The organism is Blastomonas sp., from assembly GCF_030373265.1.
Taxonomy (GTDB): domain Bacteria; phylum Pseudomonadota; class Alphaproteobacteria; order Sphingomonadales; family Sphingomonadaceae; genus Blastomonas.
In genome coordinates this window covers 1-56,957 of record NZ_JAUCZC010000011.1, presented here as the reverse complement: position 1 = coordinate 56,957, position 56,957 = coordinate 1, and the positions used below count along the sequence as shown (strand labels likewise).

At 64.8% G+C, this 56,957-nt stretch carries 51 protein-coding genes, 1 tRNA gene and 1 pseudogene; 24 read left to right on the top strand and 29 right to left on the bottom strand.

All coding sequences use genetic code 11. The features are described from left to right. The first annotated feature begins 100 nt into the window (after positions 1-100). Positions 101-676: a superoxide dismutase family protein gene (locus QUV11_RS08520; protein WP_300881613.1), complete on the top strand. Its 576-nt coding sequence runs from the start codon at positions 101-103 to the stop codon at positions 674-676. 6 nt (positions 677-682) lie between these two features. Here the strand turns inward: QUV11_RS08520 and QUV11_RS08515 are convergent, their stop codons facing one another. From QUV11_RS08515 to QUV11_RS08500, 4 genes are all read right to left on the bottom strand, one after another. After that, the gene (locus tag QUV11_RS08515; RefSeq protein ID WP_300881611.1) at positions 683-1,483 is read right to left on the bottom strand and encodes a hypothetical protein; all 801 of its coding nucleotides are present in this window, start codon (positions 1,481-1,483) and stop codon (positions 683-685) included. A 55-nt stretch (positions 1,484-1,538) separates the two neighbouring features. Continuing rightward, a tRNA-Thr gene (locus QUV11_RS08510) sits at positions 1,539-1,614 on the bottom strand. Between the two features lie 32 nt (positions 1,615-1,646). Then, positions 1,647-2,540 carry a hypothetical protein gene (locus QUV11_RS08505; RefSeq protein ID WP_300881609.1) on the bottom strand — a complete coding sequence of 298 codons (894 nt, stop codon included), beginning with the start codon at positions 2,538-2,540 and terminating at the stop codon, positions 1,647-1,649. Between the two features lie 3 nt (positions 2,541-2,543). After that, a complete protein-coding gene (locus QUV11_RS08500) occupies positions 2,544-3,920 on the bottom strand; it encodes a serine hydrolase (RefSeq protein WP_300881607.1) in 1,377 nt (458 codons plus the stop codon). Positions 3,921-3,965: 45 nt separating this feature from the next. On the opposite strand from QUV11_RS08500, the gene QUV11_RS17190 reads away from it, so the two are divergent. After that, a complete protein-coding gene (locus QUV11_RS17190; protein WP_367279849.1) occupies positions 3,966-4,253 on the top strand; it encodes a BrnT family toxin in 288 nt (95 codons plus the stop codon). Further along, positions 4,210-4,533: a hypothetical protein gene (locus QUV11_RS08495; RefSeq protein ID WP_300881605.1), complete on the top strand. Its 324-nt coding sequence runs from the start codon at positions 4,210-4,212 to the stop codon at positions 4,531-4,533. The genes QUV11_RS17190 and QUV11_RS08495 overlap by 44 nt, the downstream gene beginning before the upstream one ends. Here the strand turns inward: QUV11_RS08495 and QUV11_RS08490 are convergent. After that, a complete protein-coding gene (locus QUV11_RS08490; RefSeq protein ID WP_300881603.1) occupies positions 4,530-5,840 on the bottom strand; it encodes a replication-associated recombination protein A in 1,311 nt (436 codons plus the stop codon). The genes QUV11_RS08495 and QUV11_RS08490 overlap by 4 nt on opposite strands. Before the next feature lie 131 nt (positions 5,841-5,971). Between QUV11_RS08490 and QUV11_RS08485 the strand changes: the two genes are divergently transcribed. Beyond that, positions 5,972-6,622: a PadR family transcriptional regulator gene (locus QUV11_RS08485; protein ID WP_367279848.1), complete on the top strand. Its 651-nt coding sequence runs from the start codon at positions 5,972-5,974 to the stop codon at positions 6,620-6,622. 140 nt (positions 6,623-6,762) lie between these two features. On the opposite strand, the gene putA is transcribed toward QUV11_RS08485, so the two are convergent. The 3 genes from putA to QUV11_RS08470 form a co-directional block, all read right to left on the bottom strand. Next, entirely contained in the window at positions 6,763-10,248 is a 3,486-nt protein-coding gene (gene putA / locus QUV11_RS08480; protein ID WP_300881601.1) for a bifunctional proline dehydrogenase/L-glutamate gamma-semialdehyde dehydrogenase PutA, read from the bottom strand. 218 nt (positions 10,249-10,466) lie between these two features. Further along, positions 10,467-11,666, bottom strand: a complete 1,200-nt coding sequence (locus QUV11_RS08475; RefSeq protein ID WP_300881599.1) for an aminotransferase class I/II-fold pyridoxal phosphate-dependent enzyme — start codon at positions 11,664-11,666, stop codon at positions 10,467-10,469. A gap of 47 nt (positions 11,667-11,713) precedes the next feature. Further along, positions 11,714-11,956 carry an acyl carrier protein gene (locus QUV11_RS08470; protein ID WP_300881597.1) on the bottom strand — a complete coding sequence of 81 codons (243 nt, stop codon included), beginning with the start codon at positions 11,954-11,956 and terminating at the stop codon, positions 11,714-11,716. 134 nt (positions 11,957-12,090) lie between these two features. Between QUV11_RS08470 and QUV11_RS08465 the strand changes: the two genes are divergently transcribed. Next, positions 12,091-12,693 carry a Pycsar system effector family protein gene (locus QUV11_RS08465; protein WP_300881595.1) on the top strand — a complete coding sequence of 201 codons (603 nt, stop codon included), beginning with the start codon at positions 12,091-12,093 and terminating at the stop codon, positions 12,691-12,693. Here the strand turns inward: QUV11_RS08465 and QUV11_RS08460 are convergent. From QUV11_RS08460 to obgE, 3 genes are all read right to left on the bottom strand, one after another. Continuing rightward, positions 12,686-13,597: an NAD(P)-dependent oxidoreductase gene (locus QUV11_RS08460; RefSeq protein WP_300881593.1), complete on the bottom strand. Its 912-nt coding sequence runs from the start codon at positions 13,595-13,597 to the stop codon at positions 12,686-12,688. The genes QUV11_RS08465 and QUV11_RS08460 overlap by 8 nt on opposite strands. Beyond that, positions 13,594-14,733, bottom strand: coding sequence for a glutamate 5-kinase (gene proB / locus QUV11_RS08455; protein ID WP_300881591.1), 1,140 nt, complete (start codon positions 14,731-14,733; stop codon positions 13,594-13,596). The genes QUV11_RS08460 and proB overlap by 4 nt, the downstream gene beginning before the upstream one ends. A 185-nt stretch (positions 14,734-14,918) precedes the next feature. Further along, positions 14,919-15,977 carry a GTPase ObgE gene (obgE, locus tag QUV11_RS08450; RefSeq protein WP_300881589.1) on the bottom strand — a complete coding sequence of 353 codons (1,059 nt, stop codon included), beginning with the start codon at positions 15,975-15,977 and terminating at the stop codon, positions 14,919-14,921. Positions 15,978-16,193: 216 nt separating this feature from the next. On the opposite strand from obgE, the gene clpS reads away from it, so the two are divergent. Further along, positions 16,194-16,538, top strand: coding sequence for an ATP-dependent Clp protease adapter ClpS (gene clpS / locus QUV11_RS08445; RefSeq protein ID WP_300881587.1), 345 nt, complete (start codon positions 16,194-16,196; stop codon positions 16,536-16,538). Positions 16,539-16,594: 56 nt separating this feature from the next. Continuing rightward, positions 16,595-17,878, top strand: a complete 1,284-nt coding sequence (murA, locus tag QUV11_RS08440; RefSeq protein WP_300881585.1) for a UDP-N-acetylglucosamine 1-carboxyvinyltransferase — start codon at positions 16,595-16,597, stop codon at positions 17,876-17,878. A gap of 50 nt (positions 17,879-17,928) precedes the next feature. Here the strand turns inward: murA and QUV11_RS08435 are convergent, their stop codons facing one another. Next, positions 17,929-19,518: a M23 family metallopeptidase gene (locus QUV11_RS08435; protein WP_300881583.1), complete on the bottom strand. Its 1,590-nt coding sequence runs from the start codon at positions 19,516-19,518 to the stop codon at positions 17,929-17,931. Positions 19,519-19,783: 265 nt separating this feature from the next. Here QUV11_RS08435 and QUV11_RS08430 point away from each other — a divergent pair, with 265 nt between their 5' ends. From QUV11_RS08430 to QUV11_RS08375, 12 genes are all read left to right on the top strand, one after another. Then, the gene (locus QUV11_RS08430) at positions 19,784-22,345 is read left to right on the top strand and encodes a helicase-related protein (protein WP_300881581.1); all 2,562 of its coding nucleotides are present in this window, start codon (positions 19,784-19,786) and stop codon (positions 22,343-22,345) included. Next, positions 22,338-22,646, top strand: a complete 309-nt coding sequence (locus tag QUV11_RS08425; RefSeq protein ID WP_300881579.1) for a S4 domain-containing protein — start codon at positions 22,338-22,340, stop codon at positions 22,644-22,646. The genes QUV11_RS08430 and QUV11_RS08425 overlap by 8 nt, the downstream gene beginning before the upstream one ends. A 133-nt stretch (positions 22,647-22,779) precedes the next feature. Beyond that, positions 22,780-23,118, top strand: a complete 339-nt coding sequence (fdxA, locus tag QUV11_RS08420; RefSeq protein ID WP_300881577.1) for a ferredoxin FdxA — start codon at positions 22,780-22,782, stop codon at positions 23,116-23,118. A gap of 316 nt (positions 23,119-23,434) precedes the next feature. After that, positions 23,435-23,962 (top strand): CarD family transcriptional regulator, encoded by a 528-nt coding sequence (locus QUV11_RS08415; protein WP_054135725.1) that lies wholly within the window; start codon positions 23,435-23,437, stop codon positions 23,960-23,962. A 140-nt stretch (positions 23,963-24,102) separates the two neighbouring features. After that, entirely contained in the window at positions 24,103-25,038 is a 936-nt protein-coding gene (locus QUV11_RS08410; RefSeq protein ID WP_300881573.1) for an ABC transporter ATP-binding protein, read from the top strand. Beyond that, complete coding sequence (locus QUV11_RS08405; RefSeq protein ID WP_300881571.1) at positions 25,035-25,592, top strand: hypothetical protein; 558 nt, start codon at positions 25,035-25,037, stop codon at positions 25,590-25,592. Before QUV11_RS08410 ends, QUV11_RS08405 begins: the two co-directional genes overlap by 4 nt. Next, positions 25,592-27,184 carry an L-aspartate oxidase gene (gene nadB, locus QUV11_RS08400; protein WP_300881569.1) on the top strand — a complete coding sequence of 531 codons (1,593 nt, stop codon included), beginning with the start codon at positions 25,592-25,594 and terminating at the stop codon, positions 27,182-27,184. The genes QUV11_RS08405 and nadB overlap by 1 nt, the downstream gene beginning before the upstream one ends. 275 nt (positions 27,185-27,459) lie before the next feature. After that, entirely contained in the window at positions 27,460-28,548 is a 1,089-nt protein-coding gene (locus QUV11_RS08395) for a serine hydrolase (RefSeq protein ID WP_300881568.1), read from the top strand. 237 nt (positions 28,549-28,785) lie between these two features. Continuing rightward, on the top strand, positions 28,786-34,227 hold the full coding sequence (locus QUV11_RS08390; RefSeq protein ID WP_300881567.1) for an AMP-binding protein: 5,442 nt from the start codon (positions 28,786-28,788) through the stop codon (positions 34,225-34,227). A 43-nt stretch (positions 34,228-34,270) separates the two neighbouring features. After that, the gene (locus tag QUV11_RS08385; protein WP_300881565.1) at positions 34,271-37,945 is read left to right on the top strand and encodes an SDR family oxidoreductase; all 3,675 of its coding nucleotides are present in this window, start codon (positions 34,271-34,273) and stop codon (positions 37,943-37,945) included. A gap of 59 nt (positions 37,946-38,004) precedes the next feature. Beyond that, complete coding sequence (locus QUV11_RS08380; RefSeq protein ID WP_300881563.1) at positions 38,005-38,253, top strand: type II toxin-antitoxin system ParD family antitoxin; 249 nt, start codon at positions 38,005-38,007, stop codon at positions 38,251-38,253. Continuing rightward, positions 38,250-38,537: a type II toxin-antitoxin system RelE/ParE family toxin gene (locus tag QUV11_RS08375; protein WP_300881561.1), complete on the top strand. Its 288-nt coding sequence runs from the start codon at positions 38,250-38,252 to the stop codon at positions 38,535-38,537. The genes QUV11_RS08380 and QUV11_RS08375 overlap by 4 nt, the downstream gene beginning before the upstream one ends. Positions 38,538-38,679: 142 nt before the next feature. Here QUV11_RS08375 and QUV11_RS08370 read toward each other — a convergent pair whose 3' ends face one another. The 3 genes from QUV11_RS08370 to QUV11_RS08360 are packed head-to-tail and all read right to left on the bottom strand — an operon-like array spanning position 38,680 to position 40,472. Then, positions 38,680-39,438 carry a M48 family metallopeptidase gene (locus QUV11_RS08370; RefSeq protein ID WP_300881560.1) on the bottom strand — a complete coding sequence of 253 codons (759 nt, stop codon included), beginning with the start codon at positions 39,436-39,438 and terminating at the stop codon, positions 38,680-38,682. Between the two features lie 9 nt (positions 39,439-39,447). Further along, complete coding sequence (locus QUV11_RS08365) at positions 39,448-39,885, bottom strand: YcgN family cysteine cluster protein (RefSeq protein ID WP_300881558.1); 438 nt, start codon at positions 39,883-39,885, stop codon at positions 39,448-39,450. Beyond that, positions 39,873-40,472, bottom strand: coding sequence for an SCO family protein (locus tag QUV11_RS08360; RefSeq protein ID WP_300881556.1), 600 nt, complete (start codon positions 40,470-40,472; stop codon positions 39,873-39,875). The genes QUV11_RS08365 and QUV11_RS08360 overlap by 13 nt, the downstream gene beginning before the upstream one ends. 98 nt (positions 40,473-40,570) lie before the next feature. On the opposite strand from QUV11_RS08360, the gene QUV11_RS08355 reads away from it, so the two are divergent. Beyond that, a complete protein-coding gene (locus tag QUV11_RS08355) occupies positions 40,571-41,212 on the top strand; it encodes an ankyrin repeat domain-containing protein (RefSeq protein ID WP_300881554.1) in 642 nt (213 codons plus the stop codon). A gap of 81 nt (positions 41,213-41,293) precedes the next feature. On the opposite strand, the gene QUV11_RS08350 is transcribed toward QUV11_RS08355, so the two are convergent. The 5 genes from QUV11_RS08350 to QUV11_RS08330 form a co-directional block, all read right to left on the bottom strand. Further along, a complete protein-coding gene (locus tag QUV11_RS08350; protein ID WP_300881552.1) occupies positions 41,294-41,713 on the bottom strand; it encodes a GFA family protein in 420 nt (139 codons plus the stop codon). After that, a complete protein-coding gene (locus tag QUV11_RS08345) occupies positions 41,710-42,354 on the bottom strand; it encodes a glutathione S-transferase family protein (RefSeq protein WP_300881550.1) in 645 nt (214 codons plus the stop codon). Before QUV11_RS08345 ends, QUV11_RS08350 begins: the two co-directional genes overlap by 4 nt. A 69-nt stretch (positions 42,355-42,423) precedes the next feature. After that, positions 42,424-43,656, bottom strand: coding sequence for a hypothetical protein (locus tag QUV11_RS08340; RefSeq protein WP_300881548.1), 1,233 nt, complete (start codon positions 43,654-43,656; stop codon positions 42,424-42,426). A 90-nt stretch (positions 43,657-43,746) separates the two neighbouring features. Then, positions 43,747-44,937, bottom strand: a complete 1,191-nt coding sequence (locus QUV11_RS08335; protein ID WP_300881546.1) for a hypothetical protein — start codon at positions 44,935-44,937, stop codon at positions 43,747-43,749. A 107-nt stretch (positions 44,938-45,044) separates the two neighbouring features. Then, positions 45,045-46,217, bottom strand: coding sequence for an acyl-CoA dehydrogenase family protein (locus tag QUV11_RS08330; protein ID WP_300881544.1), 1,173 nt, complete (start codon positions 46,215-46,217; stop codon positions 45,045-45,047). A 150-nt stretch (positions 46,218-46,367) separates the two neighbouring features. On the opposite strand from QUV11_RS08330, the gene QUV11_RS08325 reads away from it, so the two are divergent. Next, positions 46,368-47,633: an adenylate/guanylate cyclase domain-containing protein gene (locus QUV11_RS08325; RefSeq protein ID WP_300881542.1), complete on the top strand. Its 1,266-nt coding sequence runs from the start codon at positions 46,368-46,370 to the stop codon at positions 47,631-47,633. On the opposite strand, the gene QUV11_RS08320 is transcribed toward QUV11_RS08325, so the two are convergent. After that, complete coding sequence (locus tag QUV11_RS08320; protein ID WP_300881540.1) at positions 47,614-47,883, bottom strand: ribbon-helix-helix domain-containing protein; 270 nt, start codon at positions 47,881-47,883, stop codon at positions 47,614-47,616. The two genes, QUV11_RS08325 and QUV11_RS08320, sit on opposite strands and share 20 nt — an antisense overlap. Next, positions 47,880-48,326, bottom strand: a complete 447-nt coding sequence (locus QUV11_RS08315; protein ID WP_300881538.1) for a DUF1801 domain-containing protein — start codon at positions 48,324-48,326, stop codon at positions 47,880-47,882. The genes QUV11_RS08320 and QUV11_RS08315 overlap by 4 nt, the downstream gene beginning before the upstream one ends. Positions 48,327-48,562: 236 nt before the next feature. Between QUV11_RS08315 and QUV11_RS08310 the strand changes: the two genes are divergently transcribed. The 3 genes from QUV11_RS08310 to QUV11_RS08300 all read left to right on the top strand — a co-directional run bounded on the left by QUV11_RS08310 (position 48,563) and on the right by QUV11_RS08300 (position 50,890). Beyond that, positions 48,563-49,135, top strand: a complete 573-nt coding sequence (locus tag QUV11_RS08310; protein WP_300881536.1) for a TMEM165/GDT1 family protein — start codon at positions 48,563-48,565, stop codon at positions 49,133-49,135. A 73-nt stretch (positions 49,136-49,208) separates the two neighbouring features. Then, positions 49,209-50,426: an argininosuccinate synthase gene (locus tag QUV11_RS08305; protein WP_300881534.1), complete on the top strand. Its 1,218-nt coding sequence runs from the start codon at positions 49,209-49,211 to the stop codon at positions 50,424-50,426. A gap of 8 nt (positions 50,427-50,434) precedes the next feature. After that, positions 50,435-50,890 carry a DUF3429 domain-containing protein gene (locus tag QUV11_RS08300; RefSeq protein WP_300881532.1) on the top strand — a complete coding sequence of 152 codons (456 nt, stop codon included), beginning with the start codon at positions 50,435-50,437 and terminating at the stop codon, positions 50,888-50,890. An 895-nt stretch (positions 50,891-51,785) separates the two neighbouring features. Here QUV11_RS08300 and QUV11_RS08295 read toward each other — a convergent pair. From QUV11_RS08295 to QUV11_RS08265, 7 genes and pseudogenes are all read right to left on the bottom strand, one after another. Further along, complete coding sequence (locus tag QUV11_RS08295) at positions 51,786-52,562, bottom strand: CPBP family intramembrane glutamic endopeptidase (RefSeq protein ID WP_300881530.1); 777 nt, start codon at positions 52,560-52,562, stop codon at positions 51,786-51,788. 40 nt (positions 52,563-52,602) lie between these two features. Further along, positions 52,603-53,121: a peptidoglycan-associated lipoprotein Pal gene (pal, locus tag QUV11_RS08290; RefSeq protein ID WP_300881528.1), complete on the bottom strand. Its 519-nt coding sequence runs from the start codon at positions 53,119-53,121 to the stop codon at positions 52,603-52,605. A 211-nt stretch (positions 53,122-53,332) separates the two neighbouring features. After that, complete coding sequence (gene tolB / locus QUV11_RS08285; protein WP_300881526.1) at positions 53,333-54,610, bottom strand: Tol-Pal system beta propeller repeat protein TolB; 1,278 nt, start codon at positions 54,608-54,610, stop codon at positions 53,333-53,335. 60 nt (positions 54,611-54,670) lie between these two features. Beyond that, the gene (locus QUV11_RS08280; protein WP_300881523.1) at positions 54,671-55,573 is read right to left on the bottom strand and encodes a cell envelope biogenesis protein TolA; all 903 of its coding nucleotides are present in this window, start codon (positions 55,571-55,573) and stop codon (positions 54,671-54,673) included. Between the two features lie 34 nt (positions 55,574-55,607). Beyond that, the gene (locus QUV11_RS08275) at positions 55,608-56,066 is read right to left on the bottom strand and encodes an ExbD/TolR family protein (RefSeq protein WP_300881521.1); all 459 of its coding nucleotides are present in this window, start codon (positions 56,064-56,066) and stop codon (positions 55,608-55,610) included. Beyond that, complete coding sequence (gene tolQ / locus QUV11_RS08270) at positions 56,066-56,767, bottom strand: protein TolQ (RefSeq protein WP_300881519.1); 702 nt, start codon at positions 56,765-56,767, stop codon at positions 56,066-56,068. Before tolQ ends, QUV11_RS08275 begins: the two co-directional genes overlap by 1 nt. Then, positions 56,764-56,957: pseudogene (locus tag QUV11_RS08265) on the bottom strand (thioesterase); the annotation flags it as partial. The pseudogene QUV11_RS08265 and the gene tolQ, both read right to left, overlap by 4 nt.

Below are 56,957 nucleotides of genomic sequence, written 5' to 3'. Positions count from 1 at the left end.
CTGCCAAAACCATGGCGTGTCAAACACTCAATGTCCGGCCCGCCGGGGAACCATGCTTTGACTGCCTGGTATTTGTATAACCAATACAGGAGCCTGTGTCATGATCCCCGTCCGTCTTTCCCTTTGTGCATCCGCACTGGCATGCGCGTTGACGCTGAGCGCCTGCGGCAGTGATGCCCCCACTGCCGAGCCGGTTGAACCCATCGCCGATAGTACCGCCGCCGTTCCCGCCGTCCCCCAGATGGCAACGGCCAGCCTCAAAACTGCCGACGGTCGCGATGTCGGCATGGTCACCGCGACGGAAATGGAAGACGGCATCAACATCTCGGTTTCCGCAACAGGGCTGGAGCCGGGCGATCGTGGTATCCATGTCCACGCCACGGGAAAATGCGACGGACCCAAGTTCGAGACAGCGGGCGGTCACTGGAACCCGGTCGGAACCAAGCACGGCCTGAGCAACCCGCAGGGTGCACATTCCGGCGACATGCCCAATCTGACCGTGGCCAGCGACGGCACCGGCAAGATGGAATACATGATCCGTGACGCCGGTCTTGCCGAGATGCTCGATGCCGATGGCGCCGCGCTGGTGATCCATGCCGAGGCCGATGATCAGATGACCGACCCTGCCGGCGACAGTGGCGACCGGATGGCCTGTGGGGTGTTCGGACGGAACTGAACCGGGTCAGCGTTGGCGATTGGTGTAATCGATCCGGATTCGCACCCACTCGCCGACCTTGGACAGCCCGCCGACGCGCGGCGGTCTGACCCGGAACTGCCAGGCTGCCGCCATCACGGCACGGCCTATGCCTGATCCGGGCGGAGATTCGGCAAGCTGGACGCAGTCCTCGACACGAAAATCGGCAACGGTGCGGCAAGCGATCAGCGCCCAGCCGGGGCCGGTTGCCGTCGATAGATATCCGGATAACTCGTCAGGATAGGGCTCGCGATACCAGGCTGCAGCATAAAGCGGCTCGCCATTGGGTGCGGAGCCGACGCGCTCGCTATCGCCGGGAACGCCCTTGTCGGCCGGACCATAGACCCGGCCCGGATTGGCCTTCGGCTTTGCCACCTGCGGCGAGGCTTTCGGCGGGGCAGGTTGGGCCGATGGCATCGGCACGACCGCAGGCGGCACGGGTGATGGCTGGGTGGCGGTAACCGGGCTGGGCACCTCGCTCGGCGCCGCCTCGGTCTCCTGCGGTTCGGGTGATTGCGCGGCGTCCTGCGACGGGGCAGGGCTTTCTTCTTCGACAGGCTCTTCGGACGGTTCTTCGCTGACGCCGAACACGGTGAGCGTCTGGTCATCCACCCGCGACGCCGGCGGTGCGATCGACAGCGACAGCAGCACCAGAATGATCAGGATTTCGGCGAGCAATGCAAAAAGAAAGCCGCCGGTTCGCTCGCCCATCCTCGAACGCAGCCAGGCCCGTACACGGCCATGCCACGCAACGGTATCAGCAGGGAATTCGGTCCGGGGTATTTCCATCAGCGGGCTAGCTCTTGTACCTTTGCGGCCCCCCAGCCCCTGATCTTCACACTTATGGTGCCGCTTGTCGGAATCGAACCAACGACCTACCGCTTACAAGGCGGTTGCTCTACCAGCTGAGCTAAAGCGGCGCTAAAGGCGCGTTTGCGCCGCGTCCAATGCTCTATTTGACACCAAAGGTCCAGCCTTCAGTGACGCGGGTCGTCTCATCGAGCATCGTCGGGTTCCAGTAGCTGTGCCAGAGTCCTTCGTCGCGTGCGGCATGTCGCAGCCAGGCCGCCGTCATCAGGGCATCGGTGCTGTGGTCGTCATGCGCCAGCAACGGCGCCGGGGGCGGCGCGCCAAGCTGCCCCAGCGCCTGGTGCAAGCCGTCGGCATCGCGCACCTTGCTGCGCGACAGGCCTCGTCCGGCGGCCCGCGCGGCAATGCTGGTATAGATTTCCACGATGACCGGCCCCGTTTCGGGGACCGGATCGAACGGCCAGACGGGGATTCGCCCGGCCAACCGGTGCAGCAGGCGCATCCCCGTAAGGCTCGATTTGCCGACCTGGGCCGCGCCGACCAGATTGAAGCAGCTCGCGCTGTTCGCCTGGCCGGTCAGGCGCTGATGGCGCTCGACCGCGCGCAACCTGCCGGTGCCCGCCAGTCCGAACCTGTCCCCGGTATCACCCTTACCGTGCCGGAAATATCGCCGCGCCTGATCGTGGCGGACGAAACTGCCGACACCCAGATGCTCGTCCTCGGCGCAGATCTGGTCGACCAGCGCCCAAAGGTCGCGCGCATTCGCCGGGCTTTCGGACCATCCGGGAAAGTAGCTGCCAGCATCGACAAAGGGAAAGGTCGGCGAAAGATCCATCCCGATCAGCATATCCGTTCCGGCTTGCGCATGCTCGACAAGCCAGTCGAGCGCGGCACCACGCGACCAGCCGCCATGGGGGCGCAGCAACACCGGACGCGCGTCGTCGTCCGCGTCGATGGTCGCAAGCGCCAACCCCTTGGGCCGCGCCACCGCCTGGCCGGACCAGTCGAAACAGGCATAATGCTGGAAACGGCGCATCGCTCAGCGGATCAGCTTGAGCACCTCGGCGGTGAATTTGGCGATGTCGAACGGATCGCCTGCGCTGTCATAGCCGCGGCGCACGATCACCAGATCGCGGCTGGGGATGATCACCAGATGCTGGCCGCGATTGCCCAGTGCCGCAAAGGCATCGGCAGGAGCGCCCTCGCTCTTGTTCATCAGCCAGAAGCTTGCGCCATAGCCGAACGGGTTGCCCTCAGGCTGCGGGCCGCTGGGCGTGGTGACATAATCGCGCCAGCCTTCGGGCAGCACGCGTGTGCCACCCCATGTGCCATCGTTCAGATACAGCAGGCCCATCCGCGCCATGTCGCGCGCGGTGGTCCACACCTGGCTCGAAAGGATGTAATTGCCCTGCCAGTCGGTCTCGGCCCAGGTGCGGGTCATTCCCAGCGCGTCGAACATCTGGTGCGGGTGGATCTCCGGTGCGGCATCGCGCGCGGCGAAGGTCGCGAGCAGGATATCGTTGTTTGAATAGCGAAAACTCGCCCCGGGCTGGTGCAGCATTAGCCATAACGTCGTCCACTGGCGCACATCGCCCGCGGCCATGTAGACCGCATCGGTGCGGTTGCCGGCGGTATCACTGACCAGGCCGCTGCCCATGCGCAGCAGATGATCGACGGTGATCGCGCGGCGCGGATCGCCCTCGACATTCCACTCGCGCACCGGCCGATCGGGAATGGCAAAGCCCTTCTGGCGGACATAGCCGACATATGTCCCCGCAATCGATTTGGCGACCGACCATGTCCGCTGCGCGGTGTGCATGTCGTGGCCGGGCTTATAGCGCTCCTGCACGATGCGGCCCTTGTGGACGATGACGACACCACTGGTCTTCCCGCCAAACGCTTTCGCGTCGAACGTGCTCTCCACCAGCGTGTCGAACGGCGTGATCATCATGATCCGCGGATCGCTGGCGTTGGAATCGCCCATCGGCCAGTTTGCCGCATCTGCACTGCCTGGCTGTGCGCGCTCGAGCGATTCGGCGGGCAGGCGGCGGCCATCATTGGTCCATGCGATCGGCATCGCAGTGCATCCCGTCACCGGATTGTGCCGGGCGACGCGCGGCGGCATGTCGTCGGCAAAGGCGACGCTCACCTGATGCGCGGGCTCGTCGATATCCGCCTTCAACGTCGGCATGATCGCGGCGATGTGCGGATAGATGCCGGTCAACTCGTCGGCCTCGATATCGGCAAGCGTCTTGTTGCCGTTCCACAGCCCCGAACACACGAACTGCGCCTTGTACCCCGCCGCCTGCGCGCGATCCATGCGGGTGGGTTCGGGGGTTGGCGCTGGCTGGGCGAGGGCGGGCGTGGCGATAAACGCAAAAGCGGCAGCGAGCAGCAGGCGAGGCTTGAAAGGCATGGGGTGCGGTTGCAAGATGATGTCTCCAGGTGGGGCGCGCCTATCATGCAGTTTGAATGGGACGAAGCCAAGCGATTGGCGAATTTGGCAAAGCATGGGCTCGATTTTGAGGACGTTGGAAGTGTCTGGGACAGGGATCTTTTCGATGTTGCTGGCACTCGAATCGCGGGAGATGAACTTCGCATTCTCGCGCTAGGGGTCATGGGGGATGACGCGGAAGTCATCGCCGTGGTATATACCGTGCGTGCGAGCAGGATCAGGCTGATCAGTCTAAGGCGAGCAAACAGGTATGAACGACAAGTTTTCAGATCGCGTTTCGGCTATGGGCGATGATCCGTCGCAAACCGATTGGGCGCGCCTGCGTGCCATGACCGATGACGATATCGAAGCGGCGATCGAGGCTGATGATGGCACTTTTGCGTTGACGCCCGATGATCTGCAGGCTGATGGCCCTGGCTTCAAGTTCGCATTGGGCGACGACAACCTGTGGCACTGGCGGTTTTATGCCGACAGCGGCAAGTTGATGGCCCAAAGTGGTATCGGCTACCCCAACACGTTGGATGCGATCGCTGCCGCCGACGAGTTTCGCAGCATCATCGCCAAAGCCGCCTAGCCCTTTCCTTTCCGCAAGTCCTCCCAATGTCGCATCCGTTCCGCGATGCGCGCCTCGTACCCTCGCTCGACCGGCTGGTAGAAACGCTGCGCCGCCATCTCCTCAGGCCAGTAGTCCGCGCCCGAAAAGCCCTCGGCCTGGTCGTGGTCGTAGGCATAGCCCTTGCCATAGCCGATGTCCTTCATCAGCTTGGTCGGCGCATTGAGGATGTTGGGCGGCGGCATCAAAGATCCGGTGGCGCGCGCGCTTTTCCACGCGGCCTTCTGCGCGGCGTAGATCGCGTTCGATTTGGGCGCGGTGGCGCAATACAGGCAGGCCTGCACGATCGCCAGTTCGCCCTCGGGGGAACCCAGGAACGCATAGGCGTCCTTGGCGGCAAGGCATTGTACCAGCGCCTGCGGATCGGCCATGCCGATGTCCTCGCTGGCAAACCGCGTGATCCGGCGCAGCACGTAGAGCGGCTCTTCGCCCGCGACGAGCATCCGCGCGAGATAATAGAGCGAGGCTTGGGGGTCGGACCCGCGCATCGCCTTGTGCAGCGCCGAGATCAGGTTGTAATGCCCCTCGCGGTCCTTGTCGTACACCGGCATCCGGCGGTGGAGCAGCGCGGCGAGCCCCGCCGGATCGAGCGGCGCATCGATCCTCACCGTCAGCAATGTCTCGACCTGGTTGAGCAGGAAGCGTCCGTCGCCATCGGCCGAGGCGATCAGCGCTGCGCGGGCATCGTCGGTCAGCGGCAGCGAGCGTCCGGTCAGCGCTTCGGCGCGCGCGATCAGTTCGCCCAGAGCAGCCTCGTCCAGCCGCCGCAGGATCAGCACCTGGCTGCGGCTGAGCAATGCGGCGTTGAGCTCGAACGAGGGGTTCTCCGTCGTCGCGCCGACCAGCACCACCGTTCCGCGCTCGACAAAGGGAAGAAAGCCATCCTGCTGCGCGCGGTTGAATCGGTGGATCTCGTCCACGAACAGCAGCGTGCGCTGGCCCGCGCCAGCCATCTTCTCGGCTTCGGCAAAGGCTTTCTTGAGATCGGCGACGCCTGAGAACACCGCCGAGATCGCGACGAAGCGCATGCCTGTCGCCTCGCCCAGCAGCCGCGCCATGCTGGTCTTGCCGGTGCCGGGCGGTCCCCACAGGATCATCGAGGACAGTTTGCCCGCTGCCACCATCCGCCCGATCGCGCCTTCGGGGCCGGTGAGGTGATCCTGGCCGATGATCTCGCCAAGGTTCGCCGGGCGCAACCGGTCGGCCAGCGGCGCATCTGCGGCAGGGGCGGGTATCAGATCGGGCGCGGTATCGAAAAGGTCACTCATCAAAATCACGCTAGCGGCTGCCACCTGCAGGGGGAAGGGGATGAAAAATGCACCCGTCGCACAAACCGCTCTTGCCAAACAGCATCTAAGATATATCTTAGTGCTATCGAGATACATAGGAGATAGAGTCGATGAGTATGCGTTTCAAAATGGGCGGTGGCCCGCGGGGCGGTGGCAACCCGTTTATCGCGATGAGCTTTGGTGGTCGCGGTGGCCGTGGCTGGGGCGGTGACTGGGACATGGGCAACTGGGGCTTCGACGGCGGTGGCCGGGGTGGTCGCGGCGGCGGCGGCGGCGGCGGGCGCGGTGGTCGTGGACGGCGCCGGATGTTCGACAGCGGAGAGCTGCGCATCGTGCTGCTTGCGCTGATCGAGAAGGAGCCGCGCCATGGCTATGACCTGATCAAGGCCATCGAGGAGATGACCGGCGGCGATTATGCCCCGAGCCCCGGCGTGGTTTATCCCACGCTCAGCCTGCTAGAAGACACCGGGCTGATCGCGTCGGTCGAGACCGAAGGCGCGCGCAAGGCGTTCCGGATCACCGCTACCGGCATCGCCGAGCTGACGGAGAAGCGCGACGAGGCCGATGCGCTGCTGGCGCGGCTATCCGATGCGGGCGAGGAGCGCGAACAGCGCGCCGGTGGTCCGCAGATCGGCCGCGCGGTCGGCAACCTGATGGCTGCGATGGCGCATCGCCTGGCAAGCGGGGAGACCGACGCCGAATTCAAGCACCGGGTCGCCGAAATCCTCGACGAAGCCGCGCAGAAGATCGAGCGGCTCTAAGTCTCTCCCCTCCCGCTGGCGGGAGGGGCAGGTCCGGCTTGCCGGACCGGGGTGGGCTGGGAGCACAATTGGCAGCTCAGGCCCACCCCGGCTTCGCCTTTGGCTCAGCCACCCCTCCCGCAAGCGGTAGGGGAGATTTTTTAAGCCAGCAGCGAGACGTTCCCGCCCGCCGCCGTCGTGTCGATGCAGACGTGCCGCTCGTGCACGCAACGCTGGGCGAAATACTCTTCGGTGAACAGCGGGATGATGGCCCCATCGCGTTCGGCCAGCGCCTTGCGGATGGCACGCTGGTCGTCGGTGGTGCTCCACGCCGCCACCGCGTCGAAGCCGGATATCTCCGCCAGATCTGCGCGTTCGACATAGCCGTCGATGGTGTTGGGTCCCCTGGCTCCGGGAACCACGATCAGCGCCGCACAGCCTTCAGACCGGGCAATCTCGGCCTGTCGCACCGCAGCCTCGATCGTCGGGCCCAGGCACAGCACGGTGCCGCGCGCATACGCCGAAAGCACGTTCGATTCGCCCGTCGGTCCGGGCATCTCCATGCTGTCCAGAGGCAGCTCGGTGACGCGCGGCAGCGCGGCCAACCCAGCCTCGACCTCGCTGCGCGCCGCAATCCGGGTCAGCGGCGGGAGGTCGTGTTGCGGGCCCGTGGCGGCGGCAAAGCGCGGCAGATAGCGTGGTCCGCCGGCCTTGGGACCGGTGCCCGACAGGCCTTCGCCACCAAAGGGCTGCGCGCCGACCACGGCGCCGATCTGGTTGCGGTTGACGTACATGTTGCCCGCATGGACGCGTGCGGTGACGTGATCGACCCGGCCATTGATGCGGGTCTGCAGCCCGAAGGTCAGCCCATAGCCGCGCGCGTTGATCCGATCGATCAGCGTGTCGATCTCGCCGGCCTCGAAGGTGGCGATGTGCAGCACCGGGCCGAAGATTTCCTCCGCCAGATCGTCGATGCCGTTCACGGCGATTGCCGCGGGGCCTATGAACCAGCCGTTTTCGGGTGCATCGAGCTGCTTGAGCAACCGGCCCTCGCGCCGCGCGGCTGCGATATGGTCGGCGATCTTTTCGCGCGCCGCCGGATCGATCACCGGACCGACGTCATTGGCCAGCCACCACGGATCCCCCAGGCTCAGCGCATCCATCGCGCCGAACAGCATCTCCTTGAGCGATTCGGCGATATCGCGCTGGACATAGAGCATCCGCAGCGCCGAACAGCGCTGTCCGGCGGACTGGAAAGCCGATGCGATGATGTCGCGCACTGCCTGCTCGGGCAATGCGGTCGAATCGACGATCATCGCGTTGATGCCGCCGGTCTCGGCGATCAGCATCGCGTCGGGCGCACACTTGTCCGCCATGTTGCGGTTGATCACCTGCGCGGTGGCGGTCGATCCGGTAAAGCAGGTGCCGGCGATGGCGGCATTGCCGGTCAATGCGGTGCCGATGACCCGGCCTGGCCCGGGAAGCAGTTGCAGCGCCGCATCGGGTACGCCCGCCTGATGCAGCAGGCGGGTGGCAAGATGCGCGATCAGCGGGGTTTGGTCGGCGGGCTTTGCCAACACTGCATTGCCGCGCGCCAGCGCGGCTGCAATCTGGCCGATGAAGATCGCCAGCGGGAAGTTCCACGGCGAGATGCAGGTGATGATACCGCGCGGGGACGCGCCCGGATCGGCCATCGCCTGCACGGCATAATAGCGCAGGAAATCGACCGCCTCGCGCAGTTCGGCAATCGCATCGGGCGGCGATTTGCCAGCCTCGCGCGCCAGCAGCGCGAATATCTCGGCATGATGCTCCTCTAGCAAATCTGCCGCGCGACTGAGGATCGCTGCGCGATCGGTGACCGGCGCGGCCCATACGCGCGCCGCGGCAATCGCGGCGGTGGCCTGCGCCTCGCTGGTGTCGATCACCGTGCCGATCTGCCGATCAGGCTGAGACGGGCTATACACTGCGCGCGGCTCGCAGGTGGCAGAGGTGTCGACCGCAAGGAGGGGCCCCGCCTGCCAACGGCTGTCGGCAAAGGCACCGCGCGCTTCGAGAAACGCGTTGAGATCGGCACGGTTTGCCAGATCCCAGCCGCGCGAGTTGATCCGCGACGGCGCAAAGATCGCGGCGGGGCGGATGATCTTGCGGTCGGCTTCCTGGCGCCCGGCTTCCAGCTGCTCGAACGGATCCGCCGCGATCGCTTGGGCAGGCACCGCATGGTTGGCAAGCTGGTTGACGAACGATGAGTTCGCGCCGTTTTCGAGCAAGCGGCGGACCAGATAGGCGAGCAGCTCGCGGTGCTTGCCGACAGGCGCATAGATCCGCGAGCGCACCCTTTCGTTGCGCAGCAGCGCATTGTGCAGCGGCTCGCCCATGCCGTGCAGCCGTTGGAATTCGAAGTCGTCGCGGTTACCGGCCATTTCGAGGATCGCCGCGACGCTGTGCGCATTGTGCGTGGCGAATTGGGGGTAGATGCGGTCGGTGAGCTTGAGCAACTGCGCGGCGCAGCAGATGTACGAGATATCGGTTGCCGCCTTGCTGGTGAACACCGGGAAATCAGGCACGCCATCGACCTGCGCGCGCTTGATTTCTGTGTCCCAATAGGCGCCCTTGACGAGGCGGACCATGATCTTGCGGTCGAGCGACTGGGCCAGGCCATAGAGCCAGTCGATCACGAAGCTGGCGCGCTTGCCGAAGGCCTGCACGACCACGCCAAGCCCATCCCAGCCGACAAGCGAGGGATCGTTCATCACCAGCTTGATGATGTCGAGCGACATGCCCAGCCGATAGGCTTCCTCGGCATCGATGTTGAGGCCGATCCGCGCATCGCGTGCGGCGCGGGCGAGCTCGAGCACGCGGTCGGCGAGCGCGGGGACGCATTCGTCGGCCTTGCTCATCTCGTAGCGCGGATACAGCGCGGACAGCTTGATCGACAGGCCCGGATTGGTGCGCATGTCGTCGGTCTTGGCGGCGTTGGCGATGGCGCGGATCGCATCCATGTAGGCTGCAAAATAGCGATCGGCATCGGGGAAGGTCAAAGCCGCTTCACCCAGCATGTCGTAGCTGAAGGTCGCGCCGTCGTCCGCCCATTTGCGCGAGCGCTTGAGCGCCTCGCCCATGTCCTCGCCGAGCACGAACTGGTTGCCCAGCTCCTTCATCGCCCGGCGCACCGCAGCGCGGATCACGGGCTCGCCCAGTCGCTTGATCGCCCCACGCAACGCATCGAGCGGACCCTTGCTGACCGATCCTTCGAGCACCGATTGCGTCATCGACAGCGCAAAGGTGCTGGCGTTGACGAGGCTATGTTCGGATTTGCCGAAATGTTCGCGCCAGTTGGCGGGTGAAATCTTGTCCTCGATCAGGTCGTCGATCGTTTCGGCATCGGGCACGCGCAGCAGCGCCTCGGCCAGTGTCATCAGCGCGAGGCCCTCGTCGGTGGACAAGCCGTATTGGCCAAGGAAGCTTTCCATCAGCGTGGGGCCTGAGGCGGCGCGGACATCCTCGACCACCCGCACGGCGCGGGCACGGATGCGGGCGCGCATGTCGGGCGACGGCGCGTAGTGCGCGATCAGGTAATCGAGCACCGCGCCTTCATCGGCCCGGTGGTGGGCGCGCACGGCATCGCGCAGCGCAAGCAGATCGGTCATGGCAAAAGCCTTGTCTGGGGAGGACTGTTGGAATCGCCCATACAGCAATTCACGGCGTTTTGAAGGGGCGCGATTGGGTATCCGACAATGCGATCACACTGCAATCGCAACCCTCGTCATTCCCGCGAAAGCGGGAATCCCGCTTCTGTGCCCAAGGTCACTCAAAGCGTCACCCCCGCGTGCGCGGGGGTGACGGTGAAAGGTTGCTACAGGCTAAATCAAATCACCCCGACCTGTTTGCCCGCGGCCTCGAAGATGCCCAGGATCTCGGTGACCTGCTCGCTCGAATGCTCGGCGCACAGCGAGCAGCGCAGCAGCGTCATGCCCGCAGGCGTTGCAGGCGGACGCGCGAGATTGACGTAGAGACCGCGGTCGAGCAGCGCTTCCCACATCTGCGCGCCTTTCAGCATATCGGTCATGATCACCGCGATGATGCCGCTTTGCGCCTCGGGTGTGCCGAGCGAGAAGCCCAGATCGCGCAGCCCCTGGTGCAACCGCTTGGAATTCTCCCACAGATGCGCGCGCTTGTTGCCCGCGTGCATCAGCTTGCGGATGCTGGTCGCGGCGGTGGCAACCACCGATGGCGGCAGGCTGGCGGTGAAGACATAGGGGCGGCAGACGAGGCGCAGCACTTCGAACTTGGGATGGTTGGACACACAGAAGCCGCCGACGGTGCCCACCGACTTGCTGAACGTGCCGATGATGAAATCGACATCGTCCATCACGCCCGCCGCTTCGGCGACGCCGCGGCCGTTCTCCCCGATGAAGCCCATCGAATGGGCCTCGTCGACCAGCACCATCGCGCCTGCGGCCTTGGAGATGGCGACCATTTCCTTGAGCGGTGCGATATCCCCCATCATCGAATAGACGCCTTCGAGTATCACCAACTTGCCCGCTTCGGGCGGAAGGCGCTTGAGCCGCTTTTCGAGCGCCTCGACATCATTGTGCCGAAAGGCGACGATCTGGGCGTTGCCGAGGGCGCAGCCGTCATAGATCGAGGCATGGCTGTCGGTGTCGAGGATGATGTAATCCTCCTTGCCCGCCATGGTCGAGATAATGCCCAGGTTCGCCTGATAGCCGGTGGAAAAGACCATCGCGTGGTCCATTCCGTAGAATTCCTTGAGCGCTTCTTCGCAATCGCGGTGCCCGGCATAGGTGCCGTTGAGCACGCGGCTTCCGGTGGTGCCCGACCCGAAGTTTTCGAGCGCGGTTTTCCCCGCCTCGAGCACGTCGGGATCGAAGGTCATGCCCATATAGTTGTAGGTGCCCAGCAGGATCGTTTCCTTGCCGTTGCACATCGCCACGGTGGGCGATTTGACCGATTCCATGACCAGCGCATAAGGATCGCGCACGCCGTGCGAAAGCAGCGCCTCGCGCTCGCCGATCAGGGCGTCGAACTTGGAAAACAGGTCGGTCATGGGGTCAATCTCTGTTGGGGGCAGGCAGGCGAGAGGTGCAGATGGGGTCAGGCGGTGAGTTTTTCCACCGCGGCGACCAATTGGCCGACGGTTTCGATCTCGGCCTGCATGTTCATCGTGATGATGATGTCGAATTCGTCCTCGATCGCTGCGACGAAATCCATCACCGTCAGGCTGTCCCACTCGAGGTCACCGGCAAAGGTGGTGCTATCGGTCAGAGCGACGCCCTTCTTGTTGAACGGTTCGATCTGCGCGGCGATGCGCTCGTAGGTAGCGGTGCTGTCGGTCATAAGGCTCTTTCGTCGATCAATTGTGGGCACCGCCTTGCCCCGCGATTGCGGCACAAACGCGGCAGCATGTGGAAGCCTGAAGGGCAGTGCGGCGGCGCTTGTCAAGCATGTCACGACTATGTCATTCAACTGTAATGGAAGAGGGGGCCAGCACACAGCGAGTCGAAACGCCAAGATCGGCTATCCCGACCCCATGGCCGCAAACCCCGCATACCTTCTCGCCGCACGCCATCCACCTGATCCGCACATCGGTGCAGACCAACCTCGCGTTGAGCCAGATGGCGGACCAGAAGGCGAGCATCCTGATGGGGGCGACCTTCGTCGTGTTCACGATTTCGGTCGGCCAGGCGCGCAGCGGCACCTTCACGCTGCCGCTGATCGTGCTGGCGCTGTTTGCCTTCCTGTCGGCGATGTGCGCGGTGTTCGCGATCCTGCCATCGGTGCGCGGCGCTCCGAAGTCTGCATCTGCCGCGCCGACGAGTTCGACCAACTTCATGTTCTTCGGCAACTTCTCGGCGATGGCCGAGGACGATTTTGCCGATCTGGTGATCGACCAGTTGCACACCGACGAGACGATCTTCCGCACGATGCTGCGCGATGTCCACCAGAACGGTATGGTGCTGCAGCACAAGAAGTACCGCTATCTCGGCCATGCCTATCGCATCTTCCTGATTGGCCTGTCGCTGACCTTCGCGCTGTTCCTGGTCGAACTGGCGCTAGGCCGCTCGCTTATTTGAGCCAGCCCTTGCTACGATACCAGCGCGCGGTCTCGGCCAGTCCCTGCCGCGTCGCGATCTCAGCCTGCCACAATTGCGAGGGCGGGCGTTTTTCCGGATCGGAGGTCCAGTCGCTGTGCGCGATGTAGCGCGCGCGGTCTGGGGTCAGCTTCGCGCCCTTGCCGCGCAGCAGCCGGTCGCCTTGTGCCGCCACATGCAGCGCGAGCTTGGGCGTGCTGAACGCGCGCACCTTGCGTCCCACCGCATCGCCCAGCGCGTCGGCAAAGTCCCTGTGGCTCCAGCCGCGGGGCGCGCCATCGTCGACCTCGTAGATCGCACTCGCATCGCCCGCGCCGCCGGCCAGCCGCACCAGCAGCGCGGCAAGGTCGGCGACATGAACCACCGACATCCGTCCGCCCGGCGGCAGCATCACCACCCCGCGCGCCGCCATGCGGAAAAGGTCGAGCATCTCGGTATCGCCCGGGCCATAGACCGCGGGCGGGCGCACCATAATCCAGTCGAGCCCCGATGAAACGACCCGCGCTTCGGCCTCGGCCTTGGACCAGCAATAGTTGGAGAGGTCCCGTTCACGCGCGGCGAGCGACGAGACATGGATAAACCGCGTGATCCCAGCCGCCTTGGCCGCGGCCAGCATCGCCTCGGTGCCGGTGATGTTGCCCGCGATAAAGCCCGCGCGGTCGGGCGCGTTGACCACGCCGGCGATGTGCAGCACGCAATCGGCGCCGTTGCAAAGCTCCGCGAGACTGTCGGCATCGTCGAGCGCGCCTGCCACCCAGGTCAAGCCGTCGCGCTCGGGCTGGGGCCTGCGGGTCAGCGCGCGGACCTGATGGCCTTGGGCCAGCGCCTGCTCGATGCTCGCCCCGCCGACAAAGCCGGTGCCGCCGGTCAGCGCAATCACGCTCACAGCAGCACCATCTGGTCGCGGTGAACCAGCGAACTGCGCGGCGCATACCCCAGCATCTCGGCGATCGCATCGCTGCGCAGGCCGACGATTTTCGCCATGTCCGCAGCGTCGTATTCGGCCAGACCGCGCGCGATGGGCGCGCCGCTGGCGTTGACGATCTCGACCACGTCGCCGCGCACGAACTTGCCGTCCACGGCGGTGGCGCCCGCTGCGAGCAAGCTCGATCCCTTGATCAAAGCGGCTTCGGCTCCCTGATCAACGATGATCTTTCCGCGCGCGGTCATCCGGCCTGCCAGCCACAATTTGCGGCCCTTGCCCTGCGGGCCCGCGGTGAACACCGTGCAGCGTCCGCCCGCCGCCAACCGCGCGAGCGGGTGGTCATGCGTGCCGTTGGCGATGGCGAGGTGCGCGCCCGCGCTGGTCGCGATCCGCGCCGCCTCGAGCTTGGAGAGCATGCCGCCCGATCCCATCCCCGATGCCGAACCGCCATCGGCCATGGCGCGGATGCGCGCATCGATCCGCGCGACGCTCTCGACCAGCTTTGCCTCGGGGTCGTTCTTGGGGTTGGCGGTATACAGCCCGTCGACATCGGACAGCAGCACCACGCCGCCCGCGCCTGCCGCCTGCGCGATCCGCGCGGCGAGCCGGTCGTTGTCGCCGAAGCGGATTTCTTCGGTTGCGACCGAGTCGTTCTCGTTGATCACCGGGACCACGCCCAGCGCGATCAGCCGGCGCAAGGTCGCCGAGGCGTTGAGGAAGCGCCTGCGGTCTTCCAGATCATCGAGCGTCACCAGCATCTGTGCGGCGGTGATATCGTGGCTTCCCAGAAGTTCGGCCCAGCATTGGCTCAATGCAATCTGCCCGGTGGCAGCCGACGCCTGCGCGTCCTCGAGGCTGGCGCGGCCGCCCTTGGGCAGCCCCAGCCGCCGTGCACCCAACGCGATCGCACCCGAGGAGACAATGACGATCCGCTGCCCAGCGGCGATTCGCGCGGCGATATCGTCGACCAGCGACGCCAGCCACGCGCGCCGGACGGTGCCCTCGGGCGCGACCAGCAGTGCCGAACCGACCTTGACCACCAGCACCGGACAGGCGCTAGCGGACAGCATGGCAGCGGGGGAGGGGCTTTGGGTCATCGTTCAAATCCCGTTTTCCGGCGAAAGCGGCACTATGAGAGTTACAGGCGAAACAAGTGCTCTTCCATCCCCGTGAACGCGGGAATCCCGCTTTTACGATCAGGCTGCTTTAGAAGCGGGACCCCCGCTTTCGCGGGGGTGACGAGAGATGGGAGGGATATACAAAAACAATCGATGGCTGCCCGTTAAACCGGAGACCAGACCCCCGGCTCGCTGTCGGCGTTCGGATCGACTCCCTCGGGCTTTTCGGTCGCGGTGTCGCGCGGCAGGTATTCGAGCAGCGCGTCGAACAGCGCCTCGATGCCGGCGCCAGTCGCCGCCGAAATCGGGAACACCCGCTCGGCACCCGCGGCCAGAAGCTCGTCGGAGAAATGCCGCATCAGTTCGTCATCGAGCAGATCGCCCTTGTTGAGCGCGACCAGACGTGGCTTTTCGTCGAGCCCGGCGCCGTAATTGGTCAGTTCGCCATCGACGATCCGCATCGCATCGAGCGGGTCCTCGCCATTGGCGTCGATCAGATGGATCAGCACCTGGCAGCGTTCGATATGGCCCAGGAAGCGGTCGCCGATGCCTGCGCCTTCGGCCGCACCCTCGATCAGGCCGGGAATGTCGGCGAGCACGAACTCGCAGTTCTTGTGCTGGACCACGCCCAGCTGCGGACGCAGGGTGGTGAACGGATAATCGCCGACCTTGGCGTGGGTGTTGGTCACCTGGTTGATGAAGGTCGACTTGCCCGCATTGGGCAGGCCGACCAGGCCGGCGTCGGCCAGCAGCTTGAGACGCAGCCAGACATACATCTCGGCGCCGGGCCAGCCCGGGCCGTGCTGGCGCGGGGTGCGGTTGGTGCTGGTCTTGTAGCTCAAGTTGCCGCGCCCGCCGTCGCCGCCGCGCAGCAGTGTGAGACGCTGGCCGGCATGGGTGAAGTCGGCGAGCACCTCTTCCTTGTCCTCGCTGAGTACCTGCGTGCCGACGGGAACCTTGATGACAAGGTCGTCGCCGCCCGCACCGGTGCGGTTGCGGCCCATGCCGCCGGTGCCGCGCTTGGCCTTGAAATGCTGGGTGTAGCGAAAGTCGATCAGCGTGTTCAGCCCGCTGACCGCCTCGAAGATGATATCGCCACCCTTGCCGCCATTGCCGCCGTCAGGGCCGCCATATTCGACATATTTTTCGCGGCGAAAGGACACCGCGCCCTGTCCGCCGGTACCCGAACGGATGAAAATCTTGGCTTGATCGAGAAAATGCATGGGCCAGCCCCTAACGGAAGGACGTGCAAAACGCCATAGCCCGCGATGCAGGGAGGCGGGCACAGGGTGATGTGATCGGGAAGATCGCTTCAATTTGCATGCGACCCCTTGCCTGTGGCCAGCCAAATACGATATTCGCAATCATCTATGCACCCTGCGACCAACCCTTCCGCGCTGCGCCCGGCGCGCCATGATCCCGCCATGCGGGGCATGCGCATGCCCGTGCACGCAGGCCCGGATGGCGAGGACCCGAATGACGATGGCCCGCCCGATATCGGGATCGCGGTCAAGACCCGCGCCAAGTCGAAAAAGCCCAGCCAGTACAAGGTGCTGATGCTGAATGACGATTACACCCCGATGGAATTCGTCGTATTGGTGCTCAAGCGCTTTTTCAGCATGAACATGGACGAGGCGACCCGGGTGATGCTCCACGTCCACCAGAAGGGCGTCGGCGTCTGCGGCATCTTCACCTATGAGGTCGCCGAGACCAAGGTGAACCAGGTGATGGACTTCGCGCGCGAAAACCAGCACCCGCTGCAGTGCACGCTCGAGAAAATCTGAGCGGCTGGCAAGTCCACCCCTCTTGCACCCGGGGCTCCAGCCGTTAAACAGCGGCGATGGACAAGATCATCATTCGCGGCGGCAAGTCGCTTTCGGGCCGTATTCCCATCTCCGGAGCCAAGAACAGCGCGCTGACGCTGTTGCCGTGCGCATTGCTCACCGATGAGCCGCTGACGCTGCGCAACCTGCCGCGGCTCGCCGATGTCGACAGCTTCGGCCATCTGCTCAACCAGCTCGGCGTCTCGACGATGATCGAGGGCGCGCGGCCCGAGGATTTCGGCCGGGTGATGACATTGCGCGCAGGCCGGGTCACCGCCACGGTCGCGCCGTACGACATCGTGCGCAAGATGCGCGCATCGATCCTGGTGCTGGGACCGCTGCTGGCGCGCGAGGGTGAGGCGACGGTGTCGCTCCCCGGTGGCTGCGCGATTGGAAACCGCCCGATCGACCTGCACCTCAAGGCGCTCGAAGCTTTGGGTGCGGAGATCGAGATCGCGGCGGGATACGTCACCGCGCGCGCGCCCAAGGGCGGGCTTCCCGGCGGCGACTTCGGCTTCCCGGTGGTGTCGGTCGGCGCGACCGAGAACGCGCTGATGGCCGCGGTGCTCGCCAAGGGCACCTCGACGCTGCGCAACGCCGCGCGCGAGCCCGAGATCGTCGACTTGTGCAACCTGCTGGTGGCGATGGGCGCCAAGATCGAAGGCATCGGCGGCTCGACCCTGGTAATCCACGGACGTGACCGGCTGCACGGTGCGACCTATCGCGTGATGGCCGACCGGATCGAGGCGGGCAGCTATGCCTGCGCCGCCGCGATCACTGGCAGCCCGCTCGACCTGATCGGCGCCAAGCTTGACGAGATGGAAGCAACCGTCGCCGCACTGCGTCAGGCAGGCGTGCATGTCGAAGAAATCGCCGATGGCATCGCGGTGCGTCCCAACGGCAAGCTGCAGGCGGTAACGCTGTCGACCGCGCCGTTCCCTGGATTTGCCACCGACATGCAGGCGCAGTTCATGGCGATGCTGTGCATGGCCGAAGGCACCAGCATGCTGACCGAGACGATCTTCGAGAACCGCTATATGCACGTTCCCGAACTCAACCGCATGGGCGCGCATATCGACGTCAAGGGCCGCACCGCGGTGGTTCACGGCGTCGACCGGATGGTCGGCGCGCCGGTGATGGCGACCGATCTGCGCGCCTCGATGAGCCTGATCATCGCGGGTCTGGCCGCTGAAGGCGAGACCGAGGTCAACCGGGTCTATCACCTCGATCGTGGCTATGAACGGCTCGAGGAAAAGCTGCAGGCGGTGGGCGCAGACATCGAGCGTGTCGGCGGGGATTGATCGGGGGCCTGCGCTTCTGCGTTAGCAGACAGGCGGGCCAGGCGAAGCCGTTACGCGATCGTCGTGCCCGCGATCCGCTCGATTTCCCGCTTGGGTTCGGCAGGCAGGGCATTGGCCGCCGGGGCGATCGACTGCAGCGCTGCGCCGGGAGAAACCCCTAGCAGCTGCTTCAGCCGCGCGCGGAAGTTCGCCAGCTCGCTGCCCGAAAGCTGGGCGCGCGAGGTAAAGCGGACCGAGGTCGGGTCGATCGCGCGGCCACCGCGATACAGCTCGTAATGCAGATGCGGGCCGGTCGACAGGCCGGTCGAGCCGACATAGCCGATCACCTGGCCGCGCCGCACGCGGGTGCCGTTGCTCACCGCGATCTTGCTCATATGGCCATAGCCGCTGGCGAGATTGCCGCCATGCGCGATGCGCACGAAATTGCCGTATCCGCCCTTGCGTCCGGAATAGTTCACCACGCCATCTGCCGTTGCATAGATCGGCGTGCCGCTGCGCGCGCGGAAATCGATGCCGCTGTGCATGCGGCGGAAACCCAGGATCGGGTGGCGACGCATTCCGTAGCGCGATGTCATCGCGCCGTTGACGGGTCGGGCGAACTCGCCGCGTTCTTCGCCAACGCCCGATGCCTCGAACCATTGGGTGCTGCCGCCGGCCTTCCAGCGCAGCATCTGCGCGCGTGGCTTTCCGCTGCGCTCGAGCCCGGCATAGAGCAGTTCGCCCATCTCCACCTCACCGGTGGCGGCGCGCTTGTAGTCGACGATGATATCGAACTCGTCGGTGGCGCGGATGTCGCTGCCGATCGAAAGCTGGGTGCCCAGCGTGCGCAAATAGGCCTGGATCGCTTGGGGTGGAGCGCCTGCAGCCCGCGCCGAGCGATAGAGGCTGGATCCCACGGTGCCGCGAACCCGCAATGGGGTATCATCGACCAGTATCGGCTTGCGGACAAGATCGAGTTCCGAGCCCGCACGGACGATCTCGACGTTCATGTCGAACCGCGCACGGAAGGCTATCGTCTCGACCGGGCGCGGCTGATTGCGCGCAAAGCGGCGACCCAGCCGGATGTCGATACGCGTGCCGTCGCGGATGTCGTCGAGCGGCACCACCGAGGAGACCAGGTCGGCAACCGTCTTCGCATCGCCGCTGCCCACGCCCGCGCGCTGCATCACCCGCGTGAAGCTGTCGCCGCGGCCGATCACGGCGGCGAGTTCGATCGTCGGACGCTCGGGTGCCTGGCGCAGCGCGACCACCGCATCGGTGGCCGCCATGGCGCGACCGGTATCGCTGCCGAACGCCATCGGCATGATCATCTGGCTGCGCAATTCTTCCAGCGCAACGGGGGCAGGGGCGGTGGCAACGGCCGCCAACGGATGGATCCCCGGCCACACGGCATAGGCGCAGGTGCACAGCAGGCACAGCGTTGCCAGCCCGCGAAACCATTCCAAGCTGCCGATGTTCTGGCCCAGATCAGGGGTCCAGTTGGTGTCCTGAACCCACGCAACCAAGCCCGCCCAGCGGTCACCCAGCGCCTTCAGGCCATCGGTGGGGACGCCGATCGCCGGCGTCGGCAGCGCATCGGCCATCGACAATCTGGCGGTGGCGGCACCTGCCCCCAAAAGCTGTTCGCGTTGCTGAAACAAGTCCGACCCTTTGTTCGCCATAATCTCGCGCGCCGCACAGATCCGGCGGGCACGATGGCGATTTTCCCTCGCCCGCAAACTTTGTGGAGAATGCCGGTTAAAGTCAAATTAACCCGCCACCAATTTGGGCGGCGCTGGGACGAGCAGTGTAAAATGCCGGGTCAGTCGCGGAACCTGAGCGGTTGGTCGCGAGACGAGCCAAAACGCTCTTGCATGTTGGCGGCGCGGCCATGATGTTGAGCCGGAAGCCTGAAGGCATTTTTCTATGACCCGATTTTCGTCCCGATACTCGCAGGGCTCGGTCACTGCCGTGCTGGGGCCGACCAACACCGGCAAGACGCACCTTGCGATCGAGCGGATGAGTGCGCATTCCAGCGGGCTGATCGGCTTTCCGCTGCGCTTGCTGGCGCGGGAAGTCTATGACCGGGTGGTCGCCATCAAGGGGCCCAAAGAGGTTGCTCTGGTCACGGGGGAAGAGCGGATCGTGCCGCCCGGCGCGCGCTGGTTCCTGTCTACAGCAGAGAGCATGCCGCTGCAGGACGGCCGCGATTTCGCCTTTGTCGCGATCGACGAAGCGCAACTGGGCGCGCACCCCGAGCGTGGCCATGTCTTCACCGATCGCATCCTGAATGCTCGTGGCCGCGACGAGACGATGATCCTGGGGTCGGAGGCGCTGGCGCCGATGGTGCGCGCGCTGATCCCCGATGCCGAGATCACCACCCGGCCGCGATTTTCGACGCTCTCTTATGCTGGTATCAAGAAGCTGTCGCGCCTGCCGCCGCGCAGCGTCGTCGTCGCCTTTTCGGCGGAGGAAGTCTATGCCGTCGCCGAAATGCTGCGACGGTTTCGCGGCGGCGCAGCGGTGGTGATGGGCGCATTGAGCCCGGCGACCCGCAATGCGCAGGTCGCGATGTATCAGGCGGGTGAGGTCGATTACCTCGTCGCCACCGATGCGATCGGCATGGGGCTGAACATGGATGTCGACCATGTCGCCTTCGCTTCACTCTACAAATATGACGGCGCGCGCCGCCGGCGGCTGACGCTGCCCGAAATGGCCCAGATCGCAGGCCGCGCGGGTCGCCATCAGCGCGACGGCACCTTCGGCACGGTCGCCGGCCGACCGGATGCGCAGTTCACCGACGAAGAGATCGAGCGGATCGAGCAGCACCAGTTCCCACCGCTCAAATCGCTGTTCTGGCGCGATTCGGCGCCGCGTTTCGACAGCCTGGGACATCTGATCGCCGATCTTGAGGAGATGCCGTCCAATCCGGTGCTGAAACCCGCGCCCGAAGCGATTGACCTGGCGGTGCTGCGGAGGCTGGCCGATGATCCGCAAATCGGCGCAAGCGTGCGCGGCAAGGCGGCGGTGCGGCGCTTCTGGTCGGTGTGCAGCCTGCCCGATTTCCAGCATCGCGGGGCAGAGCATCACGCCAGCTTCGTCAGCCAGCTGTGGCAGCACCTGGGTACGGGGCTCGGCCATATCCCTGCGGATTTCATCGCCCGGCGGATCGCCGATCTCGATCAGGTGCAGGGCGATGTCGAGAAACTGGGCGCGCGCATCGCTGCGATCCGCACCTGGGCCTATGTGGCGCAGCGGCGTGACTGGTTGGCCGACCCCGCCGAGATGGCGGGCCGCGCGCGCGCCGTGGAGGAACGTCTGTCCGACGCCTTGCACAAGGCGCTCGCGCAACGGTTCGTCGACCGGCGCACTGCGGTGCTGCTGCGCGGCCTGGGCGGTGATGCATCGCTGCTGCCGGTGACGCTGGAGGACGGAGATGCGATCTGCGTCGATGGCGAGCCGATCGGTCAACTCAACGGCTTTGCCTTTGTCGTCGATGCGCAGGCGCGGCTGGCCGATCGCAAGCTGCTGCTCGCTGCGGCTGACAGGCATCTGCCCGGGCTGCTGGCCCGGCGTGCGCGAGAATTGATCGGCGATGCGCCCGGATCGCTGGCGCTCGCTGCCGATGATCGCGGCCGCCTCGCCTTGCAGTGGCGCGGCCAGCGGATTGGCCAGATCGTCCGCGGCGCCGCGCTGGCCGATCCCCGGTTTCAGCCCGACCGCGCGCTCGAAGCCTTGCCGCGCGCCGATCACGAGGCGCTGGTCACGCATGTTGCAGGCTGGCTCGAAGAGCAATTGCGCCAGCCGCTCGCCGCGTTGCGGGCGCTGGCAAAGGCCGCGTCCGATCGGCGCTGCTCGGGCCCGTTGCGCGCGCTTCTGGTGCAACTGATCGATGCAGGCGGCGCGATGCCGCGTGTCCAGGCCGATGGGCTGATCAGTGCGCTCGACCCTGCCGCGCGGCAGGTGCTGCAGCGGCTGGGGGTGCGGCTGGGCAGCCTGGATGTGTTCTGTGCAGGCATGATCCGGCCCGAGTGCCAGCGATTGTTTGCCATGCTGCGCGCGGTCCATACCGGCGACCCGATGCCGGTTCCGTCCGATCCCCAGGTTTCCGCGCTGCGTACGGTCGTTCCGGCGAACTTGCTGCCATCGCAGGGACACCCGGCCTATCGCATTGTCGGTGATCAGGCGCTGCGCACCGACATGGCCGAGAAACTGATCCGCGCCGCGCATGATCGTCGGGGCCAGGCGCCCAGCTTCCCGATCGATCCTGCGCTTGCGGTCTCGATGGGGCTCACGGCTGCCAATGCCGACCGGCTGATGCGGGCGGCGGGCTTTCGGCGCGATGGCGCGAAGACGGGGGAGGGCGACGCAGCGCCGTTATGGCGCTGGCGCGGGCTGGCGCGCAAGAAGCCGCCTGAAGCGTCCGATCCGCCCTCCAGCAATGGGCATTTTGCAGCCCTGGCAGAATGGAAGGTGGCGATTGGCTGACACAGGCGGCGCGGGGACAGCAACCGGTGGGCACATCCGGATGGACGTGTTGTTGTGGTATCTGCGGCTGGTGCGCAGCCGGTCGCAGGGCAAGTGGCTCGCCGAACAGGGTCTGATCCGCGCCAACGGCACCCGGGTGGTCAAGGCGCACCACGCGGTGCGCTGCGGTGATATCCTTACCGTACCCCAGGGGCCACGGGTGCTGGTGCTGCAGATCGATCGGTTGCCGTGGCGTCGTGGCCCGGCGGAAGAGGCGATGGCCTGCTACAGCGAGCCCGAAGACCGGCGCGCGAGCGGATAAAGCAGGGCTTTGCCTGCCCGAGGCAGCGCCATATTGACGCACCGGAGCTATCGCAATAGCAAGGCCGGCAGAATCACCATGCCCATCCGGCGCGATATGCCCGGCAAACCACTCAGGGGAGCGATCACAGCCGATGACCTATGTAGTCACCGACGCCTGCATCAAGTGCAAATATATGGACTGCGTGGAAGTGTGCCCCGTGGACTGCTTCTACGAAGGCGACAACATGCTGGTGATCAACCCCAGCGAGTGCATCGACTGCGGTGTGTGCGAACCCGAATGCCCTGCCGAAGCGATCTTGCCCGATACCGAGGACGGCCTGGAAAAATGGCTTGAGCTCAACACCAAGTTCAGCGCCGAATGGCCGAACATCACGGTAAAGCGCGATTCCCCGCCCGACGCGGACGAATACAAGGGCAAGGACGGCAAATACGAAGCGTTCTTCTCGCCCGAACCCGGCGAAGGCGACTGATCCGATCCCCCTTTCCATCCGGGAAGGATTTGCCCTCGGGCCAGTGCAATCGTTCCCACATTCCGTAGCGGCGGGCGCACTTGTGCGTCCGCCGACGCTTGTTTTTGGGGATCGCAGACCCCATTTGGGTCCGGAATGGCCATTACAGGGTGGCTATTTTGTGACGAATCTGTTAAGGAGCGCCTATCAGTGCTGCAGTGCAGCGCTGAAAATGGGTGTCCCGCTTTCGGCACATGCTTGAGGAGGTTTGATTCGGACGGCAGGATCGCAGGTTCGAAAACACTCCCGCTTCCCCTGAATTGAGAAAGGTTTTTGAATGGCCGCCAAAGCGCTGTCTTTTGATGTAGGCGATTATGTGGTGTACCCCAAGCATGGCGTCGGCCGTGTTGTGGAGCTTCAGAAGGAAGAAATTGCCGGCATGCAGCTCGAACTGTACGTGCTGCGCTTCGAAAAGGAACGCATGACCCTTCGCGTTCCGGTCAACAAGGTCGAAAGCATCGGCATGCGCAAGCTTTCGTCGGACAAGACGCTGCGCGAAGCCATGGAAACGCTGAAAAGCAAGCCCAAGGTCAAGCGCACCATGTGGTCGCGCCGTGCCCAGGAATATGAAGCGAAGATCAATTCGGGCGACCTCGTGTCGATCGCCGAAGTGACCCGCGACCTGTTCCGGCCCGATGACCAGCCCGAACAGAGCTATTCCGAACGCCAGATCTTCGAAGCGGCCTCCAGCCGCCTCGCGCGCGAACTGGCCGCCATGGAAAAGACCGACGAGCCTGCCGCGCTGAAGAAGATCCTTGAGATCCTCAACGAGGCAGCGCCGCAATATTACGAAGTCGCCGAATAAGCGATTTCCCCCGCGCCGGGGTTGTCAGCGATGATCGGGATACCTGGGCGGTGCGCTGCTCCGCGTATCCCGATCCGCTGCATTTCAAGGCGCTACCTTTCCCTTTGCGCAAGTGATCCCAAGCGGCTAATCCGCTTGCCGTGACCCAGGCCGCCATCTCCATCGACAATCTGCGCAAGATCTACAAAGGCGCAGGCAAAGCTCCCGACAAGCTCGCACTCGACGGTGTCAGCTTCGATGTGCCGCGTGGCCAGATCTTCGGGTTGCTCGGGCCCAATGGCGCAGGCAAATCCACGCTGATCAACATCCTCTCGGGCATGGTCCGCAAGACCTCGGGCGCAGCGAGTATCTGGGGCTTCGATATCGACGCCAACCCGCGCAACGCCAAGGCCTCTATCGGTATCGTGCCGCAGGAAATCGTGTTCGATCCGTTCTTCACCCCTGCAGAATCGCTCGAACTCCAGGCGGGGTTGTTCGGCGTGCCGAAGGACCAGCGGCGGACGGCAGAACTGCTGCGCGCGGTCCGGCTCGAGGACAAGGCCGATGCCTATGCCCGCACGCTCTCGGGCGGGATGAAGCGGCGGCTGCTGGTTGCAAAAGCCATGGTGCACTCACCGCCCATCCTGGTGCTCGACGAGCCCACCGCGGGGGTCGACATCGATCTGCGCCAGCAATTGTGGGATTATGTCCGCGAATTGAACCGCGCAGGCGTGACCATCGTGCTGACCACGCATTACCTCGAAGAGGCCGAGGAGTTGTGCGACCGGATCGCGATCATCAACCACGGCCGGCTGATCGCCAACAAGCCCACCGCCGAGATGGTCGGCATGGCGCGCGACAAGCTGATCGTGCTGACGCTCGACCAGGACATCGCCGCGCTGCCCGCGGACCCGGCGTTCGACAAGGTCAGCAAGCTCACCGACCGCGTGCTCGAGATCGGCTACAGCAAGGACAGGCTGAACGCAGGCCAGGTGATGAGCCGGGTGCGCGAGGCAGGCTACGGCATCGTTGACGTCTCCACCCGCGAGCCCGATCTGGAGGACGTGTTCCTCAACCTCACCAAGGCGGTGGCGTGAAACAGATTGCGGCGATCGCAATGGGCGCTGCGCTTCTCTCCAGCTGCGCCGAGCGGCAGATGCAGGCTCCGACGGCTTTGGATGGCTTGCTTGCTTTTGAAGACCCTGCAACGTGCCGGCTTGGGGTTGAAACGGCGCGATTTCTTCAAGCTATGGTGGTGGTCGATCCTCAAGCTGTTCTCGACCCAGACCAGCATTTGCGTTCGGGTCGAATAGCTGCGCCATCGTCGCTGGCTGCGCATTTTGGCCAGATCGAGACGACACGGCACGACGGCTGGACAGCCTTCAGCGTTCGCGTTTCGGGCACGATGCTGGGGCTTCCCCTCCACGCCATTCATCAGACCTTTCCTGAAGGTGGCGATCCGGGCGACTTCAGTCTCGAATTCGCTGTTCCGGCAGCCGCTGCCTTGGCTGCGCTGCGAAGTGGCGGCTTCCCGGTCGAAATCAACCGGGATGTATCGCTTGGCCCTCCGGACGGTTATGAATTGTTCGTCAGTCTGCAGGACAGCCCTGATGCCCCGGATCGCTCCCTCCTCACATGTGGTTATCGTTGATGCAACATGACGTCCTGATCATCGGTTCTGGCGCGGCGGGACTGACCGCAGCGCTCAGCCTGGCGCGGCACTGCCGGGTGCTGGTGCTGGCCAAGGGCGATATTTCGGGCGGGTCGACCACTTGGGCACAGGGCGGCATCGCTGCGGTGCTCGAGGAAGGCGATTCCTTCAGCAACCATATCGATGACACGATGGTCGCAGGTGCAGGCCTCAACAGCCGCGAGACGGTCGAGTTCGTGGTGGAAAACGCCCCTGCGGCGATCCAGCATCTCGTCGATCTGGGCGTGCCGTTCAACCGCAACGGCGGCGGTGGCGATCATGCCGACGACCTCCACCTTACCCGCGAAGGCGGGCACAGCCACCGGCGGATCGTGCATGTCGACGATGCCACCGGCTGGGCGGTGCAGCAGGCGCTCGAGCGTGCGGCGGCTGCCAACCCCAACATCACGCTGCTGCCCGACATGGTCGCGATCGACCTGATCGCCGACCGCCACCGCGCCACGCCTGCGGGCGACCGGCGCATCTGGGGCTGTTACGCGCTCAACCGCGCCACCGGCCATGTCGAGGCGCTGACCGCGCGCGCGACCTTGCTCGCAAGCGGCGGGGCGGGGCGGACGTACCTGTTCTCGACTGCGCCCAGGGGCGCGACCGGCGACGGTATCGCAATGGCCTGGCGCGCGGGTGCGCGGGTCTCCAACATGGAATTCATGCAGTTCCACCCGACCTGCCTGTACAACCTCGAGGTCAAGAATTTCCTGATCACCGAGGCGGTGCGCGGCGAGGGCGGGCACCTGCTGATCCCTGACACCGGCTATCGCTTCATGGGCGATTTCGACCCCCGGCTCGAGCTCGCCCCGCGCGATGTCGTCGCGCGCGCGATCGATCACGAGATCAAGCGGCTGGGGCTCGATTACGTCCATCTCGATATAAGCCACCAGCCGGCCGAGTTCGTGAAGGGCCACTTCCCGACGATCTACGAAAAGCTGCTTGGCCTCGGCATCGACATCACCCGCGATCCGATCCCGGTGGTGCCGGCGCAGCATTACACCTGCGGCGGGGTGCTGATCGATCTCAACGGCCGCACCGATCTGCCCGGGCTCTATGCCGCGGGCGAGGTCAGCCAGTCGGGGCTGCACGGCGCCAACCGTCTCGCATCCAACTCGCTGCTCGAATGCTTCGTCTTCGGCGATGCCGCCGCCACCGACATCATCGCGCATTGGGACGACCTCGGCCCGCCGCCCGAAATTCTGCCCTGGGACGAGAGCCGGGTCACCGATTCGGACGAAGAGGTCGTCGTCCAGCACAACTGGCGCGAAATCCGGCGGTTTATGTGGGACTATGTCGGCATCGTGCGCACCACCAAAAGGCTCGAACGCGCGCGCCACCGCATCGAACTGCTGCGCAGCGAGGTCGAGGAATATTACGGCAATTTCCGCGTCACCCCCGATCTGGTCGAGCTGCGCAACCTGATCGAGGTCGCCGACCTGATCGTCCGCTCGGCGCTCGAGCGCAAGGAAAGCCGCGGGCTGCACTTCAACAGCGACTATCCCGACATGCTGCCGATGGCGGAAGACACGGTGCTGGTGCCTTGAATCGTCTCCCATACCGCTTGCGGGAGGGGGAGGTTCAGCTTGCTGAACCGGGGTGGGCCTGAAGTTCACAACGGTACAGGCCCACCCCGGCCTTGCCTTTGGCTCGGCCACCCCTCCCGCAAGCGGGAGGGGAGAGGACGACAGTCATTCACCGCGCGCAGTGAATCGTTCGCCGCAAAAATGGCCATCGCTTGGGAACCAGACGCTAACGGCTTAACCGTGCATACATCGGCTGTGTGTCACACATCACTGCTCCTTCACCAGAAAGCCACCGCATGTTCGCTCGCAAGCTGTTCCTGTTCTTCGCGACAGCATCGCTCGCCGCCTGTGTCTCGGGGCCGCGTCAGGTCGCGCAGACCTCGCAGCCTCCGATCCGTCCCGCGCCCGAACGTGTCCAACCGGTGCCGCCGCCGCTCGCGCCGCGCGCGACCAATGTCGTGCCGCAGGGACTGCGTGACGATCTTCTGGCGTTGTGGCGGTCGTTTCCGGGCAAGACGGGGATCGCGGTGCGGCGGATCGATGGCGACTGGGTAGTCGGTCAGCGCGGCGGCGAACTGTTCCCGCAGCAGAGCGTCTCCAAATTGTGGGTGACGATGGCGGTGCTCGAAAAGGTCGATCGCGGCGAGCTTGCGCTCGATACACCAGTGACGATCACCCGCGATGACCTGACCTTGTTCCACCAGCCGCTTGCCGCACGGGTGGCGCGGGAAGGTACGGTGCGTGAAACCGTGCGCACCCTGATCAACGAGGCGCTGACCGCCAGCGACAACAGCGCCAACGATGCGCTGCTGCGCACCGCGGGGGGGCCTGCGGTGGTCAACGAGTTCCTGCGTCGCAAGGGACTGTCCGATATCCGCTTCGGCCCCGGGGAACGGCTGCTGCAAAGCGGCATCGCCGGAGTGCAGTGGCGGCAGGACCTGTCGGCGGGACGGGCGTTCCAGGCCGAGCGGGAACGCATACCTCTTGACCGTCGCCGCAACCTGTTGGCGGCCTATGTCGCGGACCCGATCGACGGTGCCAGCCCCGAGGGCATTGTCGATGCGCTTGCGCGGCTGGCGCGCGGCGAATTGCTCTCTCCGACATCCACTCAGCTTATGCTCGACACGCTTGGTCGCACTCGTAGTGGGCCCAACCGGCTCAAGGCGGGCGTTCCTGCAGGCTGGAAGTTCCTGCACAAGACCGGCACGGGGCAGGATCTGCCGCCGGTTTCGACCGGGTATAACGATGTCGGCATCATGACCGCGCCCGACGGAACCCGCTATGCCGTAGCGGTCATGCTGGCTGAGACGACCGCTAGCATTCCGCAGCGGATGCAGCTGATGCAAGCGGTGTCGCGCGCGGTGGGACGCTGGCACCAGCTCTGATCGCGGTGGGCAAACGGCCCCTACCGCTTCTTGAAACAATATGTTATTTGACGGGCGGGAGACATTTGTTTCGTTCGCCGAGCCCGGCTGGGTGCGATTTGGGAATCGCGCTGGACCGGACCGGCAGGAGAGCTGCGAACTCATGCCTTCTTTTCCCGATTCGCGCCTGATCAGGCCCGTCCGCTGACGGCGCTGGTTCCGGTGGCAGCCCCCGCCATTCCACCCCGCAGCAACCCGTTGACCGATCAGGCCAGCTGGAATGCGATGCGCAATGCCTGCATTGCCGATCCCGGCGCCTTTCACGGGCAGCAGGCGCGCTCCGCGATCTGCTGGTACCTGCCCGAGCTGGCGGCGTGGGGCTATTTCGATACGGTCGCGAACGCGTGGACCGGTTGGGATGCCACGACCGGAGCATCGCGCAGCCTCGACCTTGGGACAGATTATATGCCCTGGGCGCGCGGGCTCAATGCCGACGATGCGCCAAACTGGCGCTGGTTCCAGGGCGCCTTCACCAACAGCGGCTTCAACGAGGTCGACCGGCATGTGCTCGCGGGGCACGGTGACGAGACGGCGCTGATCTTCGAGGGCGACCGCTGGAATATGTCGAGCGACAACGGCCGCGGCGGCCCGGTCGATTGCTATCCGGTGAGCCGAAAGAAGCTGATGCTGGAGGCGGCGAAATGTTCGCTCGCGCTCTCTGCTCTGGGCCTCAAGGCGGGTGATCGCATCGCGCTCAACATGCCGAGCATCCCCGCGCAGATCTACTGGACCGAAGGCGCCAAGCGTTCGGGTATCATCTACACCCCGGTGTTCGGCGGGTTCAGCGACAAGACATTGTCCGACCGCATTGCAGATGCGGGCGCGAAGATCGTGATCACCGCCGATGGCAGTTATCGCAACGCGCAGATGGTGCCGTTCAAGACCAGCTACACCGACCCTGCGCTCGACAACTTTATCGGCGTTGGCACCGCGATGGACTTGCTGGCGGCCGCGCTGGATGATCCCGCATCGGGCGCGGACGATACGGCGCGCGCGAAGATCACCGAGACGGTCGCAGAGCTGCTCGATGGCGAGGTGACCGTCGAACGTTCCGATGTGATGCGCGGCGTCGGCCGCGCGCTCGACGATCTGGCGCAGGGCAGCGGGATGTCCGCCGCGCAGGCCGCAAACCTGCGGATGGCGATTGCGTCGGCCCTGGTCGATTCGCCGCCCCGCGTCGATGCCGTGGTGGTGGTGCGGCATACCGCACTGCCCGATCTGGTGTGGAATGCGGGCCGCGATCACTGGAGCCATGACCTCACCACACAGGCGAGCGGGCATATCCTCGATGCCGCACGCGGGCTTGGCCTGGATGTCGCTGACGAAGCCGCGCTGCTGGCGCTGGCTGACACGGATTTCGTCCGCGCGATCTGGGCGGCATCCAGGCCGCTGCCGGTGGATGCCGAATACCCCAATTTCATCATCTACACCTCGGGCTCGACCGGAAAGCCCAAAGGCGTGGTGCATGTCCATGGCGGCTATTGCGCGGGCGTCGCAGCCACGATGCCGGTGGCGTTCGATGCGTCGCCGGGCGATGTCATGTTCGTCGTCGCCGATCCGGGCTGGATAACGGGGCAGAGCTATCTGATCGCGGGCGCGCTGCTCACCCGCGTGACCACGATCATCACCGAAGGCTCGCCGGTGTTCCCGCACGCAGGCCGTTTCGCCTCGATCATCGAGCGGCACAAGGTGCAGATCTTCAAGGCGGGCGTCACCTTCCTCAAGAGCGTGATGCAGGACCCGGAGAACCTCAAGGACATCCAGAATTACGACATGTCGTCGCTCAAGGTCGCGACCTTCTGTGCCGAACCGACATCACCCTCGGTGCAGGCGTTTGCGATGGACCATGTCACGTCCTGGTATATCAACAGCTATTGGGCGACCGAGCATGGCGGCATCGCCTGGACGCATTTCTACGGCAACACCGATTTCCCGTTGAGAGCGGACGCGCACACCTATCCGCTGCCGTGGATCGTCGGCGATGTCTGGGTCGAGGATCCCGACGCACCCGAGGCCGATTTCGGGCTGGTGCGCGATGGCAGCGGCGGGGTGCCGTGGCGGCGCGCGAAGAACGGAGAGAAGGGCGAGATCGTCATCGCTTTGCCTTATCCCTACCTCACCCGCACCATCTGGGGCGATACCGACCATTTCACGCTCGAGCAGCACTCGGGCGGGGTGCGGGTCAACCCTGATTGGCGCGGCGATTCCGGTCGCTATTCGAGCACCTACTGGCAGCGCTGGCGCGGCACCTGGGGGTACACACAGGGCGATTTCGCGATCCGGCACGAGGACGGATCGTTCTCGCTGCACGGCCGCTCGGACGATGTCATCAACGTCTCGGGCCACCGCATCGGCACCGAGGAAATCGAAGGCGCGATCCTGCGCGACAAGACGCTCGATCCCAACTCGCCGGTGGGCAACGTGCTCGTCGTCGGCGCACCGCACCGCGAGAAGGGGGCGACTCCGATCGCGTTCGTCACCGTAGTCGCGGGACGCAGACTGACGCAGGACGATCGCCGCCGTCTGACCGATCTGGTCCGGACGGAAAAGGGTGCGGTCGCGGTGCCGTCGGACTTCCTCGAGGTCTCGGAATTCCCCGAGACCCGCTCGGGCAAGTACATGCGCCGCATGGTGCGCGCGGTCGTCGAGGGCGGCGAGATCGGCGATACCAGTACGCTGCGCAATCCTGAGAGCATCGACGTGCTCAAGGCCGCGGTCACCGCCTGGCAACGCAAGCAGACGCTCGCCGAGGAACAGGCGCTGTTCGAGCGCTATCGCTACTTCCTGATCCAGTACAACGCTTTGGGAGACGGCAAGCGCGTCGCGACGGTCACCGTTACCAACGCCCCGGTCAATGCGCTCAACGAACGCGCGATCGACGAACTGGTGATCGTGGTCGAGCATCTTGCGCGCAAGGACGATGTCATCGCGGTGGTGTTTACAGGGCAAGGCACCGCCTCTTTCGTCGCGGGCGCGGACATCCGCCAGATGCTCGAGGAGGTGAACACCGTCGAGGAAGCGGGCGTGTTGCCCAACAACGCGCAGCTGGCGTTTTCCAAAATCGAGACGATGGGCAAGCCCTGCATCGCGGCGATCCAGGGCGTGGCTTTGGGCGGCGGCATGGAGTTTGCGCTCGCCTGCCATTACCGGATTGCGGAACCCGTCGCGCGCTTCGGCCAGCCCGAGATCAACCTGCGGCTGCTCCCCGGCTATGGCGGAACGCAGCGTCTGCCCCGCCTGCTCGCGGAGCGCCGCGCTGCCGAAGGCCTGCGCGATGCGCTCGACCTGATCCTGGGCGGACGCGCGATCAGCGCCGACGAGGCGCTCGAGATCGGCGCGATCGAGCAGGTCGCCGATGCCTCGAACGACGTGCTCAGCCTCGCGCATGGCATGGTGCGCGAATTTGCACGGCACGGGCCCGAAAGCCCGCTGGGCAAGGCGTTCGCCGATCGCAAGGCGATGACCAAGCGCTGGGCGAACCCCGCGCATATCGATCTCGACGCGGTGCTCGAGGACCCGTTCCTCCAGCGCATCCTCAAACAGCTCGACTGGGCTGGACGCGGGCAAGCGGGCGCGCGTGCGCTCGATGCGGTGCGCACCGGCTGGACCGAAGGCATGGCCGCCGGTTTGAAGCGCGAGGGCGAGCATTTCGCCGAAGCGATCATCGACCCCGAAGGCGGCAAGACCGGCATCCGCCAGTTCATGGACAAGCAGAGCCCGCCGCTACCGGTGCGTCGCAATGGCGTGTGGATCGATTCCGAGCATGAGGACAACAAGGCCGAGATGATCGCATCGGGGCAATTGCTGCCCGTCGGCGCGCCGTTCTATCCCGGGGTCACCGCGATCCCGCACAAGCAACTCGCCTTCGGCATCAGCCGCGATCCCGACACCGGGAGCCCACGTTTCGGGCCGCCCGCAAGCCACGAGCGCGAGCATATCGTCCCGGTGGTCGCGCCCGAACCCAACGAGGCTTTGGTCTACATGCTGACCAGCGAGGTCAACTTCAACGACATCTGGGCGCTCACCGGTATCCCGGTGTCGCCGTTCGACAGCCATGATGAGGACGTCCAGATCACCGGCTCGGGCGGTCTGGCGCTGGTCGCCGCTCTAGGGAGCGAGGTCAAAAGCGAGGGCCGGCTGCGTGTTGGCGACATGGTGGTCGTCTATTCGGGCACCTCGGACCTGCTCTCGCCCCAGGCGGGCGACGATCCGATGTTCGCAGGGTTCGCGATCCAAGGCTATGAGACCAAGACCGGCAGCCACGCGCAGTTCCTCAACGTCCAGGGACCGCAGCTCCACCGCGTGCCACCCGATCTGACGCTCGAGCAGGCGGGGTCCTATGTGCTCAACCTCGGGACGATCACCCGCTGCCTGTTCACAACCCTGGGGATTGTTCCGGGAAGAACCATCTTCGTCGAAGGCTCGGCCACCGGCACCGGGCTCGATGCATTGAAGAGCAGCATCACCTCGGGGCTCAAGGCGACCGGGCTGGTCTCGAGCGAGGACCGCGCAGGCTTCGTCAAGGACCAGGGCGCGGTCGGCGCGCTCAACCGCAAGGACCCGCGCTTTGCCGCGCTGTTCACCGCCGTCCCCGATGATCCTGACGAAGCGCGGCAATGGGAGGCAGATGGGTCGGCGTTGCTCGACGAATACCGCGCGATCAACGATGGAGCGCTTGCCGACTTCGTCGTCAGCCATGCCGGCGAAACCGCTTTCCCGCGCAGCTTCCAGCTGCTCGAGGAGAACGGCACGCTGGCGTTCTACGGCGCATCGTCGGGCTATCACTTCGCCTTCATGGGCAAGACCGGCAGCGCCTCGCCCTCCGACATGCTGGCGCGCGCGCAGTTGCGCGGCGGGGAATCGGTGCTGTTGTACTACGGTCCTGGCAGCCGCGATCTTGCCGATCCCTTGGGGCTCGAGATGATCGAGGCGGCGCGGCTCTACAAGGCGCGCACCGTGATCGTCACCACCACCGATGGCCAGCGCGAATTCCTGCAGTCTTTGGGGCTCGAGGAATCGGTCGAGGGCATCATCAGCTTGGAAGGGCTGAAGCGCCGCGACAGCGAGTTCCTCTGGCCCGACAGCCTGCCGCGGCTGCCCGATGCCCGCACCGATATCGAACGGTTCAAGGAAGGCGTGCGCAGCTATCAGCAGCATACGATGAAACCGTTCGGCACCGCGGTCGGGCGCATCCTCGGCTCGCCGGGCAATCCGCGCGGCGTGCCCGATCTGGTGATCGAGCGTGCCGGGCAGGACTCGCTCGGGGTCTCGACCTCTTTGGTCAAGCCGTTCGGCGGACGCGTGGTCTATGCCGAGGAGATGGCGGGCCGCCGCTACACCTTCTACGCGCCGCAGGTGTGGACCCGGCAGCGCCGGATCATCATGCCCACCGCCAACATCTTCGGCACCCATCTGTGCAACGCGCACGAGGTGACGATGATGAACAACATGATCGCCGGCGGGCTGCTCAGCGTCACCGAACCGCAAGTGGTCGACTGGGACGGGCTGCCTGAGGCGCATCAGGCGATGTGGGACAACCGCCACACCGGCGCGACCTATGTGGTCAACCATGCGCTGCCCGCGATGGGGCTGCGCAGCCGTGACGAGCTGCTCGAATACTGGGCCGCATCCAGCCTTTAAACGAAATCAGCCGCCAGAACTGGCGCGGCAGGGGAATACCGACATGACGAGCAGCAAGAGCAAAGCAACCAAGGGGCCGGAAGCATCGGGGCGCCTGGCGGGCAAGGTGGCATTGGTCACCGGGGCCGCGGGCAATCTGGGCGGCGCGATCATCCGCCGCTTCATCGGCGAGGGTGCAACCCTGGTGATGACCGGACGCACCGCAGAGCGGCTCGAGGCGGCCAAGGCGGCCCTGCTCGCCGAAACCGGGGTCGAAGATGCGCGGGTGTTTACCGTGATCCTCGATGGCGCAGACCCCGATTCGGTCCGTGCTGCGATGGATCAGGTCAAGAGCGCGCTTGGGCGGATCGATGTGCTGATCAACAACGCAGGCTCGGCAGGGCCGCGCCAGACGCTCGAAAACGTGCCGCTGACCCGCGCCGAGATGGAGGCCAATGGCGACACCGAAACCGTCGCCGATGCGATGCGCAACCTCTTGGGCGTCAGCTGGAACCTGACCCGCGCCGCCGCGCCGATCATGCCTGCGGGCGGATCGGTGGTGAACATCTCGACGATCTTCTCGCACACCCGTTATTATGGCCGCACCGCCTATGTCGTCCCCAAGGCGGCGTTGAATGCGCTGAGCCAGGAGCTCGCCAAGGAACTCGGCGCGAACGGAATCCGGGTCAACACCGTGTTCCCCGGTCCGATCGAAAGCGAACGCATCCGCACCGTATTCGCCGCGATGGATTCGCTGCAGGGCGAGGCTGACAACACAACTGCCAACCACTTCATGGGCCGGATGACGCTCGAACGCGCGGTGGGCGGCGCACCCAAGCAGAAGACGCTGCCGGTGCCGGGCGACATTGCCGATGCCTGTCTTTTCCTCGCGAGCGATGAATCCTCTGCGCTCAACGGCAACGAGATCGACGTCACCCACGGCATGCAGGTGCGCAAGGATTCGCGCTCGACCTATATGACCCGCCCGTCGATGCGGTCCTTGGATGGCGCAGGCCTCACCGTGCTGATCGCGGCGGGCGAGCAGTGGGAAGATGCGCTCGAAATGGCCAAGATCCAGGCGGCATGCGGCGCGCGGGTGCTGCTGGGCATGACCCGGCAGGTCGACGTCGCGCAGGCCGAGGCGCGGGTAAAGGCGCAGGGCGCCGAAGAGGGCCTCACCATCATGCGCTTCAACCGCGCCGAGCCCGAAGGCATGGAAGCGGCGATCCGCGCCTATTCGGACGCGCACGGCGCGATCCACAGCGCGATCGTGCTTCCGGTCAAGCCTGCCGACCATTTCGGCGACAGTCTGGTCGCAGCTTCCGATGCCGAGGTCGACGCTTTGATCGATGTCGAGCTGACCGGCACGATTGCCGTTGCCCGCACATTGCGGCGCTACTGGAAGGGTCGCACCGACCTGATGCAGGACCCGCGCTTCGTCTTCATGTCCGCGCCCAGCGACGGCAAGGGCAACAAGGCGGCGAAAGTCCTGACCGCGGCGATCGCGCAGCTGATCACCATCTGGCGCGACGAATCGCGCGTCGACCTCGCGCAAGGCCAGCAGAAGCGTGCCGCCTGGGGCAACCAGATCGTGCGCTATACCAACGAAGAGGACGAGAACACGCGCTTTGCCGCGGGCCATGCGACGCGGATCGTGTTCAAGGAACAGAAGATCACCGAGACCTCTTTGTACCTGCCCGCGAACATCGGCGAGGAAACCGGCGCGCGCAAGGCGATGCTGGGCTTTGCCGAGAACATCACCGGCCTGCATCTGGGCAAGGTCGCTTTGATCACCGGGGGCTCTGCCGGGATCGGCGGTCAGGTGGCGCGGCTGCTCGCGCTGGCAGGGGCCAAGGTGATGATGGTCGCGCGCCGCGCAAGCGAGCTCGAGGCCGCGCGCGAACGCATCGTCGGCGAGTTGCAGGATGTCGGCTTTTCGGGCGTCGAGCGGCGGATCAAGTTCATCGCCGATGTCGATGTCAGCGATTTCGCTGCACTGCGCAAGGCGGCCGACGCGACGATGGAAGAGTTCGGGCGGATCGATTATCTGATCAACAACGCCGGGGTCGCGGGCGCCGAGGACATGGTCATCGACATGCCGCTCGACACGTGGCGCTGGACGTTGGACGCAAACCTTATCAGCAACTATCTGTTGATGCATTATGTCGTGCCGATCATGAAGAAACAGGGATCGGGCTATATCCTCAACGTTTCGAGCTATTTCGGCGGCGAGAAGTTTCTCGCGGTCGCCTATCCCAACCGCGCCGATTATGCTGTTTCCAAGGCTGGGCAGCGCGCGATGGTCGAAAGTTTCTCGCGCTTCCTCGGCCCCGAAATCCAGGTCAATGCGATCGCGCCGGGCCCGGTCGATGGCGACCGGCTCTCGGGCACCGGCGGCAAGCCCGGGCTGTTCCTGCGGCGCGCAAGGCTGATCCTCGAGAACAAGCGGCTGAACGCGGTCTATGCCGCCGTTGTCGAGTCGATCCGCGAGGGCGCCGAGGTGACGCACGTGCTCGGAAGGCTGGCGCGCAACGATACCGGCTATCTCAGCCACGACCGTTCGACCCCCGATCCGCTGCGGCTGCTGTGCCTCGAGCTGGCGCGCGAGGGCGACGGTATCTGCACCTGGGATCGCTATCTGCTGACCCCCGATATCGCAGGTCGCCTGCTCGCGCGGCTGCGCTCGGCGGGCTATCTGCTGCAGGACGCCGATTGGCAGGCGCGCAGCGGAACCTCTGAAGGTCTCACCGGGTGGCTGATGGTCACCCCGCCCGACGACATGCCCTACCTTCCGCAGGACCGGATCGGCAAGGAGGCCGACAAGGTCGGGCGCGGCGTGCTGTCGCAGCTGCATCTGGGCGCGATGCCCAAGGAAAGCGAAGTCGCGCAGGCGACCGTCTTCTACCTCGCCGATCGCGCGGTCAGCGGCGAGACGTTCATGCCCTCAGGGGGCCTCAGCGTCGAACGATCGTACACCGAGCGCGAGATGTTCGGCAGCCCCAAGCAGGAGCGGCTCGAGCAGATGAAGGGCAAGACGGTGTGGGTGATCGGCGAGCATCTGGCCGATTACATCGCCGAAACCGCCAACCATCTGATCGGTAGCCTTGGCGTGGCGCGGATGGTCCTGCTGACCCGCAGCGAGGCGGGCGGCGCGGGCGTGCTCGCACTGCTGGACCAGGAGGTAGCCGACAAGATGACCGTTCGCGTTTGCGGTGCAGATGTGGAATCGGCGATGGACGCGGCACTCACCGATTTCGGACGGCCCACCACAGTGGTCTCGACCCCGATGGCAGGCCTTCCCGACCGTCTGTTCGACGACGGCGCGATGCTTGAGCCCGAGGAGTTCCGCGCGTTGTGCGAGGAAAACCTCACCCAGCATTTCCGTGTCGCGCGCAAGGCCTCGCTCTACGATGGCTGCCAGTTGGTGCTGGTCTCGCCCGACGTTCCGTTCGGCCAGAGCGGCCCGGCGTTCGCGCTCGCCAACTTCGTCAAGACGACGCTGCACGCCTTCACCGCGACATTGGCGGTGGAGAACGAGCGGCTGGTGCACGACGTGCCGACCAACCAGATCAACCTCACCCGCCGCATCCGCTCCGAAGAGCCGCGCAACGCGGTCGAGCATCAGGAGGAGCTCAAGCGCTTTGCCCGCGCGGTGCTGCTGGTCGGTGCCCCGCTCCCCGACGCCCAGGATTCGCGGTATCGCGCGCGGATCTACAGGGGGACGTCGATGACGGTGTGATTGTATTGTAATACTTTTTGGTATAAATCTGCTTTCATCAGCAGGATGCAGGGACGGCTATGGCTCGCAATACGTCAGTCACCATTGGAGATCACTTCTCTGGGTTTATCGCCGAACAGGTTGGCACCGGTCGCTATGGTTCAGCGAGCGATGTCGTTCGTGCGGGTTTGCGATTACTCGAAGAGCACGAGGCAAAGGTCCGCGCGTTGCAAGATGCATTGATCGTCGGCGAACAGTCGGGTGAACCTGGTCCGTTGGACTTTGAGGCGCTGATGGCGCGCAAGCGGGCGGAGTTTGCAGGCAAGTGAAGGCGCTGGTCTTCTCGCCGCAAGCAGAAGCCGATATCGAAGCAATCTGGGACTGTAGCGCCGCCAATTGGGGGCTGGACCAAGCGGATCGTTATACCAAGGACATCCGCGCAAGCTGCGCCGCGCTGGCCAGTGGTAGCAAGCAAGGAAGGCCGGTGGATGTCAGGCCGGGCTATTCCAAAAGACAAACCGGATCACACATCCTCTATTTTCGCGATACTGAGGCCGCAATCATCATTGTTCGTGTGCTGCATGGCGCGCAAGACGTGGAACGATATTTGTAGCCCGATTGTGGCGTTCAAACGGTCGAAGCGCAACGTCCCTCGACTGCGCTCCGGAACTCGGTGATGTTGTAGAGGGGGCGCATACGCAGTTTCCGTCTGTCCCGAGCGAAGTCGAGGGACGTGCGCGCAGTCGTTCGCGAGCTTAGCCCCCACCCACCAGATACAGCCCGCGGCCATGCGCCTTGAGCCAGTGGTCGGCGGTCTTGCGGTCGCCTTCGAACAGGGTGTCGAGCCACGCGTAGAAATCCGCGCTGTGGTTCATGTGACGCAAATGGGCGACTTCGTGCGCGACCACCGAGCGGCGGACTGCGTCCGGGGCCATCACCAGCCGCCAGTTGATGCGGATCGTGCCATTGGCCGAGCAGCTGCCCCAGCGACGCGCGGCGTTGCTGACCGCGAGGGCCGGCACCGGGGTGCAGGCGCGCGCGCAGTAATCGGCAAGGTCCGCGGCGCACAGGCGTTTGGCTTCGGACTTGAGCCAGCGGGTGAGCCGCGGTTCGACCATGTCGCGCGCGCCGCCCAGCCGGATGGCGCCGTCTGCCGCCGCCACCTTGCGCCCATGGCGTGCATCCCATTCGATCCGGTGCGGGGTGCCGAGAAACGGAATGACCGCATCGGGCGCGATGGCGATGTGCGCGCCTGCCTTGGCAAAGCTGGCCTCGATCCAGTCTGCCTGGGTGCGGGCAAAGGCAATCGCTTCGCCCAGCCGGGCATGGCCAGGTAACGTGATCAGCAGCGCACCCTTGGACGGATCGGTGCGCAGTCTTATGTTGCGCGCGCGGGCATGCCGCCGGATGACCAATGCATAATCGCGCTCGCCGATCGTCAATCGCCCCGGCGCGTCGGACACGGCCGGAACGGGTTTGCGCATGAGAAAGCGGGCGAGGGGGGATCGGGCCACGGCTCGCCCTTACAGTTCCGCGTCAAGGATATGGTTCTCGATCGGCCCGGCGTGCACCTCGGATATCACCTTTCCGATCACCGAATGGCCACCCGCGTGCATCGCCGCTGCGCTGCCGGTCAGCAGATGATGCCAATCGGGCAGCGGCAGGCCTTGCGCGCGCAGATTATAGGCGCAGGTCGAGGGCAGCCAGCTGATCGTTGCGACATTGCTGCGGGTCAGCCTGAGGCAATCGGGCACCAGCGCGCGGCGGTGGCGGTAATCTGCGCATTGCGCAGTGCGCGTGTCGAGCAGACGGCAGGAAACATTGGTGGGATGGATGCGGCCGGTATCCTCATCCTCCACCTTGTGCAGGCAGCATTTGCCACAGCCATCGCACAAAGCCTCCCACTGGGCCCGATCAAGGCTGGCCAGAGGTTGTTCCCAAAACCGGTTTACGCTGTCCATTTGTCGATTTCGGCGGCGATCTGCTCTGGGGTCCCGTCATAGGGCAGCAGCGCGATCGGCTCACCCTTCGGCCCCATCAGATAGGCCTGGCGGCTATGATCGACGAGGTAGCCAGCCGCATCCTCCCCTTCGGGCTTTTGCGCCTGGTACATGACGAGATACGCATCGGCGACGGTCTTGATCTGCTCGGGCGTGCCCGTCAGGCCGATCAGGCGCGGGTGAAAGGCGCTGACATACTGCTTGAGCACCTGCGGTGTGTCCCGCTCGGGATCGATGGTAATGAAGATCGGCTGGATGGCCTTGGCGCGTTCGGGCTGCTGCTTTTCAAACAGCGCGAAACCCTGAGACACCTTCTGCAGATCGATCGGGCAGACATCGGGGCAATAGCTGTAGCCGAAATAGATGATGCGGTGCTTGCCGGCAAAATCGGTGTCGCGGACTGTTTTGCCGTCCTGATTGGTGAGTTCGAATGCGCCGCCGATGCGCGCACCTTCGAGCGGCGCCTCGGGCTTGGGGGAAGCGCCCGAGCACGCGGCGAGCGCCGACGAGAGGGCGAAAGCGAAAATGAATGCGGGGGTTTTGTTCATGACAGGTTTGTCTCTGCTCTGCTATGCATCGGCTTTCAAGGGGGATTGGCGGGTCGAACGCCCATTGGCCGCATCCCCGGTGCAAGTTTTCAAGGACGATGCAACCTGTGACAGCCCGTTTCAACACCCTGACCCGCCTGTGGATTGCCGCCATTGCAGCGCTCGCCATGCTGATTCCCGCTGCGGCCAATGCCCAGTTTTCCGAAAGCTACAACTTCCTCAAAGCGGTGCGCGATCGCGATGGCGACAAGGCGACATCGATGCTGAACGAACCGGGCAGCACCGTGGTCAACACCAAGGACATCAGCACGGGCGAGACCGCACTGCACATCGTGACCGCGCGGCGTGACCTGACCTGGATGGGCTTTCTGCTCCAGCGCGGAGCCAACCCCAATGCGCGCGACAAGAACGGTGTCACACCGTTGATGCTGGCGACCACGCTGCGCTTTGCCGATGGCGCGCAGACGCTGCTCGAGCGCAAGGCGAGGGTGGACGACACCAACAATTCCGGTGAAACCGCCCTGATCCGCGCGGTGCAGCTGCGCGATCTTGCGCTGGTGCGGCTGTTGTTGAGGGAGGGTGCCAATCCGGACAAGCAGGATACCATCGCCGGCCAGTCCGCGCGCGATTATGCCAAGAGCGATTTTCGCAATCCGCAAATCCTCGACGCGATGACCTCCAACGACAAGGAGCGCACGGGCAGCAAGACCTCTCCGAAGGTGTTCGGCCCGACGGGCTGAGCTTCTCTAAATCCTCCCCAGCCTCGATTGCCGAGGACCAATAGAAATCCTCCCCGAGGCAAGCTCGGGGAGAATTGGGTGTCAGAACTCAGGATAACGATCGAACCGCGGCAGCTCATGCGCGGTCTTCATCCAGCCGATTTCTTCAGCCGCCTGGATGTGCGCCATGGCGGGAAAGACCTGCGGATCGTCGAAGGCCGCGGTCTGGATATCGACCAGCCCGGGAAGCACCACCTCGTTGACGTAGAACAGCCCGGTGCCGCACTGCGGGCAGAAACTGCGCTCGGCATGTTCTGACGAGCGATAGACGGCGGGCGAGCCCTTGATGAGGCGAAAGGTGGAGCTTGCGACGGCGGTCCAGCCGACGACCGGGGCACCGGCGCAGCGGCGGCAGTCGCTGCAGTGACACAAAGCGGTGCGCGGTGCTCCGTCGCCATCGCTGGCGCTTTCGATCGCAAAGCGCACCGCGCCGCAATGGCATCCGCCCTCGGCGCGGATCATGCCGGCGCCCCTTGCGTCTCGGCAGCCTTGGCGGCGGCGATCAGGTCGTTGTCGATCGCCTTGGCCCGGATATAGGCCGGACGCAGGCGCAGCCTTTCAGCGTAAGCAACAAACGCGGGCAGGGCGGGCAACGTCCCGAAAGCCTGGCCCCAATCGACCTGAGCGCCGACATAGACGTCTGCTGCGGTGAAACGGTCGCCGCAGATATACTCGCGGCCTTCCATCCAGGCGGCAAGCGTTTCGGCTGCAAGCTGATAGCTGCCGTACCCCAGCATCGCCTGCTTGTCCTCGGGAGCCTCCCACCCCATCGCATGGTTGATGATCGCCTGTTCGAGCGGGCCTGCGCCGAAGAACATCCAGCGATAATAATCCGCCCGCTCGTGCGGCTGCGGGGCGAGCCCTGAGTCAGCGAACGCCTCGGCGACATAGGCGCAGATCGCGGCGCATTCGGTCACCACCTTGTCCTTGTGGACGATCGCCGGAACCTTGCCCATCGGGTTGATGGCGCGATAGGCCTCGCCCTTCATTTCCGGCCCATACTGGACAAGCCGCTCCTCATAGGCGACGCCAGCTTCCTCGAGCATCCAGCGGACGATCTGTCCGCGCGACATGGGGTTGGTATAGAAAATCAGGCTGGTCATGCATCGTCCCCTCAATCCGACTCGGCTTATAGCTGGAACATAGCATGAACGACGGGCTCCGCCAATCCGTCAGCAGCCGTCTCCGGTCACCGCACCGAGCAGGCCGCCAAGGCCGCCCTTGCACTTCTTTTTGCGCTTGGGCTGCTCGGCCTCGTCCGCGCCACTCATCATGGCGCCCATGTCCGGCCCGTTCAGCAGCCACATCGAGTTGGACCGATAGCGCACCCGGGCGGTCCATTCGGGCTTCCACGGAGTTCGCGCATTGGCCGGGCGCGGCGGATAGGCAAAGTTGGCCTCGGGCCCATAGGCATACAGATTGCCCAATGCGAAGTCGCCGCCCGCTGCGGTGACCTCGGCCGGCACCGTGCAACTGGTCTGCGATGGCGGCATCACGACCTGCTGCTGGATCAGCCTGGCCACCTGCGCAGGCGCGATCCAGTCCCACAAGGCCCCGCCGAACTGGCGCGTCGCAGACGACGACCACCACACCATGTCCTGGAACTCGCCCTTGTTGTTGGCTTTGGCGCTCATCACCCAGGCATAATAGCCGGTAGCGCTGGCAACCGTGTTCCAGCTGATCTGGGTCGCGCCGCCCGGCGCCGCGGTGGCCTTGCCGGTGATCGCGGGCATGAAATCCTGCGCCAGCGCGAACTTGATCTCGGGCGAATAATTGCCCGCGATGCGATGGTCGCCGATCAGCGAGCTGTCCGCGCTCACCATCTTGCGGGTGTCGCGATTGGGCCATTCGCCATAGGTCTTGGCGTTGCCGATGCTGACCGAGCGATCGATCGGCACGGACCCTGAAAACAGATCGGGAGGAACCTGACCGGCAGCAAGCCTGGCGAAATCGATCACCACCGGCTGGCCCGGCCCTGCCTTGGCGCCGCAGCCCCAATAGATCAGCAGACGGCCCTTGGGGCGCTGAAAGTCTTTGGGCATCTGATCGGGGACGTCGTCGGTGCGGGTACCGGGCTTGGGCGTCAGCAGCGGGACCGAGGCGCCAAGCTTGGCGGCCGGCGGCAGAAAGTGGTCGGCCTTGGGCGCGCCTGTCGGTGCATTCGACGATCCGAGCCGCAGCACCAGTTCATGCGCCTTTTTGGTGCCGCCGCCCCCGAACATCATCGAGAGCCCGCCGCCGATGCCGCCGCCCATCGCGGCCAGGCCGGTGACGGTGCCGACATCCATGTCGTAGCGCGCGATCGGGGTGGCGGCCTGCTGACTGCTGACCGGGCCGGAGATGAGAATGGAACAGGCGGCTAGCGACGCACACTGCGCGACGCGGCGGATGACCGGATTGGGCACGGGCAGGCTCCTCAACAAACCAACACGCTGACGATTCGCGTATTAGCATGAACCGGTAGCTGTGTGGAGCGCGCGATGCAGTGCTGCGCGTCACTCTGCCGATCGGGGTGGAGACGTCGGCGCCATCAGCCGATCGCTGTGCTGCCTGGCAAGCTTGTTGATGATGTCGGGAACAAACATCTCGCCGAAGCCTGCGATGAACGCGGTGGCGATCATCTTGTAGAAGTTGACCCGTCCGGCAAGCCCTAGCGCGATTGCGACCCTATCAGCCCACAATGTGCAGCTTTGCGCTGCCGACTGGCAGGATAGCGGAGCGGCCATGGTCTCGGGGCGCTGCGGTGGAGCAGCAGGCGGCGCGACCGGGCCATCGCCCGAACCGGCGTCTTCGCCCAGCGCCGGTCCTTCGGCACCGCCCGCTACCGGGGGGCCTTCTGCGTCGCTGCCTTGGGCAGTGCGATCATCGATGGGCAGGGGGTCCTGCGCGGGTTCGCGTTCGTCGTCGTCAATCGCGTCGGGCAGCGCGAGATCGATCATGTCGGCCACCACCAGGATATAGAGGAACAGCGCAAACACCCCGCCGATGGCGATAGACATCAGCACGCTCAGCCAGCCGATGCGCAACCCGATCAGCTCGAAAATGCCGTCTTCGTTCATCGCATCGCGTGCCGTCGCCTTTTGCAGGCGACGGGTGATCGAGATCATAGCGCCGACCATCCCGGCGAGGATGATCGCGGTAAGCCCCTCGCGCGCCAGGTCTTCGGTGTTGCCCACGATGAGCCACGCGCCCGCGAGAATCGTGGCGGCAGCAAAGAACAGGATGAACATCAGTCGCTTGATCGAGCTTTCGCGTTCCAGATTGCACAGATAGTTCGCGTGAATGGTGTCGAGCAGGATGCGCGCCCGCTGGCGCAGAACGTCGGGGGCGAGCGTATCGACATTTGCTGGTGCGAAACTGCGATCAAACGAGGCGACCACGCTGGTCGGCAATACACGTCTGAACCGATCCTCGATCGTCCAGTATCGCGCCTGCAGCGCGGCAAACGGGATGAGCTGGATCAGCGCGAGCTCGATCTGGAACAGCTGGCCCAGCGTCGCCTTCTTGTTCTCGAGCGGGTCAAGCTCGTCGAAATCGCGCTTAAGCCTGTCGAGCTCTTCTCTCTTCGCCTGCCGCTCGGCCGGGTCCATGCCCGGTTCGAGGTTCCAGGCATAGCCATCGAAATTGTCGCGCATCGATTCGTAGTAGATTCTCGAAATCGACGCTTCTTCCTGAAACAGCCGCATGATCGCTCTCCCCCGCTAGCGGGGAGTTAACCGTCGATCCGCGTTCGGTTGCCAGCACAAGCCGCGCCATTACGGTGCCCTGCGCGGGGATTTTGCTCCGTTCCGGATCATTTACCTCCGAACAGCTGCCGTCCCGCCAGATCGAGCATGATCTCCTCCGATCCGCCGCCGATCGCGTTGACGCGGACCTCGCGGTAGATGCGCTCGACCTTCGATCCGGTGATGTAGCTGGCCCCGCCCAGGACCTGCGCTGCCTCGCGCGCGACGATCTCGAGCATCTGCGTCGCCTGCACCTTGAGCATCGCGAAATCGGCGGGCTGGTCGCGGCCGTTCTCGACCGCCCAGGCGCATTGGTCGACCCACGCCTGGGTGGCGGCGATCCGCCGCGCCATGTCGGCCAGCTTGATGCGGATCGACTGATGACGGACCAGCGCCTTGCCGAAGGTCTCGCGGGTCTGCGCCCATTCGACCGCCTCTTTCAGGCACACCCGCGCGAACGAACAGCAGCCCATCGCCATGCCCAGCCGCTCGGCATTGAAGTTGCGCATGATGCCGATAAAACCGCCGTTCTCCGGTCCGATCAGGTTCTCGGCGGGGACGCGCACGTCCTGCAGATAGATCGCCGCGGTGTCCGAACAGCGCCAGCCCATCTTGTCGAGCCGGGTGCGGGTGACGCCCGGCGCATCCATGTCGATCAGCAGCAGCGATATGCCGCCGGCGCCTGTGCCCCCGGTGCGCACCGCGCAGGTCAGCCAGTCGGCGCGCATCCCCGATGTGATGAACATCTTCGATCCGTTGACGACATAATGGTCGCCCACCCGCTCGGCGCGGGTCTTGAGATTGGCGACATCCGATCCGCCCGAGGGCTCGGTGATGCCCAGCGCGATGATTTTCGCGCCTGCCAGCACCGGCGGTGCGACCCTTTGCTTGAGCTCCTCGCTGCCCAGCGCCAGCACCGGCGGCAGGCCGATACCGTGGGTCATCAGCGATGCCGTCAGCCCGCCCGCGCCCACCGCCGCCAGCTCCTCGGTCTGGGTCAGTCCGTGAAAGATGTCGAATCCTTGCGAATGGCCGCCATATTCCTCGGGATAGCGCAGGCCCAGAATGCCGGCCTCGGCCGCCTTGCGGTGCAGATCGCGCGGCAGTTCGCCGCCTGCCTCCCATTGATCGATGAACGGCGCGATCTCGCGCGCGACAAAACGGCGGACCGATTGTGCCAGCGCCTCGTGGCTGTCGTCGTAAAAAGGCGAACGCGCGCGCCAGTCGTCGAAATCGGTCATCAGCCATCCTCTTGTGGTTTTGCTATAAGGGCTGGGGCGGCGTTACCGGTTTGTCAATTCTCCGGTGATAGTATGCTATGAGGTTGGCCCAGCTATCCGACGAGGGGCAAGATGCAGCAGGATCAGAGTCCGCCCGGTGCGGCACAAACGATGAGCGGTCGTTTTGTCGATGCAGCGATCGAGCGCCGGTTCGTCACCGGTGAGCGCCTTGCCCGTGTGGTGCATATGCGGCTGTTCGCGGCCTTTCTGGCGACGATGCTGATCGGCTATGCGCTGGTCAATCCCCTGTATTTCAGCCGCGACGACGAGTTGCGCTTCACCCTGCTGCTGATACCCGCGCTGGCCATATTGGCAGGCTATGCCGCAGCGACAGCCTGGCGCGGCTATGCCAGCCGTCCGATGATCGATTTCGCCTGCCTGCTGGGCGTCGCCTTTCTGATCATGGCCGAAAACGCCTTGCTGTTCGAGGAAATGCAGCGCGCGCAGGTGCAGCTGCACGCCTCGATCGCGATCAACGGGCTGATCGTGATGGCCTTCGCCGCCATCGCCTTTGCCGGTCAGGTACGCTGGTTTGCGGCGTGGCTTGCCTGCCACGCGGCGGTCTATTTCGGGATCATGGTGGTGACCGAGGCGGATATTGTCCCGCTGATTTATGCAACGCTGGCCTATGTCACCAGCGCGGCGGTCATGGTGCTGCTCAACTGGTCGGTGGGCCAGGCGCACCGGCAGAGCTTCATCCTGTCCGACGCGCTGGAAGCCGAGCGCGCCAAGACCGAGGAGCTGCTGTTCAACGTGCTGCCGCCCGCGGTCGCAGCGCGGCTCAAGGCAGGGCAGGTGGTGGCGGACAGCTATCCCGATGTCTCGGTGGTGTTCATCGATATCTGCGGCTTTTCGGACCTGTCGCGGCGAATCTCGCCCGGCCATCTGGTCGATCTGCTCAACGGCTTCTTCCTGCTGGCGGACAAGTGCGCCGCCGATACGGGCGTGGAGAAGGTCAAGACCATCGGCGATGCGTATCTGGCGATCAGCGGCGGCAACAACCCGGCGGTCAACAGCGCCGATGCCGCGATCCGCTTTGGCGAGGCGGTGATCGCGGGGTTGCCCGATCTGCGGACTTCCACCGGTATCGATCTGCACATCCGCGTCGGCATCCACACCGGGCCGGTGGTCGGCGGGGTGATCGGCGAGACGCGGATGGCCTATGACTATTGGGGCGAGACGATGAACATCGCCAGCCGCATCGAGGGCGCGGCCAAGCCCGACGGCATTGCGGTTTCCGAAACCACCTGGATGCGCGGCCGCGGTGACCGGCATTTCGAATTGCCGCAGGTGCTGACGCTGAAGGGCGTCGGCGACATGCCGGTCTACCGTTTGGCCGACAAGCCCACGGCGGAGATCATCCGTCTGGTGAGCTGACCTGCCGACCGCTCAGCAGATCGTGCACCAGCCACAATCTGATCGCGCTTGCCAGATTGGGGGGATCGTCCGCCTCGATCCGCTCGACATCGATCCGCGCCACCAGCGCGTTGAGCGGCAGCGCGCGCGTTTCTGCCGCTGCCCTCAGCATGTCCCAGAACAATGGTTCCAGGCTGATCGAGGTCAGGTGTCCGGCAATCTGGATGCTGCGCTTGACCGGGCCGCGATAGAGGTCATCGGGCGTGATCACTTGGGCGGGTAAATCCGGTTCATTTCGGCCAGGTCGTGCGCGATCAGCGCTTCCAGAACACCGATGTCGATCTGGTCCAGCCGGGTGACATGGAGGCAGGTCTTGTCCATCTTGTGCTTGCCAAGCTTTGCCAGCAGAGCGTCCCGCTGTGCGGCGACCGCTTCATCGTCATAGCCTGCCATCAGATAGAGGCTGTGCTTGCCCTTGCGCGGCGAGAAGCTGGACCGCGCCGATGTGCCAGTGCGTCCGCTGGGATAGGCATAGATATATTCGCCAAAGCCGATGATGCCGGCCCCCCACATCCTGGGAGGCGCGCCGGTCACGCGCTGGTACAGCGCCAGCAGTTGCAGCGCCTCGTCACGCCGCCGGTCGGGCTCAAGCGCCGCGATATAATCCGTCACATCGGCATAGGTCGCCACCGTCTTGTTGGCTGCATCCGCCATCTTGCATCCCCCATGATCAACGTCTAAACACTATCACGTCTGATGGGGAGTAGCCAACCGGTGCGATGCACTGGTCCACGCGTCAACATACTTGGTCGAGAGGCCATGGCGCGCGGGTTTCCGGGATATCCCGGCTTCCGGCAAGACCGATGACACCTGAACCTTTTGTCCGGCCGGGCAGGGGTGAACGGTGCCATTGTGTTTTGCCTTTTGCCCGGCCCTGAAAGTCTCGTCGTATGGAAGCCTTTCTCGCATCGCTGTCGCTGGTTGCGCTCGCCGAAATGGGCGACAAGACGCAATTGCTCGCGATCCTGCTCGCTGCCCGGATGCGTAAACCCGTCCCGATCATCGCCGGAATCCTCGTGGCGACGCTCGCCAACCATTTTCTCGCAGCATTGCTCGGCCAGCAGGTTGCGGGTCTGATCGACAGCCCCGCGTTTCGCTATGCGATCGCCGCAGGCTTCGTCGGCATGGCGCTGTGGGCGTTGATCCCCGACAAGTTCAGCGAAGACGATGCACCCAGGGAGCGCAGCGCAGGCGTGTTCGTCACCACGCTGATCGCGTTCTTCCTCGTCGAAATGGGCGACAAGACCCAGGTCGCGACCGTCGCGATGGGGGCGCATTACCAGAACGTGCTCGCGGTGACTGCGGGCACCACCTTGGGGATGATGATCGCCAATGTGCCCGCGGTTTTGCTGGGCCACAGGATCGAGCGCATCCTGCCGATCCGCGCCTTGCAGATCGGCGCGGCGCTGCTGTTTGCCGCGCTGGGCCTATGGGTCGCCGCGCAGACCGCAGGCTGGGTTTGATCAACCCTTGCTCCGACCCCGGCGCGCTGATAGGCGGCGCGCAAACACCCTTTCTTGCAGAAAGTCCGCATCCATGACTCAATCCGTAAACCGCGTCGTTCTGGCCTTTTCGGGCGGGCTGGATACCAGCGTCATCCTCAAATGGCTGCAGCAGACCTATAACTGCGAGGTCGTGACCTTCACCGCCGATCTCGGCCAGGGCGAGGAACTCGAGCCCGCGCGCGCCAAGGCGCAGATGATGGGCGTGAAGCCTGAGCACATCTTCATCGACGATCTGCGCGAAGAGTTCGTCAAGGATTACGTCTTCCCGATGATGCGCGCCAACGCGGTGTATGAAGGCACCTATCTTCTCGGCACCTCGATCGCGCGGCCGCTGATCGCCAAGCGTCAGATCGAGATCGCCAAGATGGTCGGCGCCGACGCGGTCAGCCATGGCGCGACCGGCAAGGGCAACGACCAGGTGCGCTTCGAGCTCGGCTATTATGCGCTCGACCCGGACGTCAAGGTGATCGCGCCGTGGCGCGAGTGGGACCTGACCAGCCGCACCAGGCTGATCGAGTTCGCCGAGACGCACCAGATCCCGGTGAGCAAGGACAAGCGCGGCGAAGCACCGTTCTCGACCGATGCGAACATGCTGCACACCTCGTCCGAGGGCAAGGTGCTCGAAGATCCGTGGGACGAGGTCCCCGACTACGTCTATTCGCGCACCAACCACCCCGAGGACGCGCCCGACACGCCCGAGTACATCACGATCGATTTCGAACGCGGTGACGGCGTGGCGATCAACGGCGAAGGGATGAGCCCTGCAACCTTGCTCGAAAAGCTCAACGAGTACGGCAAGACCCACGGCATCGGCAGGCTCGATCTGGTCGAGAACCGCTTCGTCGGCATGAAGTCGCGCGGCATGTACGAAACGCCCGGCGGGACGATCTATCACATCGCGCACCGCGGCATCGAGCAGCTGACGCTCGATCGTGGTGCTGCGCACCTCAAGGACGAACTCGCGCCGCGCTATGCCGAACTGATCTACAACGGCCTGTGGTTCAGCCCCGAGCGCGAAATGCTGCAGGCGGCGATCGACCACAGCCAGAGCCATGTCACCGGCACTGTCCGGCTCAAGCTCTACAAGGGCAACGCCTGGGTCGTCGGCCGCAAGTCGCCCTTCTCGCTGTACAGCGAGAAGGTGGTGACGTTCGAGGACGATGCCGGCGCCTATGACCAGAAGGACGCGGAAGGCTTCATCAAGCTCAACGCGTTGCGGCTGCGGCTGCTGGGCCGCCGGGGGGTCTGAAGGCGCTTATGGAGCAGGCCGGGGGCACGAACCGCACACTGATGCAGGTGCTGACCTATGCGGGTGCGTTGCCGTTCCTCGCGGGGGCTTCGTGCCACATCACCGGCTATGGCGATGTCAACGCGGCCAACCTGACCTGCTACTGGGCGTTCACCATCCTGATGTTCATGGCAGGCACCCTCTGGGGCATTCAGGTGGTCGCCCCGCAGAAGGTGAACCCCAATCTGCTGATCGCCAGCAACGTCGTGGTGCTCGCCACCTGGACGGCCTTGTGGTTCGTGCCGTTCAACGAGGCTGCGTTGCTTTTCGCGATCGGCTTCGGCGTGCTGCTGTGGCTCGATCGCCGCGCGGTCGAGGCCGGGGCGACCGATGCTGCCTATGGCACGATGCGAACCAGGGTCACGGCGTTCGTGGTTGCCTGCCTGGTGCTGATCGCGGTGGTGCCGATGGGGACGATCGGCTGATCGACAGACGTTAAGCGCGAATCGCCCGATCTTGCACTCGGTCCAAATCCTGTTTGTTACGCGCGCATGAAACAAACCATCTGCCCGACATTAATCCATTGTTGTCCACTCTTTTATCCACAGCGAACCTGCGCGCGCTGTGGATAAGTCGCGCGTTTTCACTGGCTGCGACTCGGATGTCATGACACCTTTGTGAGGTCGGAAAGACAGACGGAAAGCGGACTGAAGACCGGAAAAAGCATTGAAATACAGCGATGTAGATCAAGCTTCGAAGATCGGAGGGTACGCCCGCCGGGCGAGCCAGCGATGGCAAACCGGGCGCGAGAGACGGCCGGTGTTATGCACAGGCCAGACATAGGCGGGTCAAGCCGCCCGGCAGCAGCGATGCTGCAGGGATGGGCGCTCCACCGAAGGTCCGAATGGAAAGCCGATGATCGGCAGGCAGGCAAGATGCGGGTCGCAAGACCCGGATGGAGCAGTCCGCCGGTGCGATGCCCCAGGCCTTGCGAAATGCGGGTCAGGACAGACGGTTAACGCGCATGGCTCTTCGGAGCGATGCGCCGGGCCGGATGACCGGACACGGATCAGCGAGACGGGGTGTCAGGCAGAGCGCGGACCCGGGTCCAACGGTCTTCGGACCAACTGGAACCGGGCCTCGCGCGAAGCCGGACGCTTGGGAAGGGTTTTTTCAGGTCGACGAGGCAGGCGCAGCAATGCAAATGTCGCGGCCGCAAGCCCGAACCGGACACGTCAGCTCCACCGCTCGCGGCGCAGCAGACGAACCACACAGAGGCGGGCAACCGCTTCAGGGCTTCGGAAAACGGCCTTGATAACCAGACCAGGCGCAGTGGGGGCCGACAGCAATGTCGGCCCCCGTTTTGCGTTTGGTGCAACTCTATCGTTCAGCTCCGTGATACAGCGTGACGAAATTGATTGTATCGACAATGCCGTGGACCAGCACGATGGGCCAGAGGTTGCGCTTCAGGACGAGATAAGCAGTCCCGAAAGCAATGCCGATCGCTGCGGTGGTGATGAATCCGCGCAGTCCCTGGTAATAGGCATGGCCAAGTCCGAACAGCAGGGCCGGAACAAGGACAGCCCACACCGACGCGAGCGGAAGTCCGCTGCACAGCGCCTGTGTCCGACCGATCAGAAAGCCCCGGAAGAACATCTCCTCGCCAAACGCAGCCGCCGTCCAGACGATGCCCAGCCACAAAATCAGCATGGGCAAATTGCCCCTCACGTCGCCCCAACGGTCATCGACGCCTTGGGGTATCTCTTTCATGAATGCCCAGCCAAGCACGTCTGCGGCAAACAGAATGCCCGCGACCGCTGCGGCAAAAAAGCCGAACACCAGCAAAGCCTTGGGCAATATCATCAGCTTGGCCTTGGCGCCGACGAGCGGGATCAATCCAAAGGCGGACCAGCCTTCGCCGCGGCGACGCAGATAGATCGTCAGGTAAGCCAGAGTCGCCACGAGCGAGACCGGCCCGGCATAGCGCCAGAACAATGGGTCGAAGGCGATGCGCAGCACCAGCGCCAGTCCGCCAAACACGGCCAATTCCATCGCCGCCCTTCGGCGTTCAATCGTGGCGGTCATGATGGAGACTCCTGCGCGCGAATGTGACGTGACACTGGCGCTAGCAGGAACGAAAAAGGGCCAGCCGAACATTCGGCCAGCCCCTCTTTCTCATCGACGAACGCTTGTTAGATCAGTCGATCGTCACCGTCACCGCGCGGCGGTTCTGAGCCCAGGAGCTTTCGTCCGAACCCATCGCGGCGGGGCGTTCCTTGCCGTAGCTGACGACGCGCAGGCGCTGCTCGCTGACGCCCAGCGACACCAGATAGTTCTTCGCGGCGTTCGCGCGGCGTTCGCCCAACGCGATGTTGTAATCGCGGGTGCCGCGTTCGTCGGCATGCCCCTCGATGATCGCCTGCTTGTTGGGATACTGGGCCAGCCACTGGGCCTGGCTCTGCAGCGTGATCTGATCGTCGGCATCGACATTGTAGCGGTCGAGGTCGAACAGGATGCGGTCGGAGCGGACCTTGGCGACGAAATCGGCCTGGCTGCCGGGCACCGCGACGTTGCCGACGTTCGAGTTGTCCTGCCCCATCGAGTTGTCCACGGCCGGACCGGGCGCGGGAGGAAGCTCAGGCGGAGCCTTTTTGGCGCACGCGCCCAATGCGATGACGGCGGTGGCCAGGACAAGCGTGTTGCGGACAGTTCTCATCGAGCGTCTCCTTCTGGTATTGCGGGTCAGGGCCGCCGGACGGTTCCGGTCTTGGCGCCCTTCCCGTTGGGGAAATGACAGTAGGTGGCGGGGACAGGCCCAGCCCGTGATGACAGTACAACCCGTAACTGCGACGAACCGTGACTCGCTTTGCCGCCAAGGTAAACCCCCTTGCCGCAAATTCCGTGATGCAGCGCAGGTTTTGCACGTGTCATGGCAGGATCGGACCCCAGGACGGGTCGGAGCCGTCGACCGGAGTCGGCAGGCGACGTTCGTTGGAGCCGGTCAGATCGACCTGCCACACGGTCGAGCTCACCGCGCCACGTCCGGTGCGGAAGAACTGGATCACACGGCCATTCGGAGCCCAGGTCGGCGCCTCGTCCTGCCAGCTGTTGGTCAGCAGCCGCTCCCCACCACCCGACGGGCTCATTACGCCGATGCGGAAATTGCCCTGCATCTTGGTGAAGGCGATCAGGTCACCGCGTGGGCTCCATTCGGGCGTGGCATAGCGACCGCCGCCAAAACTGATCCGACGCTGGTTGCTGCCATCGGCGTTCATGACATACAGCTGCTGGCCGCCGCCGCGATCGCTTTCGAACACGATCTGGCTGCCATCGGGCGAGAAGCTGCCGCCGACATCGATGCCGGGGCCATCGGTGAGCCGGACCGGGGTGCCGCCCTCGACCGGGATCTTGTAGATGTCGGTGTTGCCGCCAATCGCCATCGAATAGAGCAGATAGCGGCCATCGGGCGACCAGCGCGGCGCGAAAGTGGGGTTGCGGCTCTGGGTCACCAGTCGCTGACGCCCTGTGCCGACGTCATAGACATAAATCCGCGGGTTGCCGTCGAGATAGCTCAGATAGGCAATCTGCTTGTAATCCGGCGAGAAGCGCGGGGTCAGTGCGGTCGACTGGCCATTGGTGATGAAGCGGTGGTTGGCGCCGTCCGAATCCATGATCGCGAGGCGCTTGGTGCGGTTACCCTTGGGTCCGGTCTCGGCGATATAGGCGATGCGGCTGTCGAAGAACGGGCTTTCGCCCGAGAGCCGCGAATAGATCGCATCGGCGCATTTGTGCGCTGCGCGGCGCCAGTCCGCCGGTTCGACGACAAAGCCCTGCCGGGTGAGCTCGCTGCCCAGAGCGACATCATACAGATAGCAGCCGACGGTGATCTTGCCGTCGCCGTTGGCGCGGATGAAGCCCTGGATCAGCGCGGCAGCGTTGCGGCCCTGCCAGTACGGAAAGGTCGGCGCAGTCACCTCGTCTACCGTGATCTGCTTGACCGCGCTGCGCCCAATCGGCTTGAACAGACCCGAGCGGTCGAGGTCAGAGGCGATGACATCGCTGATCCGGTTGCCCAGATCCGCGGTGGTGCCGGCCAGCGTGGTCTGGCTCTGCGGGGTGGGCAGCGCAGGGACCGCGATGATCAGGTCGGCATTGCCTGCATTGTCGACGTCCACCGCCAGCTGGGCGTGGGCGGGGGTGGTCATGAGGGTAAGACCAGTGGTTATCACGAGGCCGAGTTTGGTGAGCGAGGTCATTCGCATGGTTTACAATCCCAAATAGAAAGTTGGTTCGATGGTCTGCCACTCGGAATAAAACTGCGGCGGAAATTTGAATGGCGCGGCGCGGCGGACGGCGGCGATCGCGCGCTCCTTGTGCAGTCCTTCCTGCGCGCGGTTGCTGGAGGTTACCCCGGTGGTCGTCGCGCTGGGGGAGCCGACGATATTGCCCGACTCGTCGAGCCGTACCGTAACCTTGGTGCGCAACTGGTCGGCATCGGCGCCGGTGGGCGGTACCCAGTGCGGCTTGACCTGACGCAGCAACTCGCGCTGCAGCGACGCCACCACTGCGGGTCCGGCGACGGAGGCCGGCGGGGTCTGCGAGCGGCTGGTCGAGGCCTTGTCGGTTACGCCTTCGAGGAAATCCTTGCCGATGCGCGGCGCGCGCGGTGCCTTGGCGGCAGGCTGGGCAGCCGGACGGTCGGGGCGACGGCGATCGGAGGTGTCGGCGGGCGCGGCGGGCTTGGGCTTTTCCGCAGCCTTGGGTTGGGGCTTGGCCGGCGGCGGCGGGGTGCTGCGCGCGGGCTTGGGCACCGGCGCGGGCCTGGGACGCTCGGCAGCCTTGGGCTTGGGCGGGGAGGGGCGCTCGACCGCCCGGGGTGCGGGTGGCTCGGGACGCTTCACTGCAGGGGCAGGCGTGGGCTCGGGCTCGGGCGCCGGTTGGGCCTTCTCGATCTCGGGCGCAAGCTCGGGCGCGGTCGCGGTCGCAGCCTCCTGGGACGGGCTGGGCGCGGTCGAGACCAGCCCAACCTCGTCGGTCAGCTGCACCGAAATCGGCTCGGTCGGCATCTTGAGTTCGCTGCGGCTCGCGATCCCAAGCGACAGCACGCCGAACAAGGCGACATGCGCGACGACCGCGACCGATAATCCAAGGCGCTCGCTCTTCTCCATCTGTGTGACTGCTAACCTTTCGTGGCAGACGTGCCTATGGGCGTTCTGATGAACCCGTGGTGACCAGGGATACGCGGTTCAGCCCGGCGCGGTTCAATTCGCCCATCACCAGCATCACCTTGCCGTAATCGAGCGATCGGTCGGCGCGCAGCATCACCTGCGGCGCCGTGCCATCATCCTCGCCGCGTTCGGAACGGATCGCCTCGAGCGCGGCCGGCAGGTCGGCCATCGCCACCTGAGCATCGTCGATGAACGGCTGGCCCTCGGCATCGAGGGAAATCTGCACCGGCTCCTTTTCCTGCTCCAGCGCCGCGGCACGGCTGTCGGGCAGGTCGATGGGGACGCCCGCCACCAGCAGCGGCGCGGTGACCATGAAGATAATCAGCAGCACCAGCATCACGTCGACGAACGGGGTGACGTTGATTTCGGCGATCGGCGCGCGCGAACGGCCCCGCCGTCCGCCCCCGCCCGAGGGGCCGAGCGACATCGCCATCAGATCGGATCCTTTTCAAGCTCACGGCTGAGCTCGCCGTGGAACGCGTCGGAAAAGCGGAACAGCCGTCCCTCGAGCTTGTTCAGCCGGTGCGAGAAGCGGTTGTAGGCGATGACCGCCGGAATCGCGGCGAACAGCCCGATGGCGGTGGCGAAGAGGGCTTCGGCAATTCCGGGGGCAACGACCGCGAGCGAACTGTTCTGCTCGGCGGCAATGGCAGTAAAGCTGCGCATGATCCCCCATACGGTCCCGAACAGGCCGACGAACGGCGCCACCGAGCCGACCGTAGCCAAGAAATTCAGCCGGTCCGCCAGCGTGTCGATCTCGTGTCCGACGGTCGAATGCATCGCGGTGGCGAGGCGCTGGCGGGCGCCGTCGCGATCGGTGATCCGGCCCTTGGTGGTGCGCCGCCACTCTGCGACGCCCGATGCCAGCACCCGCGCACTGGGCAGCTTTTCATGCCCCCGCGCCTTGTAGAACGCGTCGATATCGCCCGCCTTCCAGAAATCCTGCTCGAAAGCGCTGTTCTCGCGGACGGTCTTCCCGATCTTCAGCGCAAAGCTGATAATGATCGTCCACGTCCAGATGCTGGCCAAGGCAAGCCCGATCATCACCGCCTTGACGACGAGATCGGCCTCCAGGAACAGCTTGAGCGGCGACAGGGTGACGGCATCGGGAGATATGCCCATGGTATCGATCATATCGGGGGTCTGTCTTTCTGGTCGGAATGGAGAATGCGGGAATAGGCGTCCATCCATGCGCGCGGTTGACGGATAGGGCGCCCATCGGAATTGATAAAGGCTGCGGTAACCTCTGCTTCCAAAAGTGTCTCGACTGAATCGGTGACAGATTGGCCGCGTCGGATGACTCGTTGATGAATGATGCAGGCTG

Bases quoted from the DNA above. Each gene is read 5' to 3' on its own strand.
- QUV11_RS08520 (WP_300881613.1), top strand. From the start codon at position 101: ATGATCCCCGTCCGTCTTTCCCTTTGTGCATCCGCACTGGCATGCGCG.
- QUV11_RS08515 (WP_300881611.1), bottom strand. From the start codon at position 1,483: ATGGAAATACCCCGGACCGAATTCCCTGCTGATACCGTTGCGTGGCAT.
- QUV11_RS08505 (WP_300881609.1), bottom strand. From the start codon at position 2,540: ATGCGCCGTTTCCAGCATTATGCCTGTTTCGACTGGTCCGGCCAGGCG.
- QUV11_RS08500 (WP_300881607.1), bottom strand. From the start codon at position 3,920: ATGCCTTTCAAGCCTCGCCTGCTGCTCGCTGCCGCTTTTGCGTTTATC.
- QUV11_RS17190 (WP_367279849.1), top strand. From the start codon at position 3,966: ATGCAGTTTGAATGGGACGAAGCCAAGCGATTGGCGAATTTGGCAAAG.
- QUV11_RS08495 (WP_300881605.1), top strand. From the start codon at position 4,210: ATGAACGACAAGTTTTCAGATCGCGTTTCGGCTATGGGCGATGATCCG.
- QUV11_RS08490 (WP_300881603.1), bottom strand. From the start codon at position 5,840: ATGAGTGACCTTTTCGATACCGCGCCCGATCTGATACCCGCCCCTGCC.
- QUV11_RS08485 (WP_367279848.1), top strand. From the start codon at position 5,972: ATGAGTATGCGTTTCAAAATGGGCGGTGGCCCGCGGGGCGGTGGCAAC.
- putA (WP_300881601.1), bottom strand. From the start codon at position 10,248: ATGACCGATCTGCTTGCGCTGCGCGATGCCGTGCGCGCCCACCACCGG.
- QUV11_RS08475 (WP_300881599.1), bottom strand. From the start codon at position 11,666: ATGACCGACCTGTTTTCCAAGTTCGACGCCCTGATCGGCGAGCGCGAG.
- QUV11_RS08470 (WP_300881597.1), bottom strand. From the start codon at position 11,956: ATGACCGACAGCACCGCTACCTACGAGCGCATCGCCGCGCAGATCGAA.
- QUV11_RS08465 (WP_300881595.1), top strand. From the start codon at position 12,091: ATGGAAGAGGGGGCCAGCACACAGCGAGTCGAAACGCCAAGATCGGCT.
- proB (WP_300881591.1), bottom strand. From the start codon at position 14,733: ATGACCCAAAGCCCCTCCCCCGCTGCCATGCTGTCCGCTAGCGCCTGT.
- obgE (WP_300881589.1), bottom strand. From the start codon at position 15,977: ATGCATTTTCTCGATCAAGCCAAGATTTTCATCCGTTCGGGTACCGGC.
- clpS (WP_300881587.1), top strand. From the start codon at position 16,194: ATGCCCGTGCACGCAGGCCCGGATGGCGAGGACCCGAATGACGATGGC.
- murA (WP_300881585.1), top strand. From the start codon at position 16,595: ATGGACAAGATCATCATTCGCGGCGGCAAGTCGCTTTCGGGCCGTATT.
- QUV11_RS08430 (WP_300881581.1), top strand. From the start codon at position 19,784: ATGACCCGATTTTCGTCCCGATACTCGCAGGGCTCGGTCACTGCCGTG.
- fdxA (WP_300881577.1), top strand. From the start codon at position 22,780: ATGACCTATGTAGTCACCGACGCCTGCATCAAGTGCAAATATATGGAC.
- QUV11_RS08415 (WP_054135725.1), top strand. From the start codon at position 23,435: ATGGCCGCCAAAGCGCTGTCTTTTGATGTAGGCGATTATGTGGTGTAC.
- nadB (WP_300881569.1), top strand. From the start codon at position 25,592: ATGCAACATGACGTCCTGATCATCGGTTCTGGCGCGGCGGGACTGACC.
- QUV11_RS08395 (WP_300881568.1), top strand. From the start codon at position 27,460: ATGTTCGCTCGCAAGCTGTTCCTGTTCTTCGCGACAGCATCGCTCGCC.
- QUV11_RS08385 (WP_300881565.1), top strand. From the start codon at position 34,271: ATGACGAGCAGCAAGAGCAAAGCAACCAAGGGGCCGGAAGCATCGGGG.
- QUV11_RS08380 (WP_300881563.1), top strand. From the start codon at position 38,005: ATGGCTCGCAATACGTCAGTCACCATTGGAGATCACTTCTCTGGGTTT.
- QUV11_RS08365 (WP_300881558.1), bottom strand. From the start codon at position 39,885: ATGGACAGCGTAAACCGGTTTTGGGAACAACCTCTGGCCAGCCTTGAT.
- QUV11_RS08360 (WP_300881556.1), bottom strand. From the start codon at position 40,472: ATGAACAAAACCCCCGCATTCATTTTCGCTTTCGCCCTCTCGTCGGCG.
- QUV11_RS08355 (WP_300881554.1), top strand. From the start codon at position 40,571: ATGCAACCTGTGACAGCCCGTTTCAACACCCTGACCCGCCTGTGGATT.
- QUV11_RS08350 (WP_300881552.1), bottom strand. From the start codon at position 41,713: ATGATCCGCGCCGAGGGCGGATGCCATTGCGGCGCGGTGCGCTTTGCG.
- QUV11_RS08345 (WP_300881550.1), bottom strand. From the start codon at position 42,354: ATGACCAGCCTGATTTTCTATACCAACCCCATGTCGCGCGGACAGATC.
- QUV11_RS08335 (WP_300881546.1), bottom strand. From the start codon at position 44,937: ATGCGGCTGTTTCAGGAAGAAGCGTCGATTTCGAGAATCTACTACGAA.
- QUV11_RS08330 (WP_300881544.1), bottom strand. From the start codon at position 46,217: ATGACCGATTTCGACGACTGGCGCGCGCGTTCGCCTTTTTACGACGAC.
- QUV11_RS08325 (WP_300881542.1), top strand. From the start codon at position 46,368: ATGAGCGGTCGTTTTGTCGATGCAGCGATCGAGCGCCGGTTCGTCACC.
- QUV11_RS08315 (WP_300881538.1), bottom strand. From the start codon at position 48,326: ATGGCGGATGCAGCCAACAAGACGGTGGCGACCTATGCCGATGTGACG.
- QUV11_RS08310 (WP_300881536.1), top strand. From the start codon at position 48,563: ATGGAAGCCTTTCTCGCATCGCTGTCGCTGGTTGCGCTCGCCGAAATG.
- QUV11_RS08305 (WP_300881534.1), top strand. From the start codon at position 49,209: ATGACTCAATCCGTAAACCGCGTCGTTCTGGCCTTTTCGGGCGGGCTG.
- QUV11_RS08300 (WP_300881532.1), top strand. From the start codon at position 50,435: ATGGAGCAGGCCGGGGGCACGAACCGCACACTGATGCAGGTGCTGACC.
- QUV11_RS08295 (WP_300881530.1), bottom strand. From the start codon at position 52,562: ATGTTCGGCTGGCCCTTTTTCGTTCCTGCTAGCGCCAGTGTCACGTCA.
- pal (WP_300881528.1), bottom strand. From the start codon at position 53,121: ATGAGAACTGTCCGCAACACGCTTGTCCTGGCCACCGCCGTCATCGCA.
- tolB (WP_300881526.1), bottom strand. From the start codon at position 54,610: ATGACCACCCCCGCCCACGCCCAGCTGGCGGTGGACGTCGACAATGCA.
- QUV11_RS08280 (WP_300881523.1), bottom strand. From the start codon at position 55,573: ATGGAGAAGAGCGAGCGCCTTGGATTATCGGTCGCGGTCGTCGCGCAT.
- QUV11_RS08275 (WP_300881521.1), bottom strand. From the start codon at position 56,066: ATGGCGATGTCGCTCGGCCCCTCGGGCGGGGGCGGACGGCGGGGCCGT.
- tolQ (WP_300881519.1), bottom strand. From the start codon at position 56,767: ATGATCGATACCATGGGCATATCTCCCGATGCCGTCACCCTGTCGCCG.